General features: G+C 72.1%; 50 protein-coding genes and 1 riboswitch (2 of these 51 cut by a window edge). Of the genes, 34 read left to right on the top strand and 16 right to left on the bottom strand.

The features are described 5' to 3' along the window. A protein-coding gene (purH, locus tag AB0L06_RS04410) for a bifunctional phosphoribosylaminoimidazolecarboxamide formyltransferase/IMP cyclohydrolase (RefSeq protein ID WP_500229498.1) crosses the window boundary here: on the top strand, positions 1–794 show its 3' portion. It extends 775 nt beyond the left edge of the window; only the last 794 of its 1,569 coding nucleotides appear in the window; the start codon falls outside the window, past its left edge; the stop codon is at positions 792–794. A gap of 151 nt (positions 795–945) precedes the next feature. Continuing rightward, the gene (locus tag AB0L06_RS04405; protein WP_500229497.1) at positions 946–1,125 is read left to right on the top strand and encodes a hypothetical protein; all 180 of its coding nucleotides are present in this window, start codon (positions 946–948) and stop codon (positions 1,123–1,125) included. A 125-nt stretch (positions 1,126–1,250) separates the two neighbouring features. On the opposite strand, the gene AB0L06_RS04400 is transcribed toward AB0L06_RS04405, so the two are convergent. Continuing rightward, on the bottom strand, positions 1,251–1,844 hold the full coding sequence (locus AB0L06_RS04400; RefSeq protein WP_500229496.1) for a GNAT family N-acetyltransferase: 594 nt from the start codon (positions 1,842–1,844) through the stop codon (positions 1,251–1,253). 121 nt (positions 1,845–1,965) lie between these two features. Next, a riboswitch (ZMP/ZTP riboswitch) is annotated at positions 1,966–2,052 on the top strand. A gap of 54 nt (positions 2,053–2,106) precedes the next feature. On the opposite strand from AB0L06_RS04400, the gene AB0L06_RS04395 reads away from it, so the two are divergent. Further along, on the top strand, positions 2,107–2,961 hold the full coding sequence (locus tag AB0L06_RS04395; protein ID WP_500229495.1) for a bifunctional methylenetetrahydrofolate dehydrogenase/methenyltetrahydrofolate cyclohydrolase: 855 nt from the start codon (positions 2,107–2,109) through the stop codon (positions 2,959–2,961). Positions 2,962–3,063: 102 nt separating this feature from the next. On the opposite strand, the gene AB0L06_RS04390 is transcribed toward AB0L06_RS04395, so the two are convergent. Continuing rightward, positions 3,064–3,795, bottom strand: coding sequence for an FHA domain-containing protein (locus tag AB0L06_RS04390; RefSeq protein WP_500229494.1), 732 nt, complete (start codon positions 3,793–3,795; stop codon positions 3,064–3,066). A 290-nt stretch (positions 3,796–4,085) separates the two neighbouring features. On the opposite strand from AB0L06_RS04390, the gene AB0L06_RS04385 reads away from it, so the two are divergent. The 6 genes from AB0L06_RS04385 (at position 4,086) to AB0L06_RS04360 (ending at position 13,839) form a co-directional block, all read left to right on the top strand. After that, positions 4,086–4,397 (top strand): DUF3017 domain-containing protein, encoded by a 312-nt coding sequence (locus tag AB0L06_RS04385; protein WP_500229493.1) that lies wholly within the window; start codon positions 4,086–4,088, stop codon positions 4,395–4,397. Between the two features lie 207 nt (positions 4,398–4,604). Continuing rightward, a complete protein-coding gene (locus AB0L06_RS04380) occupies positions 4,605–6,824 on the top strand; it encodes an NADP-dependent isocitrate dehydrogenase (RefSeq protein WP_500229492.1) in 2,220 nt (739 codons plus the stop codon). Between the two features lie 277 nt (positions 6,825–7,101). After that, the gene (locus AB0L06_RS04375; protein WP_500229868.1) at positions 7,102–8,091 is read left to right on the top strand and encodes a malate dehydrogenase; all 990 of its coding nucleotides are present in this window, start codon (positions 7,102–7,104) and stop codon (positions 8,089–8,091) included. A 214-nt stretch (positions 8,092–8,305) separates the two neighbouring features. Then, entirely contained in the window at positions 8,306–10,219 is a 1,914-nt protein-coding gene (locus AB0L06_RS04370; protein ID WP_500229491.1) for an HSP90 family protein, read from the top strand. Further along, positions 10,216–12,918 (top strand): hypothetical protein, encoded by a 2,703-nt coding sequence (locus AB0L06_RS04365; RefSeq protein WP_500229490.1) that lies wholly within the window; start codon positions 10,216–10,218, stop codon positions 12,916–12,918. Before AB0L06_RS04370 ends, AB0L06_RS04365 begins: the two co-directional genes overlap by 4 nt. 102 nt (positions 12,919–13,020) lie before the next feature. Beyond that, positions 13,021–13,839 carry a COG1361 family protein gene (locus AB0L06_RS04360; protein ID WP_500229489.1) on the top strand — a complete coding sequence of 273 codons (819 nt, stop codon included), beginning with the start codon at positions 13,021–13,023 and terminating at the stop codon, positions 13,837–13,839. Here AB0L06_RS04360 and galK read toward each other — a convergent pair. Further along, entirely contained in the window at positions 13,836–14,981 is a 1,146-nt protein-coding gene (galK, locus tag AB0L06_RS04355) for a galactokinase (protein ID WP_500229488.1), read from the bottom strand. The two genes, AB0L06_RS04360 and galK, sit on opposite strands and share 4 nt — an antisense overlap. Positions 14,982–15,041: 60 nt before the next feature. Next, positions 15,042–15,992: a UDP-glucose 4-epimerase GalE gene (gene galE, locus AB0L06_RS04350; protein WP_500229487.1), complete on the bottom strand. Its 951-nt coding sequence runs from the start codon at positions 15,990–15,992 to the stop codon at positions 15,042–15,044. Between the two features lie 369 nt (positions 15,993–16,361). Between galE and trpS the strand changes: the two genes are divergently transcribed. The 3 genes from trpS to AB0L06_RS04335 are packed head-to-tail and all read left to right on the top strand — an operon-like array spanning position 16,362 to position 19,092. Next, positions 16,362–17,438, top strand: coding sequence for a tryptophan--tRNA ligase (gene trpS, locus AB0L06_RS04345; protein WP_500229867.1), 1,077 nt, complete (start codon positions 16,362–16,364; stop codon positions 17,436–17,438). Beyond that, positions 17,428–18,048, top strand: a complete 621-nt coding sequence (locus AB0L06_RS04340) for a 2'-5' RNA ligase family protein (protein ID WP_500229486.1) — start codon at positions 17,428–17,430, stop codon at positions 18,046–18,048. The genes trpS and AB0L06_RS04340 overlap by 11 nt, the downstream gene beginning before the upstream one ends. 60 nt (positions 18,049–18,108) lie before the next feature. Then, positions 18,109–19,092 (top strand): YihY/virulence factor BrkB family protein, encoded by a 984-nt coding sequence (locus AB0L06_RS04335; RefSeq protein WP_500229485.1) that lies wholly within the window; start codon positions 18,109–18,111, stop codon positions 19,090–19,092. Between the two features lie 12 nt (positions 19,093–19,104). Here the strand turns inward: AB0L06_RS04335 and AB0L06_RS04330 are convergent, their stop codons facing one another. Further along, complete coding sequence (locus AB0L06_RS04330; RefSeq protein ID WP_500229484.1) at positions 19,105–20,460, bottom strand: D-alanyl-D-alanine carboxypeptidase family protein; 1,356 nt, start codon at positions 20,458–20,460, stop codon at positions 19,105–19,107. Positions 20,461–20,908: 448 nt separating this feature from the next. Between AB0L06_RS04330 and AB0L06_RS04325 the strand changes: the two genes are divergently transcribed. From AB0L06_RS04325 to AB0L06_RS04290, 8 genes are all read left to right on the top strand, one after another. Further along, positions 20,909–22,135: a glutamate--cysteine ligase gene (locus AB0L06_RS04325; RefSeq protein ID WP_500229483.1), complete on the top strand. Its 1,227-nt coding sequence runs from the start codon at positions 20,909–20,911 to the stop codon at positions 22,133–22,135. Between the two features lie 325 nt (positions 22,136–22,460). Beyond that, complete coding sequence (locus tag AB0L06_RS04320; protein ID WP_500229866.1) at positions 22,461–23,717, top strand: amidohydrolase; 1,257 nt, start codon at positions 22,461–22,463, stop codon at positions 23,715–23,717. A 277-nt stretch (positions 23,718–23,994) separates the two neighbouring features. After that, positions 23,995–25,059 (top strand): BMP family lipoprotein, encoded by a 1,065-nt coding sequence (locus tag AB0L06_RS04315; RefSeq protein WP_500229482.1) that lies wholly within the window; start codon positions 23,995–23,997, stop codon positions 25,057–25,059. A 90-nt stretch (positions 25,060–25,149) separates the two neighbouring features. Continuing rightward, positions 25,150–26,682, top strand: coding sequence for an ABC transporter ATP-binding protein (locus tag AB0L06_RS04310; protein WP_500229481.1), 1,533 nt, complete (start codon positions 25,150–25,152; stop codon positions 26,680–26,682). Continuing rightward, positions 26,679–27,974 (top strand): ABC transporter permease, encoded by a 1,296-nt coding sequence (locus tag AB0L06_RS04305; protein ID WP_500229480.1) that lies wholly within the window; start codon positions 26,679–26,681, stop codon positions 27,972–27,974. Before AB0L06_RS04310 ends, AB0L06_RS04305 begins: the two co-directional genes overlap by 4 nt. Beyond that, positions 27,971–29,320: an ABC transporter permease gene (locus AB0L06_RS04300; protein ID WP_500229479.1), complete on the top strand. Its 1,350-nt coding sequence runs from the start codon at positions 27,971–27,973 to the stop codon at positions 29,318–29,320. Before AB0L06_RS04305 ends, AB0L06_RS04300 begins: the two co-directional genes overlap by 4 nt. Before the next feature lie 76 nt (positions 29,321–29,396). Beyond that, positions 29,397–29,813 carry a cytidine deaminase gene (locus AB0L06_RS04295; RefSeq protein WP_500229478.1) on the top strand — a complete coding sequence of 139 codons (417 nt, stop codon included), beginning with the start codon at positions 29,397–29,399 and terminating at the stop codon, positions 29,811–29,813. Positions 29,814–29,827: 14 nt separating this feature from the next. Next, entirely contained in the window at positions 29,828–31,099 is a 1,272-nt protein-coding gene (locus AB0L06_RS04290) for a thymidine phosphorylase (protein ID WP_500229477.1), read from the top strand. A 12-nt stretch (positions 31,100–31,111) separates the two neighbouring features. On the opposite strand, the gene AB0L06_RS04285 is transcribed toward AB0L06_RS04290, so the two are convergent. Then, positions 31,112–31,822 (bottom strand): TetR/AcrR family transcriptional regulator, encoded by a 711-nt coding sequence (locus tag AB0L06_RS04285; protein ID WP_500229476.1) that lies wholly within the window; start codon positions 31,820–31,822, stop codon positions 31,112–31,114. An 88-nt stretch (positions 31,823–31,910) separates the two neighbouring features. Between AB0L06_RS04285 and AB0L06_RS04280 the strand changes: the two genes are divergently transcribed. The 5 genes from AB0L06_RS04280 (at position 31,911) to AB0L06_RS04260 (ending at position 37,858) form a co-directional block, all read left to right on the top strand. Next, the gene (locus tag AB0L06_RS04280) at positions 31,911–32,492 is read left to right on the top strand and encodes an NADPH-dependent FMN reductase (protein ID WP_500229475.1); all 582 of its coding nucleotides are present in this window, start codon (positions 31,911–31,913) and stop codon (positions 32,490–32,492) included. Between the two features lie 26 nt (positions 32,493–32,518). Continuing rightward, on the top strand, positions 32,519–34,066 hold the full coding sequence (locus AB0L06_RS04275; RefSeq protein ID WP_500229474.1) for an MDR family MFS transporter: 1,548 nt from the start codon (positions 32,519–32,521) through the stop codon (positions 34,064–34,066). A gap of 77 nt (positions 34,067–34,143) precedes the next feature. Beyond that, positions 34,144–36,027 carry a Xaa-Pro dipeptidyl-peptidase gene (locus AB0L06_RS04270; protein WP_500229473.1) on the top strand — a complete coding sequence of 628 codons (1,884 nt, stop codon included), beginning with the start codon at positions 34,144–34,146 and terminating at the stop codon, positions 36,025–36,027. A 62-nt stretch (positions 36,028–36,089) separates the two neighbouring features. Continuing rightward, the gene (locus AB0L06_RS04265; protein WP_500229472.1) at positions 36,090–37,175 is read left to right on the top strand and encodes an adenosine deaminase; all 1,086 of its coding nucleotides are present in this window, start codon (positions 36,090–36,092) and stop codon (positions 37,173–37,175) included. A gap of 62 nt (positions 37,176–37,237) precedes the next feature. Continuing rightward, entirely contained in the window at positions 37,238–37,858 is a 621-nt protein-coding gene (locus AB0L06_RS04260) for a PH domain-containing protein (protein ID WP_500229471.1), read from the top strand. Between the two features lie 41 nt (positions 37,859–37,899). On the opposite strand, the gene AB0L06_RS04255 is transcribed toward AB0L06_RS04260, so the two are convergent. The 3 genes from AB0L06_RS04255 to AB0L06_RS04245 all read right to left on the bottom strand — a co-directional run bounded on the left by AB0L06_RS04255 (position 37,900) and on the right by AB0L06_RS04245 (position 40,885). After that, complete coding sequence (locus AB0L06_RS04255) at positions 37,900–39,531, bottom strand: phospho-sugar mutase (RefSeq protein WP_500229470.1); 1,632 nt, start codon at positions 39,529–39,531, stop codon at positions 37,900–37,902. Beyond that, the gene (locus AB0L06_RS04250; protein ID WP_500229469.1) at positions 39,528–40,328 is read right to left on the bottom strand and encodes a purine-nucleoside phosphorylase; all 801 of its coding nucleotides are present in this window, start codon (positions 40,326–40,328) and stop codon (positions 39,528–39,530) included. The genes AB0L06_RS04255 and AB0L06_RS04250 overlap by 4 nt, the downstream gene beginning before the upstream one ends. Before the next feature lie 104 nt (positions 40,329–40,432). Continuing rightward, the gene (locus tag AB0L06_RS04245) at positions 40,433–40,885 is read right to left on the bottom strand and encodes a gamma-glutamylcyclotransferase family protein (RefSeq protein ID WP_500229468.1); all 453 of its coding nucleotides are present in this window, start codon (positions 40,883–40,885) and stop codon (positions 40,433–40,435) included. Between the two features lie 72 nt (positions 40,886–40,957). On the opposite strand from AB0L06_RS04245, the gene AB0L06_RS04240 reads away from it, so the two are divergent. Continuing rightward, complete coding sequence (locus AB0L06_RS04240; RefSeq protein ID WP_500229467.1) at positions 40,958–42,343, top strand: NAD(P)H-quinone dehydrogenase; 1,386 nt, start codon at positions 40,958–40,960, stop codon at positions 42,341–42,343. Between the two features lie 97 nt (positions 42,344–42,440). On the opposite strand, the gene AB0L06_RS04235 is transcribed toward AB0L06_RS04240, so the two are convergent. From AB0L06_RS04235 to AB0L06_RS04220, 4 genes are all read right to left on the bottom strand, one after another. Continuing rightward, positions 42,441–42,767: a DUF5313 family protein gene (locus tag AB0L06_RS04235; RefSeq protein WP_500229466.1), complete on the bottom strand. Its 327-nt coding sequence runs from the start codon at positions 42,765–42,767 to the stop codon at positions 42,441–42,443. 451 nt (positions 42,768–43,218) lie between these two features. Beyond that, positions 43,219–44,493 carry a hypothetical protein gene (locus AB0L06_RS04230; RefSeq protein ID WP_500229465.1) on the bottom strand — a complete coding sequence of 425 codons (1,275 nt, stop codon included), beginning with the start codon at positions 44,491–44,493 and terminating at the stop codon, positions 43,219–43,221. 352 nt (positions 44,494–44,845) lie between these two features. After that, a complete protein-coding gene (locus AB0L06_RS04225) occupies positions 44,846–46,618 on the bottom strand; it encodes an acetyl/propionyl/methylcrotonyl-CoA carboxylase subunit alpha (RefSeq protein WP_500229464.1) in 1,773 nt (590 codons plus the stop codon). Between the two features lie 744 nt (positions 46,619–47,362). After that, positions 47,363–47,608, bottom strand: a complete 246-nt coding sequence (locus AB0L06_RS04220; protein ID WP_500229463.1) for a type B 50S ribosomal protein L31 — start codon at positions 47,606–47,608, stop codon at positions 47,363–47,365. A gap of 190 nt (positions 47,609–47,798) precedes the next feature. Here AB0L06_RS04220 and AB0L06_RS04215 point away from each other — a divergent pair, with 190 nt between their 5' ends. The 6 genes from AB0L06_RS04215 (at position 47,799) to AB0L06_RS04190 (ending at position 53,518) form a co-directional block, all read left to right on the top strand. Beyond that, positions 47,799–48,572: a hypothetical protein gene (locus AB0L06_RS04215; protein WP_500229462.1), complete on the top strand. Its 774-nt coding sequence runs from the start codon at positions 47,799–47,801 to the stop codon at positions 48,570–48,572. A gap of 283 nt (positions 48,573–48,855) precedes the next feature. Beyond that, a complete protein-coding gene (locus AB0L06_RS04210) occupies positions 48,856–49,128 on the top strand; it encodes a WXG100 family type VII secretion target (RefSeq protein ID WP_026415560.1) in 273 nt (90 codons plus the stop codon). A 177-nt stretch (positions 49,129–49,305) separates the two neighbouring features. Next, positions 49,306–49,545: a hypothetical protein gene (locus AB0L06_RS04205; protein WP_500229461.1), complete on the top strand. Its 240-nt coding sequence runs from the start codon at positions 49,306–49,308 to the stop codon at positions 49,543–49,545. Beyond that, positions 49,545–51,707, top strand: a complete 2,163-nt coding sequence (locus AB0L06_RS04200; protein ID WP_500229460.1) for a hypothetical protein — start codon at positions 49,545–49,547, stop codon at positions 51,705–51,707. Before AB0L06_RS04205 ends, AB0L06_RS04200 begins: the two co-directional genes overlap by 1 nt. 606 nt (positions 51,708–52,313) lie before the next feature. Beyond that, a complete protein-coding gene (locus tag AB0L06_RS04195; RefSeq protein WP_500229459.1) occupies positions 52,314–52,535 on the top strand; it encodes a PLD nuclease N-terminal domain-containing protein in 222 nt (73 codons plus the stop codon). 44 nt (positions 52,536–52,579) lie between these two features. Then, the gene (locus AB0L06_RS04190; protein ID WP_500229458.1) at positions 52,580–53,518 is read left to right on the top strand and encodes a MerR family transcriptional regulator; all 939 of its coding nucleotides are present in this window, start codon (positions 52,580–52,582) and stop codon (positions 53,516–53,518) included. On the opposite strand, the gene AB0L06_RS04185 is transcribed toward AB0L06_RS04190, so the two are convergent. Continuing rightward, entirely contained in the window at positions 53,503–54,624 is a 1,122-nt protein-coding gene (locus tag AB0L06_RS04185; RefSeq protein ID WP_500229457.1) for an NADAR family protein, read from the bottom strand. The genes AB0L06_RS04190 and AB0L06_RS04185 overlap by 16 nt on opposite strands. A 144-nt stretch (positions 54,625–54,768) precedes the next feature. Here AB0L06_RS04185 and AB0L06_RS04180 point away from each other — a divergent pair, with 144 nt between their 5' ends. Together AB0L06_RS04180 and AB0L06_RS04175 are read left to right on the top strand one after the other, a co-directional pair. After that, on the top strand, positions 54,769–55,398 hold the full coding sequence (locus AB0L06_RS04180) for a class I SAM-dependent methyltransferase (RefSeq protein WP_500229456.1): 630 nt from the start codon (positions 54,769–54,771) through the stop codon (positions 55,396–55,398). Then, positions 55,395–56,636, top strand: coding sequence for an MFS transporter (locus AB0L06_RS04175; protein ID WP_500229455.1), 1,242 nt, complete (start codon positions 55,395–55,397; stop codon positions 56,634–56,636). Before AB0L06_RS04180 ends, AB0L06_RS04175 begins: the two co-directional genes overlap by 4 nt. Before the next feature lie 58 nt (positions 56,637–56,694). Here AB0L06_RS04175 and AB0L06_RS04170 read toward each other — a convergent pair whose 3' ends face one another. Together AB0L06_RS04170 and AB0L06_RS04165 are read right to left on the bottom strand one after the other, a co-directional pair. Beyond that, on the bottom strand, positions 56,695–57,045 hold the full coding sequence (locus tag AB0L06_RS04170) for a YrdB family protein (RefSeq protein WP_500229454.1): 351 nt from the start codon (positions 57,043–57,045) through the stop codon (positions 56,695–56,697). 165 nt (positions 57,046–57,210) lie between these two features. Beyond that, on the bottom strand, positions 57,211–57,465 hold the final stretch of the coding sequence (locus tag AB0L06_RS04165; RefSeq protein WP_500229453.1) for a type VII secretion EssC family protein. The gene runs 4,251 nt beyond the window's last position; the window shows 255 of its 4,506 coding nt (coding positions 4,252–4,506); the start codon falls outside the window, past its right edge — the gene reads right to left on this strand; the stop codon is at positions 57,211–57,213.

Genomic DNA, 57,465 nt, shown 5'->3' with positions numbered 1-57,465 from the left:
ACGTCGACACCGACGCCGCGCACCGCGCCGCCTACGACTTCGCCGAGCCCTGCGTCGCGATCATCAAGCACGCCAACCCGTGCGGCGTGGCGGTCGGCCCGGACATCGCGGACGCGCACCGCAAGGCCCTGGAGTGCGACCCGACGTCGGCCTACGGCGGCGTGATCGCCGCGAACCGGCCGGTCAGCGCCGCGATGGCCCAGCAGATCACCGGCAGCTACGCCGAGGTCGTGGTCGCGCCGTCCTTCGACGCCGAGGCTGTGACCATCCTCACGGAGCGCTTCAAGAACGTCCGGCTGCTGGTCTGCCCGGACGGCCCGGCCAAGCCGACCGAGTCCCGCCGGATCGACGGCGGCCTGCTGATCCAGACCGTCGACCGGGTGGACGCCGACGGCGACGACCCGGCGAACTGGGAGCTGAAGACCGGAACCCCGGCGGACGAGGCGACCCTGCGCGACCTGGCGTTCGCCTGGAAGGCGTGCCGTCCGGTCAAGTCCAACGCGATCCTGCTCGCCAAGGACGGCGCGACCGTCGGCGTCGGGATGGGGCAGGTCAACCGGGTCGACTCGGCCCGCCTGGCCGTCGCCCGCGCGGGTGAGGAGCGCTCGCGGGGCGCGGTCGCCGCGTCCGACGCGTTCTTCCCCTTCCCGGACGGCCTGGAGATCCTCATCGAGGCCGGCGTCACGGCGGTCGTCCAGCCGGGCGGCTCGATCCGGGACGAGCAGGCGGTCGAGACGGCCGAGAAGGCCGGGATCACCATGTACTTCACGGGTGTCCGGCACTTCTTCCACTGATCATCGACGGAACGACCCCGGTGGCCGCGCGGCCACCGGGGTCGTTCTGATCTTGGCGGGTTTTACTCTCCGGTTCGCTTAGCCTCGATCGAGGCCGCGTCACCTTACGCATTCCCGCCCCTCGCGCGGCCCTCGCTTGGGAGAACCGCGCATGGAATACCTCGTCAGCCTCGTGCTGGGATCCGTCCTCCAGGCCCCGGTGTTGATCTCGGAGTCCCGGCAGGTCGTCGCCCTGATCGCCGCCGCCGGCGCGGCGATGCTCGCCGCCCGCCTCGGCTGGCTCGGCACCGACCGGCTCCTCGCCCGGCGCGGCCGCCCCGACCAGGACTGACCGCCCCTCAGGATTGACCGCCCCTCAGGACTGACCGGCCCCCAGGACTCGGAGCGGCCCCCAGGACTGACCGGCCCTCAGGACTTGGACCGGCCTCTTCCTCTGAGCCGCCGACCCGCGGGCCGTCAGCGAAGCCGCGACCGCAGCGCCGCCCTGACCTCCGGCCACTCGGTGTCGATCATCGCGTAGGTGGCGGTGTCGCGGAACGTGCCGTCCGGGCGGATCCGGTGCTTGCGGTGGAAGCCCTCGAAGGATGCGCCGAGCCGCTGGATCGCCGCGCGCGACCGCTCGTTCAGCCGGTCGGTGTGCCAGCCGACCCGCACCGCCCCCAGCTCGTCGAACGCCCGTTCCAGGAGCAGCAGCTTGGACTCGGTGTTCAGGCCCGTCCGCTGCCAGCGCGACCCGATCCAGGTGTACCCGATGTACAGGTTCCGGTTCTTCGGGTCGATCTCGTAGAAGGACGTCGTCCCCGCGACTTCTCCGGTCGCCACGTCGATCTGCGCCCACGCCAGCCGCTCGCGCCGCTCGCAGGCCGCCAGCGCGTCCGCGACGAACGCCCGCATCCCGTCCAGATCGGCCGGCTGCCGCGTGCTGAGCCAGCGCCACACCTCGGGGTCCTTGCCGGCCTCCAGCAGCCCCTCGGCGTGCTCCTGGGAGAGCGGCTCCAGCCGCACGTATCGGCCGGTCAGGACGGGACGTTCGTACCACGCGTCGTTCATGACACCGACGTTAGGTGCGAAATCAGACACCCGAAACGGCCACTTCGGACAGATTTCGGAAAACCACTCCGCGCCGGCGGCCGAAGATCGGAACGTCCGATCCGCGAACCTGCCGGTAGCATGGGCCGGACGCGACTGGCGCAGTTCAAGGTGGATTCGACCACCGGGGAGCGGAACGGTCCGGACACCGCGCGCCTGGGTGGACGGAGATTCGCAGACCGGGGCGTGCGCGTGGCCTCGGCGAGATCCCGCGGAGGTACCGATGACCGCGAACATCCTGGACGGCAAGGCCACGGCGGCGGAGATCCGCGCCGACCTGACGGTGCGCGTCGCGGCGCTGAAGGAGCGCGGCGTGAACGTCGGGCTCGGCACGATCCTGGTCGGGGACGACCCGGGCAGCCAGGCCTACGTCAACATGAAGCACCGCGACTGCGCCGAGGTCGGCATCGAGTCGATCCGCCGCGACCTGCCCGCCACCGCCACGCAGGACGAGGTGGAGCGGGCCGTCCGCGAGCTGAACGAGGACCCGGCCTGCACCGGCTACATCGTCCAGCTGCCGCTGCCCAAGGGCCTGGACGAGTTCCGCGTGCTGGAGATGATCGACCCGGCCAAGGACGCCGACGGCCTCGCGCCGATCAGCCTCGGCCGCCTCACCCTCATGCAGCCCGGCTCGCTGCCCTGCACGCCCAAGGGCATCGTCGAGCTGCTGCGCCGCTTCGAGGTGCCGATCGCGGGCGCCGAGGTCGTGGTCGTCGGCCGCGGCATCACCGTCGGCCGCTCGCTCGGCCTCCTGATGACCCGCCGCACCGAGAACGCGACGGTCACCCTCTGCCACACCGGCACCCGCGACCTGGCCGCGCACACCCGCAAGGCCGACATCATCGTCGCCGCCGCGGGCGTCCCCGGCCTGATCACCGCCGACATGGTCAAGCCCGGCGCGGCCGTCCTGGACGTCGGCGTCTCCCGCGTGGACGGCAAGCTCGCCGGCGACGTCGCCGAGAACGTCCGCGAGGTCGCCGGGTGGGTGGCCCCGAACCCCGGCGGCGTCGGCCCCATGACCCGGGCCATGCTCCTCGCCAACGTCGTCGAGCTGGCCGAGACCACCGCCCGCGCCTGACATGAGAAGAACCCGCCGGGGCCAGGGGCCCCGGCGGGGGGAAGCACGGTCGTTCCCTGCGCTGCCGGGTTCAGGAACGACCGCGGGACCGTGCCGCTCTTCCTAACTCGCCCGTCGGGCGGCCGTGGTGTGGCGGCCCGGGCCGCCGTTCAGAGGGTGGCCGTGCGTCGCGCCCTGCGGGGGCGGGACGGGACGGCGGATCTCGCCGGTCGCCCGGGCGTCCGCCGGTGGGCGTCCCTGTTGGGGGACGTGCACAGGCGGCAGCGGCCGGACCAGGCCCATGGCGATCACCTCGTTGGCCAGCCGGGTGCGCCGGTTGGCGCCCTCCGGGATGCGGAACTTCTGGTAGAGACGCAGCAGGTGCTGCTTGACGGCGGCCTCCGTCACCACCAGGTCGGCGGCGATCTCGCGGGCGGTGGCCGGTGCGACGAACGCCTCGTCCGACAGGGCGGGACGGCACAGCGAGGTCAGCACGTCGACCTCGCGGCGGGTGAGTTCCGGTGCCACGGCGCGCCGCAGCTCGACGTCGGGATCGACCTCCTCGCGGGGGATTCCCCCCATCCGGCAGCGCGCCGTGCCGAAGCTCACGACGTCACCGTCCTCCAGGACACGGCGCGCGATCGGGCGGCCGTTGACACGGGTCCCGTTTCGGGACAGCCCCATGTCGACGACGTACACGTACGGGCCGCGCCGAATGATCTCTGCGTGCAAACGGGACACACTCGGGTCGTCGAGGCGGATGTCGACTCCTCGCCCTCGGCCGACCGTCGTTACGTCGGGGCGCAGCGGCATGACCAGTCCGCTGTCCTCGATCCGCATGAACGGCCCCTCCACGGCAGTCCTCCCAGCTAGTTAGCGACCCCTGTCTGCCGGGTTACCCGTGCCGATGATCGTCACACCCTCCTACCGGTGAGTAGGGCCGATGACGCAGGGGTTTCCGTGTTCTCCGGTTTTCGTGGGAAAAGTAGCTCGGCGGGCGATATTCAGCGGTCCGGGCCCCGCCGCGACACGTGTTCGATAGCGCGGAGCCCCCGGCTCGGGACGTCCGCTCTTCGTGCCCATGGTCGTTCGGCGCTACGGTGGGAGGGAACCGCACGGACCGTCGGACGAGGGACTTATTCGGCATGAGCACGCAACTGCATCGGCGACGACGCACGCCGCGCGGCGGCGGTGTGGGCCCGAACTGGCTCGGCCAGCTCCCGTACCTGATCGTCCTGTCCGGGGTCGCGGGCGGCCTCGTGCTGTGCGCGCTGCACTACTTCCGCAAGGGCTCCGGCCTGCTCGCCGCCGCCGTCCTGCTGGCCGCGCTCGCCCGGCTGGTGCTGCCGCCGAGCCAGGTCGGCATGCTGGAGACCCGCAAGCGCTGGCTGGACGTCACGATCATGGCCGGGTTCGCGGTGGCCATCGCCGTCACCGCCCTGGTCGTCCCGCGCTGAAGCACGCCGCCCGGTGACCCCGGGTCATCGCCCAGACGCCCGTCGTCACCACTGATTTTCGCGACGTTTCCCCAGGTCAGACCATGTCCGCGGGGGCGACTTGGAACGTGCTCGCTGGTCTACACCAGAGGCCGTCCGGAAGGGCCCGGAACACCGGATATCTTGATATCGAGCAATGATGCCGCCATGTAATGAGGGAGTGCCCGGGTGACAGACTCGACGATCATCTACACGCATACCGACGAGGCCCCGCTCCTGGCGACCTATTCGTTCCTGCCCGTGATCGAGGCGTACGCCTCGACCGCCGGGGTGGGGGTCGAGACCCGCGACATCTCCCTCGCGGGCCGGATCATCGCGGTGTTCCCGGAGTACCTCGAGGAGGGCCAGCGCGTCGGTGACGCGCTCGCCGAGCTCGGCGACCTCGCCGAGACCCCCGGGGCCAACATCATCAAGCTGCCGAACATCTCGGCGTCCATCCCGCAGCTGAAGGCGGCCGTCGCCGAGCTGCGCGACCAGGGCTACGCGCTGCCGGACTACCCCGACGACCCGAAGACCGACGAGGAGCGCGACGTCCGCGCCCGCTACGACAAGGTCAAGGGCAGCGCCGTGAACCCGGTGCTCCGCCAGGGCAACTCCGACCGCCGCGCCCCCGCCGCCGTCAAGCAGTACGCCCGGACGCACCCGCACCGCATGGGCGCCTGGACGGCCGACTCCAAGACGAACGTCGCGACCATGGGCGCCGACGACTTCCGCACCACCGAGACGTCCGCCGTCGTCCCGGCCGACGGCAAGCTGCGCATCGAGCTGGCCGGCGCCGACGGCGCCACGACCGTCCTGCGCGAGGCCGTGCCCGTGCTGGCGGGCGAGGTCGTCGACGCGTCGGTGATGCGAGTATCGGCGCTGCGCGAGTTCCTGACCGCGCAGATCGCGCGCGCGAAGGCCGAGGGCGTCCTGTTCTCGGTCCACCTGAAGGCCACGATGATGAAGGTCTCCGACCCGATCATCTTCGGCCACGTCGTCAAGGCGTTCTTCCCGCGGACCTTCGAGACCCACGGCGCGACCCTGGCCAAGGCCGGGCTGTCCCCGAACGACGGTCTCGGCGCCATCCTGTCCGGCCTTCCCGCGCTGCCCGAGGGCGCGGCGATCAAGGCGTCCTTCGAGGCCGAGATGGCCGAGGGCCCGGAGCTGGCCATGGTCGACTCCGACCGCGGCATCACCAACCTGCACGTCCCGAGCGACGTCATCGTGGACGCCTCGATGCCCGCGATGATCCGCACCTCCGGCCACATGTGGGGCCCGGACGGCCAGGAGCACGACACCCTCGCCGTCCTCCCGGACTCCAGCTACTCGGGCGTCTACCAGGCCGTCCTGGACGACTGCCGGGCGCACGGCGCGTTCGACCCGTCCACCATGGGCTCGGTGCCGAACGTCGGCCTGATGGCGCAGAAGGCCGAGGAGTACGGCAGCCACGACAAGACCTTCGAGATCCCCGCGGCCGGCACCGTCCGCGTCGTGGACGAGCAGGGTTCGGTCGTCCTCGAGCAGCCGGTCGCCGAGGGCGACATCTTCCGCATGTGCCAGACCAAGGACCTGCCGGTCCGCGACTGGGTCAAGCTGGCCGTCACCCGCGCCCGCCTGTCCGGCGACCCGGCCGTGTTCTGGCTCGACGCCGACCGCGCGCACGACGCCGTCCTGATCGAGAAGGTCGAGAAGTACCTCACCGAGCACGACACCGACGGGCTCACCATCGAGATCATGGCCCCGGTCGAGGCCACGAGGTTCTCCCTGGAGCGCATCCGCCGCGGTGAGGACACCATCTCGGTCACCGGCAACGTGCTGCGCGACTACCTCACCGACCTGTTCCCGATCCTGGAGCTGGGCACCAGCGCCAAGATGCTGTCGATCGTCCCGCTGATGGCGGGCGGCGGCCTGTTCGAGACCGGCGCCGGCGGCTCGGCTCCGAAGCACGTCCAGCAGCTGGTCAAGGAGAACTACCTGCGCTGGGACAGCCTCGGCGAGTTCTTCGCGCTGGCCGCGAGCTTCGAGCACCTGGCCCGGACGGCCGGCAACGCGCGGGCCCAGATCCTGGCCGACACGCTCGACCGCGCGACCGCCGAGTTCCTGAACGAGAACAAGTCCCCGACGCGGCGGCTCGGCGGCATCGACAACCGCGGCAGCCACTTCTACCTGGCCATGTACTGGGCCCGTGAGCTGGCCGCCCAGACCGAGGACGCCGAGCTCGCGACCGCGTTCGCCCCGCTCGCCGCGACGCTGGCCGAGCAGGAGCAGACCATCGTGGACGAGCTGCTCGCCGTCCAGGGCTCCCCGGTCGACCTCGGCGGCTACTTCCGTCCGGACCCGGCCAAGGCCGCGGCCGCGATGCGTCCGTCCGCCACGTTCAACCGCGCCCTGGAGACCCTCGCCTGAGGAGACCCACCGCGTGCGCGCGGGACGGAACGAGATGGTTCGGTGTAGGAACGATCTCCTCCGGCCGCGAGAGGGCCGCCCTGCCGGGACACCCGGCGGGGCGGCCCTCGCCCTTTCCCGTGGTTCCCGCGGGGTGTGAGCAGTCAGTCATGCCCCGCGCGGCCCTGACGGACGGTGCGGGGGAGTGCGAGGTATAGCCTGGCTCGCGGATATCTCGATGGCGAGAGATCCCCAGAACGGCCGCCTGAGCCCCGTCCTGCAGGAGATGAAGAAGGCTATGACGCGCACGCCAGTTTCCGTCACCGTCACCGGAGCCGCGGGCCAGATCGGCTACGCGCTGCTGTTCCGCATCGCGTCCGGGCACCTGCTCGGCGCGGACGTACCGGTCAAGCTGCGGCTGCTGGAGATTCCGCAGGCCGTGAAGGCCGCCGAGGGCACCGCGATGGAGCTGGACGACTGCGCGTTCCCGCTGCTGTCCGGCATCGAGATCTTCGACGACGCCACCAAGGCGTTCGAGGGCGCCAACGTCGCCCTGCTCGTCGGCGCGCGCCCCCGCTCCAAGGGCATGGAGCGCGGCGACCTGCTCGAGGCCAACGGCGGCATCTTCGGCCCGCAGGGCAAGGCCATCAACGCGGGCGCGGCGGACGACATCAAGGTCCTCGTCGTCGGCAACCCGGCCAACACCAACGCGCTCATCGCGCAGCAGAACGCCCCGGACGTCCCGGCCGAGCGCTTCACCGCGATGACCCGCCTCGACCACAACCGCGCCCTCGCGCAGCTGTCGAAGAAGGCCGGCGTCACGGTCTCCGACATCAAGAAGATGACCATCTGGGGCAACCACTCGGCCACCCAGTACCCGGACCTGTTCCACGCCGAGATCGGCGGCAAGACCGCGGCCGAGGTCGTCGGCGACCAGAACTGGCTCGAGAACGACTTCATCCCGACCGTCGCCAAGCGCGGCGCGGCGATCATCGAGGCCCGCGGCGCGTCCTCGGCCGCGTCCGCCGCGTCCGCGGCGCTCGACCACGTCCACACCTGGGTCAACGGCACCGCCGAGGGCGACTGGACCTCCATGGCCGTCGTGTCGGACGGTTCCTACGGCGTCCCGGAGGGCCTGATCTCGTCCTTCCCGGTCACCACCAAGGACGGGAAGTGGGAGATCGTCCAGGGTCTGGAGATCGACGACTTCTCGCGCGGCCGCATCGACGCCTCGGTGAAGGAGCTGTCCGAGGAGCGCGACACCGTGCGCGAGCTGGGCCTCATCTGAGACCTCCCGCGGACGGGATCGCGCGAGTCGTTCGCGAGTTCCGATCGCGATCTGACCGCGTGACTTGACCGCGCGGCGGAAAACCCCGGGCCTTCGGGCCCGGGGTTTTCTCGTTTCCGCGAAAAACGGCCCCCGAAATTGTCAGTCGGAGGCGGCATGCTTGGCGCTAGGGTGCGTGGACGTGCCAAAACGGGCGAATTGGGAGGCTTTTCGGGTGGAGCAGGCGTTCCAGGTCGATCTGCGGGGTGTGGTCGACCTGCTGAGCAGGCACCTGTACTCGAGTCCCCGGGTCTACCTGCGGGAGTTGTTGCAGAACGCGGTCGACGCGGGCACCGCGCGGGCGGCCCTTCCCGACCCCTCCGTGCTCGGCGCGGTGGGCGGCGGACGGGTCCGGATCGAGACCGGCGGCGGGGCGCTGCGCGTCCACGACGACGGCATCGGCCTGACCGAGGACGAGGTGCACCGGCTGCTGGCCACGATCGGCCGGTCGTCCAAGCGGGACGAGCTCGGCTTCGCCCGCTCCGACTTCCTCGGCCAGTTCGGCATCGGGCTGCTGTCGGCCTTCCTGGTCGCGGACGAGATCGAGGTCGTGACCCGCTCGGCGCGTCCCGGCGGCGCGACCGGCGGGACGAACGGCGGCGCGAACGGCGCCGGGCCGGACGGCACGGAGCTGAATGGCGCGGAGCTGAACGGCGCGGAGCTGAACGGCGCGGGCGATGGGCACGCGGCCGTCCGCTGGATCGGCAACGCGTCCGGCCACTACCGGGTGGAGCCCGCCGAACGCGACGAACCCGGCACGACGGTCACGCTGCGCCCGCGGCCCGGCGCGTCCGACCTGATGGCCCCCGCGACGGTTGCCGACCTCGCGCGCACCTACGGCGGCCTGCTGCCCATCGACCTGACCGTCGACGGCACGAAGATCACCGGTGCCGGCCCGCCCTGGAGCGCCGCCCATCCGGATCCGGCGCGCCGCCGCCGCGCGCTCGACGCGTACTGCCGCGACATGTTCGGGTTCGAGCCGTTCGACGTGATCGACCTCGACGTCCCGGAGGCGGGCCTGAGCGGCGTCGCGTTCGTGCTGCCGCAGGCCGTCCCGCCGACCGCGCGCGGCGCGCACCGCGTGTACCTGCGCCGCATGCTGCTCGCCGAGAACGTCGAGGGCCTGCTGCCCGAGTGGGCGTTCTTCGTCCGCTGCGTCGTGGACGCGGGGGAGCTGCGCCCGACCGCCAGCCGCGAGGCCCTGTTCGAGGACGAGCTGCTCGACGCGACCCGGCAGGCGCTCGGCGAGCGCGTCCGGCAGTGGCTGGTCGGGCTCGCCGAGACCGACCCGTCCCGCATGCGCGCGTTCCTGCGGCTGCACCAGCTCGGCGTGAAGGCGATGGCCCTGCACGACGACGACATGCTCCGCATCGTCGACCGCTGGCTGGAGTTCGAGACCTCCGCCGGGCCGATGACGCTGAACGAGTTCCGCCGGCGGCACGCAGACGCCCGGTTCGTCACGGGCGTGGACGAGTTCCGGCGCCTGTCGGCCGTGGCGGGCGCGCAGGGCGTCGGCCTGGTCAACGGCGGCTACGTGCACGACACCGAGATCATCGAGCGGCTGCCCTCGATCGACCCGGACGCCCGGCTCCGCCGCCTCGAACCGGCCGAGCTGACGACTCATTTCGGCGTTCTCGACCCCGCCACCGAGCTGCGGCTGCGGCCGTTCCTGGCCGCCGCGCAGCGCGCCGTCGAGCGGCTCGGCTGCGAGGTCGTCGTCCGCGACTTCGACCCGGCATCGCTGCCCGCGCTGTACCTGACCAGCCGCGCCGCGCAGCACCGCGCCGAGCTGGAGGAGGCCCGCGAGCTCGCCGACGACCTCTGGTCGGACGTGCTGGGCGCGCTCGGCGGCATGACCGCGGCCGACCGTCCGCAGCTGGTGCTGAACCACCGCAACCCGCTGACCCGGCGGATCGCCTCGCTGCCCGACCCGTCCCTGGTGGAGGTGGCGGTGCAGGCGCTGTACGGGCAGGCGCTGCTGCTCGGCCACCATCCCCTGCGTCCGGCCGACAGCGCCGTGCTGAACCGCTCGTTCCTCGGCCTGCTCGACTGGGCCGTGCACACCCCCGCCCCGGAGGCCGACCAGTGACCGCCGACGTCTACGAGCTGATGGCCCGCGCCGACGAGCTGCCCTACGGCGAGGCCCGGACCCTCCTCGTCGAGGACGCGCTGCGCCGCGCGGAGGCCGCCGCCGACGTCGAGCTCGCGTTCCGCGTCCGGATGGGGCTCACCACCGCCTACCAGTACGGCGGCGAGCCCGCCAAGGCGTTCACCACGTTCAGCCGCTGCCTGGCCGAGTACGACCGCGCCCCCGGACGGCACGACGCCGAGCACCGGCTGCTGTGGCAGATGAAGTGGATCGTCAACTCGCTGACGCTGTTCCCGGAGATCCCGCTCGACCGCACCCGCGCCGTCCTGTCCGACATGGAGCGCAGGTACCGGCTCGGCGGGCACAGCCTCCAGGCCGTTCACCACTACCGGCACGTCGTGGCCCAGCACATCGGCGACGTCGAGGCGGCCGACGACCTGTTCGCCAAGTGGCGCGCTGCCGAGCGCGACGCGCTGTCGGACTGCGAGGGCTGCGACCCGTCCGCGCTGGCCGACCACCTGGCCGACCGCGGCCGGTACGAGGACGCCCTCGCCGTCGCCGCGCCCGTGCTGAACGCCGAGCTGAACTGCTCCGAGCAGCCGCAGGACATGCTCACCACGCTGCTCCCGGTCTACCTGCGCACCGGCCGGCTGGCCGAGGCGCGCGACGCGCACCGCCGCGCGTACCGGCTGCTCCGTCCGAACCTCGGCGACATGAGCCACATCGCCAACCACGTGTGGTTCTGCGCGGTGACCGGCAACGAGCCGCGCGGCCTGGAGATCCTGCAGCGGCACCTGGGCTGGCTCGACCGCGCGCCCAGCCCGTACTCGGCGATGCGGTTCGCCGCCGCGGGCGGGCTGCTGCTGCGCCGCCTCGCGGAGATCGGCGCGGACGACCTGACCGTGCACCGTCCAGAGGCGGCCGAGCGTCCCGCCGGGGACGTCGCGCTGCCCGACCTGCGCGTCGAGCTGGAGCGGCTCGCGCTCGACCTCGCCGCCCGCTTCGACGCCCGCAACGGGACGTCCCACCAGAGCGACGAGGTCCGCGCGATGCTGGACGCCGAGCCGCTGGTCGAGCGCCTGCCGCTGACCGAGCACGCCCGCGCCGCCGCCGCGCCGCCGCCCCCGCCCGCGGTCGTCCCGCTGCCGTCCGAGGCGCCCGACCCGTCCGCCCTGGACGACCCGGACGAGCTGCTCGACCTCGCCGAACGGCACTGGCACGAGCACGACTCCAAGGCCGCGCTGGCCGCGTACGCCCGCTTCGACAAGGTCACCGGCGTCGAGCCGGGCACCCCGCCCGGCGACGGCGCCACGTCCGCCGAGTGGCTGCGCGCCGCCCGCCGCATGGACGGTCTCGGCGCCGGCTTCACCGACACCGGCGCGATGCGGGACGCCTACGACGTGTGGGTGAAGGCCAGGGAATGGTTCGAGGAGGCGGGCGCCCCGGCCCGCGCCCTCTCGGTCTCCAGCCGCCTCGGCTCGATCCTCACGACGTTCGACCGCCGCGATGAGGCGCTCGTCCTGCTCACCGAAGCCGTCGAGCGGCTCCCCGGGCTGGACGCCGACCCCGAGCGGATCCGCGGTTCCCGCCTGCGCCTCGCCCAGTTCCACCTGACGGGCGGCGACCCGGAGGCCGCCTTCGCCGTCCTCGCGGCCATCGAGGGCCCGGACGGCGAGGCCGACTTCCTGCGCGGCCAGGCCCACGGCGTGCTCGGCCGGCACGAGGAGACCGAGGCCGCGCTGCGCTCCGCCCGCGAGGCCTTCCGCGAGGCGGGCCAGGGCGACCGGCTCGCCCAGGCGTCCATGATGTACGCGCAGGCCGTCGCGCACGCGCCGGAGACCAACGAGCTGGAGGTGCACGCCGCGCTGGACGAGGCCGTCGCGCACGCCCCCGCCGCCGCCGAGGACGCGCCGCTCCTGCGCCCCTTCGCGCACTGGGAGCGAGGCCGCTTCCTGCTCGCCGAGGAGCACGCCGACGACGCGGTGCCCGACCTGGTGGAGGCCGTCGCCGCGTTCACCGGCTTCGGCCGGAGCGCCGAGGCCGACCAGGCGCGCGTCGACCTCGCCGCCGCCTACCTGGGCGCGGGCCGTCCGCTGGAGGCCGCCGAGACGATCGAGGAGGCGCTCGCCGCGCTGGCGCCGGACGCCGAGGAGTGGCCGCGCGCCCAGGTGGTCCTCGCGAACGCGCAGCGCGACCTGGGCGAGGTCGCGGCCGCCGACACCTTCGCCGGGATCGCCGCCGCCGAGACCGAGCCCGCCGTGGTCGGCCACTTCCTGGAGGAGTCCGCGAACGTCCTCACCGACCGCGACAGCGACGCGCTGGCGGCCGAGCGCTTCCTCGCCGCGGCCGCCGCGTTCGCGCGGGCGGGCGAGCCGTTCCGCGCCATCGAGTGCCGCCGCCGGGCCGCGCTGTGCCACCTGTGGGCCCGGCAGGTCGACCAGGCCCTGGAGAAGATGGCCGAGGCCCGCGTGGCCCTGGCCGAGCTGCCCCCCGGGAACCCCGCCGCGGTCACCTGGCACACCGCCCGTGTCGACTATGACGAGGCCCGCCTGTTCGCGCGTCTCGAGCGCCTGCCCGAGGCGCTGGAACTAGCCGACGCCGCCATCGAGGGCTTCACCGCCCTGGACGAGGCCGACGCCGTCGCCACCGTCCAGGACCTCCGCCGGCACATCGCCGCCGACCTCGAATCCAAGGGCTGAGCAGGGCGAAGGTCCGGTGCGCGGCGGATTCTCCGCTGTGGACCGGGCCTCGGCGTGCGTGTCAGGGCGTGGTGACGGATGGTTGCCCCTAGGCTTCGGATCGTGTTCTTCGGGGTGGTGGCGCGGGCGATGGCCGGCGCGGGGGTGACCGTCGGTGTGCTCGGCGCAGGGGCGGGGCCGGTGCCCGCCGCCGGGCGCGTGGCGAACCTGGGGGTGACGCTGTCGGCGTCGCCTCGTCCGGTGCGCGCCGGTGACCTGATCGGCTACACGCTGACCGTGTGGGACGCCGGGCCCGGCGCGGGGTCGCGCGGGGCCGAGCTGCGGCTCCCGGACGGCGCGGACGTCGTCGGCGTGCGGGAGGGCGGCTGCGCCGACTCCGGCCGGACGGTCCGCTGCTCGTTCCCCATGATCGCGGCGGGACACTCGCGCGCCGTCCACATCCTGGGGATCGTCCGGCCCCGCGCGTCCGGGACGCTGCGCGCCACGGCCCGCCTCGCCGGCCCGTCCGACCGGGCCCGGCGGGACGACACCGCCGAGGCCGACGTTCCGGTCACGCCCGGTACGGACCTCGCAGTCCGCTTCGACGGGCCGCACAAGGGACGGCCCAGAACCGTCGTTCCGGTCAGGGTGACCATCGCCGACCGGGGTCCGCGCGACGCCCGCCACGTGAACCTGGACCTCGGCGTCCACGGCGCCACCCTGGTCAAGGTGAGCGGCGCCAAGTGCCCCGAACTGCAGAAGGGCGAGTTCCGGCGCTACCTTCGCTGCTTCCTCGGCCACCTGCGGCCCGGCCACGGCCGGACGGTCACCGCCTACATCAGGCACGGGCACGGCAGCTCCGGAACGCTCGCCGCGTCCGCCGTGCTCGACCTGAGCGACACCGACCCGTCCAACAACGCGGCCGTGGCGACGATCCGCTAGGCGAGCCGGTGCGCCCCAGCCGAGGGGGCGGTCTCGGTGAGGAAGACCGGGGGAGTCCAGGAGCGGGACGCGTAGGCCGCGTTGATACCGTCCCGGACGCGCTCGGCGCGGTCGGTGTGCGTGAGGACGATGACCGAGCCGCCGAAGCCGCCGCCGACCATCCGTCCGCCTCGTGCGCCCGCGCGGACGGCCTCGTCCACGGCCACGTTCGCCTCGTCCCAGGAGACCTCGTACTGGTCGCGCAGGGACATGTGGGACGCGAGCAGCAGGCCGCCGATCTCCGCGACCGCACCCGCGCGCAGCAGGCCCACGGTGGCCTCGACGCGGTGGTTCTCGGTCACCACGTGCTGGACGCGCCGCCGCAGCACCGGGTCGGAGAGCCGTCCCAGGGCGGCGGGCAGGTCCTTGACGTCGCGCAGGGCGTCCACGCCCAGGATCGCGGCGGCCTTCTCGCACTCGGCGCGGCGCTGCCCGTACTCGCCGCCCGTCAGCTCGTGCGAGGCGCGGGTGTCGATCACCATCAGGGTGAGCCCGGCGTCGCCCGGCGCGAACGGGACGTTCGCGGTCAGGCCCGTCCGGCAGTCGAGCATCAGGGCGCTGCCCGCCGTGGACAGCATCGAGGCCGACTGGTCCATGATCCCGCTGGGCACGCCGACGTGCTCGTTCTCGGCGCGCTGGGCCAGCCGGGCCAGCTCGGCGGGCGCGATCTCCACGCCGTGCAGGTCGCAGAGCGCGATCGCCGTCGCGCACTCCAGCGCCGCCGAGGACGACAGGCCCGCGCCCTGCGGCAGGTCCGAGTCGATCAGCAGGGTCGCCCCGCCCACGCCGTGCTCGCGCAGCACCCGGGCCATGCCGACCGGATAGGCCGCCCACCCCCGGACGTCGCCCGGCGCGCCGGACAGCGGCGCGGTGACCATGCCGTCCACCTGCAGCGAGCGCACCTCGACCAGGTCGTCGTCCCGCCGGGACGCGGCGACCATGACGCCGAGGGGCAGCGCGAACGGCAGCACCAGGCCGTCGTTGTAGTCGGTGTGCTCACCGATCAGGTTGACCCGGCCGGGCGCGTGCCAGACGCCCTCGGGGGCGTGCCCGAACGCGTCGGCGAAGGCGGCGGCGAGCGCCGAGGGAGTGGGGGTGGACATGGCGTACTCCTACGAAAACGTGCGAACCGGGCGTCGGCGCCCGGCCCTGGCCGGACCCGCTCAGCGGCGGGCGAAGGCCCAGGCGTCGGCGACCATCCGGGTCAGGTCCCGCTCGGGCTTCCAGCCGAGCGCCGCGTTGATCTTCTCGGACGAGGCGACCAGCACGGCCGGGTCGCCCGGACGGCGCTCCCCGTACTCGGCCGGGATCGGGTGCCCGGTGACCGCGCGGCAGACCTCGACGACCTCGTTCACCGAGTAGCCGCTGCCGCTGCCCAGGTTGTAGATCCGGTGCGCGCCGGCCTCGGTGTCGTCCAGCGCGAGCAGGTGCGCCCGGCCCAGGTCGACGACGTGCACGTAGTCGCGGACGCAGGTGCCGTCGTCGGTCGGGTAGTCGGTGCCGAAGATGTTCACCGAGGCCTTCTCGCCGAGCGCGACCTTCAGGACGTTCGGGATCAGGTGGGTCTCGATCGTGTGCCGCTCGCCCTGGCCGTCGAGGGCCCCGGCGACGTTGAAGTAGCGCAGCGAGACCGCGCCGAAGCCGTGCAGCCGGGCGTACTCGGTCAGGATCGTGTCGATCGCGAGCTTCGACGCCCCGTACGGGTTGGTCGGACGCGTCGGATCGGTCTCCAGGATCGGCGTGGACTCGGGCTCGCCGTAGGTCGCGGCCGTGGAGGAGAACACGATCCGGCCGACCCCGGCCCGCCGCATCGCGTCGAACAGCGCCAGGGACTCGCCGACGTTGCCGTCCCAGTACTTGGCCGGGTTCGCCACCGACTCGCCGACCAGCGACTTGGCCGCGAAGTGCAGCACCGCGTCGAAGCCCGCGCCGTCCAGCACCTCGAAGGCGCTCTCGCGCAGCGTCCCCCGGACCAGGCGCGCGCCCGCCGGGACCGCGTCCTCGTGCCCGGTGGACAGGTCGTCCAGCACGACCACCTCGTGTCCCGCCTCCAGCAACTGCGCGGAGACGACGCTGCCGATGTAGCCGGCGCCTCCCGTCACGAGCAGCTTCAAGGTCCGACCTTTCGTAGACGACGCGTGCGGCGGAGGCGATCACCTCCGATCGGCCCGGAGGCGCGGGCCTCCGGTCGAGCCGGAGGTGTGGGCCCCGGTCGCGCCAAGGGTATCGGCCGGGCCACGGCCCCCGGCCCGTCCCGGCGACTCGGACCCGGCGGCGGGCGCGCATAGGATGTGGACGACACGCGCGGGCGCACAACGAGCCGCCGGTCCCCGCGGCCCGCGGCGGTGATCGGCCCGACCGACCCCGGCCCTCGGGTCGCGGCGTGGGAGACGGCCGTCCGCGCCGTCCGCCGGCCGCGCCCCGTGACGGGCGGGTCGGCAGCCGCCGCCCCGGAAGGGGCCTGAGAGAATCGGTCCGTGCCCATGTCACAGCCCACCCCGCCCGCGTCCGGCCCCGCCGCCGCACCCCGCGTGCTGTCCGGGATCCAGCCGACCGCGGACTCCTTCCACCTCGGCAACTACCTCGGCGCGCTGCGGCAGTGGGTCGCCCTTCAGGAGTCGCACGACGCGTTCTACTGCGTGGTGGACCTGCACGCGATCACCGTGGAGCACGACCCGGCCGTGCTGCGCCGCCGCACCCGGGTCTCAGCCGCCCAGCTCCTCGCGATGGGCGTGGACCCGGACCGCTCGACCCTGTTCGTCCAGAGCCATGTGCCCGAGCACGCCGAGCTGGCCTGGGTGCTGAGCTGCCTGACCGGGTTCGGCGAGGCCAGCCGGATGACCCAGTTCAAGGACAAGGCCGCCAAGCAGGGCACGTCCGGCGCCAGCGTCGGGCTGTTCACCTACCCGATCCTGCAGGCCGCCGACATCCTGCTGTACACGCCCGAGCCGGGCACGGGCGGCCCGGAGGGCGAGCGGCTGTTCCGCGTCCCGGTCGGCGAGGACCAGCGGCAGCACGTCGAGCTCACCCGCGACCTGGCCGGACGGTTCAACCACCGGTTCGGCGCCACCTTCATCGAGCCGGACGCCTACATCCTCAAGGGCGCCGCGAAGATCACCGACCTCCAGGACCCGGCGATCAAGATGAGCAAGTCGGCGTCCTCCCCGCAGGGCATCGTGGACGTGCTGGAAGAGGCCGGCCCGATGCGCAAGAAGATCATGCGCGCGGTCACCGACACGGGGTCGGAGGTGCGGTTCGACGAGGCCGAGAAGGCGGGCGTCAGCAACCTGCTGCGCATCCACTCCGCCCTCTCCGGCGAGACGATCGCGGACCTGGAGACCCGCTACGAGGGCTCCGGCTACGGCCAGTTCAAGAAGGACCTCGCCGAGCTGCTCACCGAGACCTTCACCCCCATCCGCGAGCGCACCCACAAGCTGCTGGACGACGAGGACGCCCTGGACAAGATCCTGGCGCACGGCGCGACGCGGGCGGGCGAGGTCGCGGCACGGACCATGGACATCGTGCGCGACCGGGTGGGATTCGTCGGGCGTGGGCGCTGAGCACCGCTCGCTCGCGACCGATCCCGAACACGCCGCCACCATCGGCGTGTCCTTCCCGATCCCGGACCCGTACGGCTCCTACCTCCAGCGGAGGCGCGAGTCGTTCGGGGACCCGCTGGCCGGGCAGATCCCCACGCACATCACCCTGCTCCCGCCGACCGTGGTGGACGTCGCGGCGCTGCCCGCGATCGAGGACCATCTGAGCGCGGTGGCGGGGGAGTGCGCGCCGTTCCGGATCAGGCTGCGCGGCACCGGGACGTTCCGTCCGGTGTCGCCGGTCGTGTTCGTCGCGCTCGCCGAGGGCATCGGCGGCTGCGAGGCCGTCCAGCGGCGGGTGCTGACCGGGCCGCTCGCCCGGGAGCTGTCCTTCCCGTACCACCCGCACGTCACCGTCGCCCACCACCTGCCGGAGGAGGTCCTCGACCGCGCGTTCAAGGACCTCTCCGGCTACCGGGCCGACTTCGAGGCGTCCGAGTTCTCCCTCTATCTCCACGGCGAGGACGGCGTCTGGCGCCCGCACCGCCACTTCGCCTTCACCTCCGCCCCTCCCACCGCGGCGCCCTCCGGCGCGTCCGCCCCCGAAAGGCCGGGTCAGCGGCCTTCCGCGTGACCTCGTCCACAAGCCCGGCGGTTTCGGACTGATCATCGATCGGCCGGGTACGTTGCGTGCATGTCCGTGATCGCTGAGCTTCGGCGCCGGTTCGACGCGCTGGTGGACGCGCTGAAGGCCGCGATCGGAGCGCTCCGTGCCCGCTGGGGCTGGTTCGACCACCTCGGCCGCGCCTACGAGCGCTACCAGGAGCACGGCGGCGACCGGCTCGCGGCCGCCATGACCAGCTACGGGTTCCTGTCGTTCTTCCCGCTGCTCGCGCTCGCCTACGCGCTGCTCGGCTACCTGGTCGGGGTCAGTGAGAAGGCCCGCGACTACCTGATCAAGGCCATCGAGGAGCTCCTCCCCGGCCTGTCCGGCCCGCTGGAGGTCCAGCGGATCGCCGAGTCCCGCACCGCCGTCGGGGTGTTCGGCCTGGTCGCGCTGCTGTTCACCGGGCTCGGCTGGGTCCGGGTCCTGCGCGAGTCGCTGCGCGACGTCTGGGGCTACGACCCGTCCCCGGAGGGCAACTTCCTCGTGCTCAAGCTGCGCGACGCGCTGGTGCTGATCTTCCTCGGGACGACCGTGGTGGCCAGCGTCGCGGTGTCGTCGGTGGCGTCCCAGGCCACCCAGAGCGCGCTGGACCTGTTCGGCCTCGCCCACGTCACCGGCGCGCGGACGGTGCTGCGGCTGCTGTCCCTGCTGGTCGCGGTCGCCTTCAACGCCCTGATCTTCCTGGTGCTGTTCACCCGCATGTCCGGGACGCGCGCGCCATGGCGGCGGATCCTGCGCGGCGCGCTGTTCGGCGCGGTCGGCTTCGAGGTGCTCAAGCAGGTCGGCACGCTGCTGGTCGCGCACACCACCCGCAACCCGGTCTACGCCTCGTTCGCGGTCCTCGTCGGGCTGATGGTGTGGATCAACATCGTGTCCCGGTTCGTCCTGTTCACGGCCGCCTGGACGGCCACCCGCCGGATCGTCCTCACAATGGACGACCAGTCCGAGGACCCGCCCGACGAGCCGCCCGCCGCGAACCGCCGGGCGGACGTCCCCCGCTCGGCGGCCTGACGCGTCGCGCCGCTAGGGGCGCTCGTCCAGGCGCGGGGTGAGCGGCGGCTGCGGTGCGTCGTGCTCGCCGTCCGCGTCCGCGATGATCTCGGGGCCGTCGTGCGCCTCCGGGGCCTCCGGGGGCTGCGGCGCCTGCGCGAGACGGACGTTGCCGAACGCGGCGTCCGGAGCCCCGGCGTCCGGAGTACCCGCGGACGGCCCGTCGCCGGACGGCCCGTTCGGCTTGGGAAGCCGCAGGTCACCGCGCCGATGGCGGCGGTGGAGGACGAGGAACAGCACGCCGATCGCGATCAGCGCGCCGACCGCGCCGCCGCCCACGACCATCCAGGTGCGGGACGAGCTGGCCTTCTCGATCGCCGTCTGGCCGCCGTCCTTGCCCCCGGCGGCGTCGGCCTTCGCCCCGGCCTCGCCGGGCTCGACCAGCGTGCCGACCGGCTTGACCTTCCCGCGCGCCGCGAACCCCCAGTCGAGCAGCTTGGCGGCGTACGGGGACGGCGGGACGTCGGCCTTCATCAGGGAGATCAGGATGGTGTGCCCGCCGCGCCTGGCCTCCGCGACGAAGGTCTGCTCGGCCGTGACCGTGTAGCCGTTCTTGCCGCCGATCATCCCGTTGTAGGCGTGCGGCTGGCCCGGCAGCATCCGGTTGTGCGTGTAGATCGGGTAGCCGCCCGGCTTGTGCTTCTTCTTCTGCTGCTTGTCCGGCGGGGCCGGGAACCAGAAGTTCAGGGCCTGCACGTACTTGCGGTAGGCCGGGTCCTTCATGCCCTGGCGCAGGATCAGCGCCAGGTCGTACGCCGAGGTGTGCTGGGTCTTGATGGACAGCCCGAGGTCGACGTCCAGGCCGTTCGGGGACGCGGCGAGGGTGTCCCCGGCGTGCAGGGTGCGCGCCTCGCCGTTCATGTCGGCGATCGTCTTCTTCAGGCCGCCGTTGGCCTCCGACAGCGTCACCGCCGCGTCGTTGGCCGACATCATCATCAGCGCGTGGAAGAGCTGGTCGACCGAGTAGCCCATCTTCGGCGTCATGCCGACCTTGGTGCCCTCGACGTCGCACGCCGACTGGGACGGCTTGATCTTGCGCGCCGCGTCCAGCTTCGGGATGAGGGTGAGGGCGGTCAGCGTCTTCAGCGTGCTCGCCGGGAGGTACTGGCCGTGCGGGTCCTTGGCGGCGAGCACCTCGCCGGTGTCGGCGTCGGCGATCACCCAGGACGAGGCGTGGATGTTCGGCGGCGCCGGCACCCCGGCCGCCGGGTTCACGATCACGCCGCGACCGGCGAGCTGGGCCCCGCCGACCGGCCCGGAATCCGCGCAGGCCGCGCCGGGAAGGGCCAGGACCGCCCCGGACGCCAACGCCGCGGACGCGGCGATCATGCGGGACGGACAACGCAGTGCTGAACCAGGTCGCTGTGCTCGCAAGCCCCTGCCGTTCCTCGCTCCGGCCATCTCGAACCGATGACGCGTGTCCCTCTTGTCTTCCGGAAGCGTAGGCGACCGATCGCGGAGTCCGATACCCACGGTGGATGAATGGGGCTCCCGGTCTGGCCAAGTACTAGTCACATTGGGGCATGTCGGCCCGGTACGTCGTGACCGAAACCGGTGACCCCGTGTGAGGGACGGTCGCCCAACCGGGCCAAATGCTCCGCAAAGGACGGGGATCCCGGCGGCGCCGGGGCGCCGCGCGCCATGATGGGTGACGTCGGCGCCCGCGTGCGGAACACGCCCTACCTGGGCAGCCGTTTGTCCAGGCTTAGATACCCGCTGGCGGAATCGCCCCACGTGCCACGCATCGACCTGCAAGGATTGTGGACGGAGGTTGGCCGTGGCCATTGTCTTCAACCCGTCGCGCGGCGCGACGCTGGGCGTGGAGTGGGAGCTCCAGCTCGTCGACGCCGCGACCCGGCACCTGCGGCAGGACGCCCGCGAGGTGCTCGCCGCCCTGCGGTCGCCGGGCGCGCAGCCGCCGGGCACGCCGACACCGAGCGCCTCGTCCCCGGGGGCCCTCCCGCCGGGCGCCGCCGGGCAGGCCGCCAAGCTCCACCACGAGCTGATGGAGTCCACGGTCGAGGTCGTCACCGACGTCTGCCAGACCGTCGCCGAGGCCCAGCGCGACCTGGCCGCCACCGTGGACGCGCTGCGCGCCGCGGTCGAGCCCCGGGGTCTGACGCTCGCCTGCACGGGCACGCATCCCATCTCCGACTGGCGGGACGCCGAGACCTCGCCGACCCAGCGCTACTCCGACCTGGTCGAGCGGATGCAGTGGCTCGCCCGCCGGATCCAGACGTTCGGCGTGCACGTCCACGTCGGCGTCACCGACCGGGCGAAGGTCATCCCGATCGTCAACGCGCTGGCCGGCTACCTTCCCCACTTCCTCGCGCTCACCGCGTCCAGCCCGTTCTGGAGCGGGGACGACACGGGACTGGCGTCCACCCGCGCGGTGGTGTTCGGCCAGCTCCCGACCGCCGGCCCGCCCCACCTGCTGGACGACTGGACGGCGTTCGAGGACTACATGGACACCTTGCTGCGAGCGGGAACCATCCGCAGCATCAAGGAGGTGTGGTGGGACATCCGTCCGCACCCGGACTTCGGCACGGTCGAGATCCGGATGTTCGACGGGATACCCACGCTCCGCGAGGTGGGAATGGCGACGGCGCTGTGCCAGAGCCTGGTCACCCTCTTCGACCAGCAGCTCGACCGCGGCTACACGCTGCCGCGCCCGGCCGCCTGGGTGGTGCGCGACAACAAGTGGCGGGCCACCCGGTACGGCCTGGACGCCCTGGTCATCACCGATGACAGCGGGCACACCGCACCCCTCCGCGACGAGGTGTACGAACTGGTCGCGGAGCTGGAACCGGTCGCGGCGCGGCTCGGCTGCGCCGACGAGCTCAAGATCGCCGGGGAGGTCCTGGAGCACGGGGCCCCCTACGAGCGCCAGCGCGCGATCCGCGCGGGCGGCGGCACTCTGGAGGACGTGGTCGACGCCGCGGTCCTCGAGCTCGCGGAGGACCGGTTCGTCACCCGCGGGGAGGTCGCCCGTGCCGGGAACTGAGGATCCCGGCCGGTCGTCCGTTCCGCGAACCGAGACCGGCGGGCGGCCATCGGGCCGGCCCGCCCACGCGCAGGGGGCGCACATGACACACATGGGACCCGGGGTGATGCCCGGCCCTGGACCAGCCACCGCCCCGGGGGCGGCGGACGCCGCCGGCCGTTCCGGCGGAAGCGCTAGGCGCACGGCCGGACGGCCCACCGACACGCGGGCCGCGAACACCCGGGCCACGGCCGCTCAGGCCATGGCCCAGGTGGCGGGCACGATGACCCCGGCCGCACCGGTGGCCGGGAGCGTGCCGGAGGAAGGGACGGAAGGGATCGTGCAGGTGGGAGGCGCGGCACTGCGGGTGCGGCTCGAGGAGTTCCTGGCCGCCGCGGAGCCGGAGCTGATCGCGTTCCGGCGCGACCTGCACGCCAACCCGGAACTCGCGCACAACGAGTACCGCACCACCGAGCGGATCGCGGCGCGGCTGAAGGAGGCCGGGCTCGACCCGCGGATCCTGCCCCGCGGCACCGGCCTGTACTGCGACATCGGCCCGGAGGACGGCTACACGGTCGCGCTCCGCGCCGACATCGACGCCCTCCCGCTCCAGGACGAGAAGGAGCACGCGCCGTACCGGTCCACCGTGCCGGGCGTCGCGCACGCCTGCGGGCACGACGTCCACACCGCGATGGTGCTGGGAGCGGGCCTGTTCCTGGCGCGGCAGGCGGAGGCCGGGCTGCTGCCGGGCCGGGTCCGGCTGCTGTTCCAGCCCGCCGAGGAGATGCCCGGCGGGGCGCTCGACGTGATCGCGGCGGGGGGCATCGCGGGCGTGGATCGGGCGTTCGCGCTGCACTGCGACCCGCGCATCGAGGTAGGCCAGCTGGGCCTGCGGACGGGCGCGATCACCGCGGCCTGCGACAAGGTGTACGTGAAGGTGACCGGGCCCGGCGGGCACACCGCCCGGCCGCACCTGACCGCCGACCTGGTCTACGCGCTCGCCAAGATCGTCACCGAGCTGCCCGCGGCCCTGTCCCGCCGGGTGGACCCGCGCTCCAGCCTGTCGCTGGTGTGGGGCCGGGTGTCGGCGGGGTCGGTGGCCAACGCCATCCCGGACGACGGGGTCGCCGAGGGCACCATCCGCTGCCTGGACGACGAGGCGTGGCACCGCGCGCCGGAGATGATGAGGGCGCTGCTCCAGTCCGTCGCGTCCGCCTATGACGTGGAGGCGTCGCTGGAGTACGTCCGGGGCGTCCCGCCGACGGTGAACGAGGTCGTCAGCGTGGACCTGTTCCGGGACGGGGCGAGCCAGATGATCGGGGAGGAGGGCGTGGTGCCCACCCCGCAGAGCCTCGGCGGCGAGGACTTCGGCTGGTACCTGGAGTCGATCCCGGGCGCGCTGGCCCGGCTCGGCGTCCGCGAGCCCGGGTCGTCCGCCGAGTACGACCTGCACCGCGGCGACTTCGACGTGGACGAGGCGTGCGTGGCGGTCGGCGTCCGGGTGCTGGCCGCGACCGCGCTGACCGCCCTCTGGGACGGCCGCCTCGACGCGGGCCGTGACGAGCCGGTCGTCGACACCGCCGAGGGGGCGGCGCTGAGTTGATCGTCCCCGAGTAGGTTTGAGTAGGGTCGTTCCGTTCCTCCCCCGGGATCACGGGCCGTGCCGACCGTGCCCGGCCCGGGTCACCTCCCGGTCTTTCACCCCGCCACCTGCGCCGATAAGCCTACGCGTTGGTAACGGACGCGTTGCGAAACGGTGCACATCGGATGTTTCACCACCTACCTCGGGGTAGCGTCCGATCGGTTTCTGTGGCCGGGGCATGCTCACGCGCGCGTCCGGCCGCGTTGTTCTGGGTGGGGAACGGAAGGAGCGCGGCATAATGCGCCGTGTACTCAAGATCACGCTCGTCTCCGTGACGGGCGCCGTGCTGGCGCTGAACGCCGCCGCGTGTGGCGGTAAGAAGTCGGACTCCGGCAGCAGCGGTGGCGACGGCAAGAAGAGCATCAAGGTCGGTCTGGCCTTCGACATCGGCGGGCGCGGCGACCAGTCGTTCAACGACTCGGCGGCCGCCGGCCTCGACAAGGTCAAGAAGGACCTTGACGTCACCACGGAGGAGATCTCCGCCAAGCCGGACGAGCCGGACGCCGACAAGGAGTCCCGCCTGCGCCTGCTGGCCGGCAAGGGCTACAAGGCCATCGTCGGCGTCGGCTTCGCCTACACCAACGCGGTCATCAAGGTCGCCAAGGACTTCCCGGACACCAAGTTCCTGGTCGTCGACGCCGACCAGTGCCAGGTGACGGGCGCGAACGTCGAGGGCGCCTGCTTCGCCGAGGAGCAGGGCTCCTACCTGGTCGGCGCGGCCGCCGCGCTGAAGTCCAAGTCCGGCACCATCGGCTTCATCGGCGGCGTGAACACCCCGCTGATCCAGAAGTTCGAGGCCGGCTACGTGGCGGGCGCCAAGGCCGCCAAGCCGGGCATCAAGGTCCTGCCGGCCAAGTACCTGACCCAGCCGCCGAACTTCGACGGGTTCAAGAACCCGGCGCTCGGCAACGAGGCCGCCAAGGGCCAGCTGGACGCGGGCGCGGACGTGATCTACCACGCCGCGGGCGGCGCCGGCATCGGCGTGATCAAGACCGTGGGCGCCGCCGGCAAGTGGGCCATCGGCGTCGACTCCGACCAGTACAACCAGCCGGCCGTCAGCTCGGTCAAGGACCACATCCTCACCTCCATGGTGAAGCGGGTCGACACCTCGGTGTTCGACTTCGTCAAGGGTGTCGCCGACGGCTCCTTCCAGGCCGGCATCAAGAAGTACGACCTGTCGAACGACGGTGTGTCCTACGCGACCACCGGCGGCTTCGTGGACGACATCAAGGCGAAGCTCGACCAGTACAAGGCCGACATCGTCAGCGGCAAGATCAAGGTTCCGGCCAAGCCCGGGGCCTGACGCCGTACCGGTTCCGGCGTCGCCCCGCGCTCTGTCGCGGGTGCGACGCCGTTCCCGTTTCCACTGGCTTTTCTTCACAGGGGGGCACTCGTGCCTGACCAGGTGCCGGCCGTCAGGCTGACATCCATCACCAAACGGTTCCCGGGCGTGGTGGCCAACCGGGACATCGACCTCGAGATCCAGCGCGGCGAGGTGCACGCGCTCTGCGGCGAGAACGGCGCGGGCAAGTCCACGCTGATGAAGATCCTCTACGGGATGCAGCGTCCCGACGAGGGCACCATCGAGATCGACGGCGAGAAGGTGTCCTTCCGCACCCCGGCGGACGCCATCGCGCGCGGCATCGGCATGGTGCACCAGCACTTCAAGCTCGCCGACAACCTGACCGTCCTGGAGAACGTGATCCTCGGGGCCGAGCCGAGGAAGGCGGGCCGGATCGACTTCGGGTCCGCCCGCGAGAAGATCCGCGCGATGGCCGAGCAGTACGGGATGCGGCTCGACCCGGACACGCTGGTCGAGGAGCTGGGCGTCGGCGACCGGCAGCGCGTCGAGATCATCAAGGTGCTGTACCGGGGTGCCAAGGTGCTCATCCTGGACGAGCCGACCGCCGTGCTCGTCCCGCAGGAGGTCGACGAGCTGTTCGGCAACCTGCGCGAGCTGCGCGCCGAGGGCCTGACCGTGCTGTTCATCTCGCACAAGCTGGACGAGGTGCTGTCGGTCGCCGACTCGATCTCGGTGATCCGGCGCGGGACCACGGTCGCGACCCGGCTGAACCCGCGCGAGGTCACCTCGCGGCGGCTGGCCGAGCTGATGGTCGGGTCCGAGCTGCCGACGCCCGAGCTGCGCGAGTCCACCGTGACCGAGGACGTCGAGCTCGCGGTGAAGGACCTGGTGGTGCTCACCTCCGAGGGCCGTCCCGTCGTGGACGGCGTGACCCTGGACATCCGGCGCGGCGAGATCGTCGGCCTCGCCGGGGTCGAGGGCAACGGCCAGAGCGAGCTCATCGAGACGATCATGGGGATCCGCACCGCGGACTCCGGCACGATCGGCTTCGCCGGCGAGGACGTCACCGGCTGGACGACGCGCCGCCGCCGCGAGGCCGGGATCGCCTACATCCCCGAGGACCGGCACCGGCACGGGCTCGTCCTCGAGGGGTCGCTCTGGGAGAACCGGATCCTCGGCCACCAGACCGAGAAGCCGAACTCGCGCGGCCCGTGGATCGACCGGCGCGGCGCGCGCCGGGACACGACCCGGATCGTCCAGGAGTACGACGTGCGCACGCCCGGCATCGAGGTGCCGATCGGGGCGCTGTCGGGCGGCAACCAGCAGAAGCTGATCGTCGGCCGGGAGATGTCCGGCGAGCCGAAGGTGCTGATCGCGGCACACCCGACCCGCGGCATCGACGTCGGCGCGCAGGCCGCGATCTGGGAACACCTGCGCCGGGCGCGGGCGGCGGGTCTCGCCGTCCTGCTCATCAGCGCCGACCTTGAGGAACTCATCGGTATGTCCGACACGCTGCACGTGATCCTGCGGGGGCGGCTGGTCGCCGAGGTGGATCCGGCGAACGTCACCCCCGAGGAGCTCGGCTCCGCCATGACCGGCGCGACCGTCGAGGACGCGTCATGAGCGACGACAAGCGCGACCTTCCCCCCGAGGACACCCCCGCGGTGGCCAAGCCGGCCGAGACCTCGGCCGACGAGGCCGCGGAGACCCCCTCGGTGGCGAAGGCGACCCCCGACGCCGCGAGGCCGGACGACCCGGACAAGGTTCCCGGCTGGCAGGCGATCCTGCGCGGCCTCGGCCCGCGCGGTCTGGGCCTGAAGATCGGTGCGCCGGTGCTGGCGCTGCTGATCTCGCTGGTCATCACCATGATCGTGCTGCGGATCTCCGGTGCGGACCCGGTCAGCTCGATCCAGTCGATGGTCGACTACGGCACCACGTCCAACTCGATCGTGGACATCCTGAACCGCGCGACCCGGTACTACCTGTCGGCGATCGCCGTCGCCATCGGGTTCCGGATGGCGCTGTTCAACATCGGCGTGGACGGCCAGTACCGGCTCGCCGCGCTGCTGGCCGCCTCGCTCGGCGGCGCGATCACCCTGCCCGCCCCGTTCGGGCAGATGCTGGTGATCGTCGCGGCGATGGTGATCGGCGGCGCGTGGGCGTCCATCGCGGGCCTGCTGAAGGTCACCCGCGGCGTCAGCGAGGTCATCTCGACGATCATGCTGAACGCGATCGCGACCGGCATCATCGCCTACCTGCTGAACACCGACCGGCTCGCCGCGGACCGTCCGGGCAGCAACAGCGTGGCCACCCCGGACATCCCGTCGTCCGGCCAGGTCGGCCCGCTGAACGGGTTCCTGTCGAACATCGGCATCGACCTGCCCGGCCGGCTGTACGGCCTGCTCCCGGTCGCGGTCCTGATCGGCATCGTGTTCTGGGTCGTCATCAACCGCACCCGGTTCGGCTTCGACCTGAAGATCTCCGGGCTCTCGCCGACGGCGGCGCAGGCCAGCGGCGTCTCGGCGAAGCGGATGGTCGTCATCACGATGGTCCTGTCCGGCGTGGTCGCGGGCCTGATCGGGATGCCCGAGCTGCTCGGCGCGTCCTACAACTACTCGCTGAACTTCCCGGCCGGGCTCGGCTTCACCGGCATCACCGTCGCGCTGCTCGGCCGCAACCACCCGGTCGGCATCGCGCTCGCGGCGATCCTGTTCGCGTTCCTCGACCAGTCCTCGGACATCCTCCAGGAGGTCCAGGTGCCGAAGGAGATCGTCGGCGTGATGCAGGGCGTGGTCGTGCTGACCGTCGTCATCGTCTACGAGCTGGTCCGCCGCTGGGAGATCCGGATCCAGCAGAAGAGCGTGGCCAGCGAACTCGCCGCCGGGCACACCGTCGCGGGGGAGGCCGCCAAGTGAGTACCGCCACCGTCGCGGAGAAGGTCTCCGGCGTCCGCGCCAAGCTGAACCTGCGCTGGCCGCACTACATGATGATCGCCGGGGCGCTGCTGGTGCTCCTGTCGGCCGTCCGGGTGCTGGACGGCGCGAACGACGTCACCTCGTCCGGCACCGTCTCGGCCGCGCTGCGGCTGGCCGTCCCGATCTTCCTGGCCGGGCTCGGCGGGCTGTGGGCCGAGCGGTCCGGCGTGGTCAACATCGGGCTCGAGGGCATGATGATCCTCGGCACCTGGACGGGCGCCTGGGCGGGCTACCAGTGGGGACCGTGGGCGTGCGTGATCGCCGGGATCCTCGGCGGCGCGCTCGGCGGCCTCGTGCACGCGATCGCGACCGTCACCTTCGGCGTCGACCACATCGTGTCGGGTGTCGCCATCAACATCCTCGGCCTCGGCCTGACCCAGTTCCTGGCCGGCCTGGTGTTCAACACCGGGCACGCCAAGGCGCTGGGCGGCGGGCCGCGGCAGTCGCCGCCGGTGGACGCGATGCCGACGCTGACCGTCCCGTTCCTGTCCGGCGGGAAGATCGGCTCCTGGCAGTCCCCGGACTGGCTGGGGTCGCTGGAGAAGCACCACTGGTTCCTGGTGTCGGACGTCGCGGGCGTGCTGCGCGGCCTCACCGCGGGCATGTCGGTCCTGACGCTGATCGCGGTCCTGCTCGTCCCGGTGACGTTCTTCGTGCTGTGGCGGACGCCGTTCGGGCTGCGCGTGCGGTCCTGCGGCGAGGACCCGTACGCGGCCGAGTCGCTGGGCGTCAACGTGTACCGGATGAAGTACGCGGCCGTGATGATCTCGGGTGGCTGCGCGGGCCTCGCGGGCGCGTTCATGGTCACCGTGTCGTCCCTGTACCAGGACGGCCAGACCAGCGGCCGCGGCTACATCGGCCTCGCGGCGATGATCTTCGGTAACTGGCGTCCGGTCGGGCTCGCGTCCGGCTCGCTGCTGTTCGGCTACACCGACGCGATGAACGTCCGCGGCGGCGGCGACTCGGCGCACGCCCTGCTGCTGTTCGTGGCGGTCATCTTCGTCGCGGTCGCGGGCTGGCAGCTCGTCCGCGGGTCCCGGCTGCGTCCGCTGGTCACCACCGACCTGGAGCGGCGCACCGTGCGCGGCGCCTACGTCGCGTCCACGATCGCGATCGTCACGGCCGCGGCCATGCTGGTCTGGTTCGTGATGAGCGACCAGCTCCCGGGCGAGCTGGTCTCGACGATCCCGTACGTGACGACGCTGCTCGTCCTGGCCCTCGCGAGCCAGCGGCTCCGGATGCCCGCCGCCGACGGTCTCATCTACCGCCGCGGCGAGGCGAGGTAGCACCCCGAACCCGGGCCCGGCATCGCGACGTCGATGCCGGGCCCGATCCACGAAGATCGAGTGGGATTATTGTCTGATGAGTGAAATCGACTGGGATGTCCTTCGCGGTGCGGCCCGGGACGCGATGAAGCGGGCCTACGCCCCCTACTCGAAGTTCCCGGTGGGCGCGGCGGCGCTGGTCTCCGACGGCCGCGTCGTCACCGGATGCAACGTGGAGAACGCCTCGTACGGGATCGGCCTGTGCGCGGAGTGCAGCCTGGTCTCGGCCCTGTACGGGCCGGACGCGGACCCGTCGGGCGACCGACCCCGCCTCGTCGCGATCTCGGTCGTGGACGGCCACGGCGATCCCCTCATGCCCTGCGGGCGCTGCCGCCAGCTCCTCTGGGAGCACGGCACCCCCGAGACCCTGCTGGAGTCCGTCTCCGGCATCCGGCCGCTCTCGGCGATCCTCCCGGACGCCTTCGGCCCCGACGACCTGATCACCCGCACCTGAAAGAGGTCCCCGACGTGGACGCCATCGACGTCATCCGCGCCAAGCGGGACGGCCACGCGCTGTCGAACGAGCAGATCGACTGGGTGATCGACGCCTACACCCGCGGCGCGATCGCCGAGGAGCAGATGTCCTCCCTCGCGATGGCCATCCTGCTGAACGGCATGACCCGCCCTGAGATCGGCCGCTGGACCGCCGCGATGATCTCCTCCGGCGAGCGGATGGACTTCTCCTCGCTCAGCCGCCGCACCACCGACAAGCACTCCACCGGAGGCGTCGGAGACAAGATCACGCTGCCGCTCGCCCCGGTCGTCGCCGCATGCGGCGCGGCCGTCCCGCAGCTGTCCGGCCGCGGCCTCGGCCACACCGGCGGCACGCTGGACAAGCTCGAGTCCATCCCCGGCTGGCGCGCGTCCCTCTCGAACGCCGAGATGCTGGACGTGCTGGAGAGCGCGGGCGCGGTCATCTGCGCGGCGGGCGCGGGCCTCGCCCCGGCCGACCGCAAGCTCTACGCGCTGCGCGACGTCACCGGCACGGTCGAGTCGATCCCGCTGATCGCGTCCTCGATCATGTCCAAGAAGATCGCCGAGGGCACCGGCGCGCTCGTCCTGGACGTCAAGGTCGGCTCCGGCGCGTTCATGAAGACCGTCGAGCAGGCCCGCGAGCTCGCCGAGACCATGGTCGCGATCGGCACCGACCACGGCGTGAAGACGGTCGCGCTGCTCACCGCGATGGACCGTCCGCTGGGCCGCGCGGTCGGCAACGCCGTCGAGGTCGCCGAGTCCGTGGACGTCCTGGCGGGCGGCGGTCCCGAGGACATCGTCGAGCTGACCGTCCGGCTGGCCCGGGAGATGCTCGACGCCGCCGGAATCGTTGGCAAGGACCCGGCCGACGCGCTGCGCGACGGCTCCGCCATGGACGTGTGGCGCCGCATGATCTCCGCCCAGGGCGGCGACCCGGACGCGGCCCTTCCGGAGGCGCCGGAGACGCACACGATCACCGCGCCGTCCTCGGGTGTCCTCACCAAGCTGGACGCGTTCGCCGTGGGCGTCGCCGCCTGGCGCCTCGGCGCGGGCCGCGCCCGCAAGGAGGACGCGGTGTCCTTCGGCGCCGGCATCATCTGCCACGCCAAGCCCGGTGACAAGGTCACCGCCGGCCAGCCGCTCCTCACCCTCCACGCCGACAACGCGTCCCTCTTCGAGCGGGCCCTGGACTCGCTGGAGGGCGGCTACGAGGTCGGCGACTCCACGCCGGACCTGCTGCCGCTGGTGATCGACCGCCTGGCCTGATCCCGCCTCACGTCAGAGACCGAAACGGGTCTCGATGCCGTCCAGTACGGCGTCGAGGCCCGTTTCGAATTGCCAGTCCCCGTCGTCCTTGCGGACGGCGTCGTGCAGGTAGCGCTGGTAGGTGGGGTAGCGGCCGGTGTCCATGAGGTAGCTCATGTGTGGCGCCAGGGCCAGGCGGAGGTGCGTGGGGGACGCGAGGTCCTGGCGCTTCATGAACCGCTGGAAGGAGAGCTCGGCGTTCGTCGCGCCGTAGGTGTAGAAGCCGACGGAGCGGTAGACGGCCATCATCGTGTCGGCGTCCAGGCCGAGGCCGTCCAGGGCGGACAGGGCGTGCTCCACGACCGCCACCCGGTTGGGGGACAGCGGGGAGAGCGTCGCCGGAAGCTCCGTCAGCCACGGGTGGGCGTGCATGAGGGCCCGGGTGCGCAGCGCCTGCTCGCGGAGGGACTCCCGCCAGGTGCCGTGCTGGACGAGCGTCAGCTCGGCGTAGACGCGGTCGACCATGACCTCGAGCAGCTCGTCCTTGTTCTGGATGTGCCGGTAGGGCGCCATCGGGGCGACGCCGAGCTGGTTGGCCAGGCAGCGCATGGTGATCGCGTCCAGGCCGTCGGCGTCGGCGACGCGGATGGCGGTGTCGGCGATCCGGTCGAGGGTCAGCGTCTGGCGGGGCGCGGCGGCGGGGCGCTCCAGGCGCTCCCAGAGCGGCGGTAGGTCGGTTGCCATGTGTACATCGTATCCGGAGTAGACAATGTACGCACTGATGTGTACGTTGTATCTCACTAGATACGACGTACACACTCAAGGGGTCCCCGTGTTCAAGGTCGCGGTCATCGTCGGCAGCACCCGAGAAGGACGACTCGGCGGCACGGTCGCCGCCTGGATCGAACGGCACCTCGCGAAGCGGGACGACATGGAGGTGGACGTCGTCGACCTCGTCGCCACGCCGCTCCCGACCGTCCTGCCGGAATTCGGCAAGCCGCCGTCCGACCCGGACGCGTTGACGCAGCTGGCGGCGGTGTCGCCGCGGCTCGCCGCCGCCGACGCGTTCGTGGTCGTGACGCCCGAGTACAACCGCAGCTTCCCGGCGTCGCTGAAGAACGCGATCGACTGGCACAACAAGGAGTGGCACGCCAAGCCGATCGCGTTCGTCTCCTACGGCGGCTTCTCCGCCGGGACGCGCGCGGTCGAGCAGCTGCGGCTGGTCTTCGCCGAACTGCACGCCGTCACCATCCGGGACGGCGTCGGGTTCAGCGGCGTGTGGGGCGCCTTCGGCCCGGACGGCGAGGCCACCGACCCGTCCGCCGACGCCGCCGCGAAGAAGATGCTCGACCAGCTCGCCTGGTGGGCCGGGGCTCTGCGCGAGGCCCGGGCGGCGCGCCCGTACGCGGCATGAGCGCCCGGAAGGAAGCGGTGAATCCAGTGGACGACACGAAGAACGACGGGAAGTACGACCGGCTCGGGGTGTTCGGGCTGCTGCTCGGGATGTTCCTGGCCATGCTGGACGGCACGATCGTCGGCACGGCCCTCCCGACGATCGTCGGGGACCTCGGCGGTGTGAGGGAACTGTCCTGGGTGGTGACCTCGTACCTGCTGGCCACCGCCGTGACGACGCCGCTGTGGGGCAAGCTCGGCGACCTCGCCGGGCGCAAGGGCGCGTTCATGGCGTCCATCGCGGTGTTCCTGGTCGGCTCGGTGCTGTCCGGGATGTCCGGGTCGATGGCCGAGCTGATCGCGTTCCGCGCGGTGCAGGGCCTCGGCGCGGGCGGGCTGATGGTCGGAGCGATGGCGATCATCGGCGAGCTGGTGCCGCCGCGTGAGGGCGCCCGGATGCAGTCGATGATCGGCGTGATCGTGCCGATCGCGTTCGTGGGCGGGCCGCTGGTCGGCGGGCTGCTCACCGACCACCTGAGCTGGCGCTGGACGTTCTATGTGAACCTTCCCGTCGGCGGGGTGGCGCTGCTGCTGGTCGCGACGCGGGTGCGGCTCGCCGCGCGGCGCGTCCGGGCCCGGGTCGACTTCGCCGGGGCCCTGCTGCTGACGGTCGGGATCGTCGCGCTGACGCTGCTGGGCAGCTGGGGCGGCGTCCGGTACGGCTGGACGTCCCCGCAGATCCTCGGGCTCGCGGCGGCCGCCGTGGTCGCACTGGCGCTGTTCGTGCCGGTGGAGTTGCGGGCGGCCGAGCCGATCCTCCCGCCGCGGCTGTTCGCGTCCCGGAACTTCACGCTCGCGCAGGCGCTGAGCTTCCTGGCGGGCGCGGTGATGCTCGGGTTGATGACGTACCTGCCGCAGTACATGCAGATCGTGCGCGGCGCGTCCCCGGCGGGCGGCGGGCTGCTGCTCCTCCCGCTGATGTTCGGGATGCTCGCCGCGCAGCTCGGCACCGGGCGGATCGTCGGGAGGACGGGACGCTACCGCTGGTTCCCCGTGCTCGGCGGGGCGTTCGCGGCGGCGGGCTCGCTGCTCCTGCTGCCGCTCGGGACGCACACGCCGACGCCCGCCGCGTCCGCGCTGACCGCGCTCGTCGGCGTCGGGATCGGCCTGCTGACCCAGTCCACGATGCTGATCACGATGTACGGCGCCGAACCGCGCGACATGGGCGCGGCGAGCGGGACGGTCACCCTCCTGCGGACGGTCGGCGGCTCGCTCGGCGTCGCCCTGCTCGGCGCGATCTACGCGTCCCGGCTGGACGGCCCGGTGAACCTCACCCCGGCCCAGGTCCGCGCGCTGCCCGAGGCGGCGCGGGAGGCCGTCCGGGACGCGGCCAGCTCCGGCCTGCACGGCGTGGTGATCGGCTCGGCGGTGGTCGCGCTGGTGGCCTTCGCCGTCGCCTGGTTCGTCCGGCAGGAGACCCTGCGCGGCGACGAGGGGGCCTCGTCGGAAGGCGGGGAATCTTCGCCGGAAGGTGAGGAGTCCCTGCCGGAAAGTGAGGAGCCCTTGCCGGATGCGGCCGAACCTGCGCGTTTGTGAAAAATCACCGTTGACGAGGCCCGGGAGAGATCGTCAGGCTGCATTCCGGATCTTCATTCCCCCCAGAGGAGCCCAGTTTGCGCCTTTCCCGACTCGTCCCCGTCGCGGCGGTCCTCGGGGCGTCCGGCCTGGTGGCCGTGGCGCTGCCCGCGGCCGCCGCGCCGGCGCGCCCGCACGTGACCGTCAAGGACGGCCGCACCCAGCCGACGTTCTCCTTCCAGGACGCGATCCGGCAGCAGGTCTACGTCGAGACCGACGTGGACAGCGACCATGACGGCAAGAAGGACCGGGTCGCGGTGTTCGTCACCCGGCCCAAGGAGACCGACGCCGGCCTCAAGGTCGCCTCGATCCTGGAGGCCAGCCCCTACTACGCCGGCCTCCAGGACCCGCCGTACCACCCGGCGGACGTCACCGACTACCCGCGCCTGTCCCCGTGGACGCCTCCGACCGAGCCGCCCGCGCCGACGAGCTACACGCGGATGTACTACGACAACTACTTCGTCTCGCGCGGGTACGCGGTGCTCGCCGCCGACACGCTCGGCACCGGGAACTCCGACGGCTGCCCCACGGCCATCGGCCCGAACGAGGTGAACGGCATGAAGAAGGCCGTTCAGTGGCTGACCGGCGACGCCAAGGCCTACGACGCGTCCGGCAACGAGATCAAGGCGAGCTGGTCCACCGGCGACGTCGCGATGGCCGGCAAGTCCTACGACGGGACGCTGCCGCTCGCGGCGGCCTCGACCGGCGTCAAGGGCCTCAAGACCATCGTGTCGGTGTCCGGCGTGGCCAACTGGTACGACTACTACCGCGCCAACGGCGGTGTCGTCGCCCCGGACGGTTACGAGGGCGAGGACCTCGACCTGCACGCCAAGGCCGTCCTGAGCCGGAAGAACCCGCAGGTCTGCGCCCCCGAGATCCACGACATCGAGAAGAAGATGGACCGGGTCACGGGCGACTACAACGCCACCTGGGACGTCCGGAACTTCGCCAAGAAGATCGGGAACTTCAAGACCAGCGTCTTCATGACCGGCGGGCTGAACGACTGGAACGTCAAGCCCACCGAGATGGCGCTGCTCTGGAACTCGCTCAAGAAGACGAACCTGGACCGCAAGCTCTGGCTGCACCAGGGCCAGCACGACGACCCGCTGGACGTCCGGCAGGGCGCCTGGCTGGACTCGCTCAACCAGTGGTTCGCGCACGAGCTGTACGGCGTGAAGAACGACATCATGCGGCAGCCGAAGGTCGACATCGAGCGCAGCCCCGGCGCCTGGGAGACCTACCGCGAGTGGCCGGCGCCGTCCGCGCGTCCGGTCTCGATGGGCTTCACCACCGGCAAGGACGGCGCGTCCGGCGCGCTCGGCGCGCGCGGCAAGGGTGAGGCGGGCTTCGTGGACGCCCCCGCCCGCACCGCCGAGGACCTGGTCACCGCCGAGTCCCAGGCCGACCCGAACCGCCTGCTCTACGTCACCCCGGCGCTGAAGAACCCGGTCAAGTTCTCCGGCACCGCCAACATCAAGCTGCGGGCGTCGGTCGACGGCCGCTCGCCCTACCTGTCGGCGGTCGTGGTCGACTACGGCACCGACACCCGTCCGACCGCGCTCGTGTCCACCCAGGACAAGTGGTGCTACGGCGACTCCACGGCGACCGACCCGGGCTGCCGCGCCGTCCGCAAGTACCAGACCGCGACCGAGCCCTTCAAGATCGTCACGCGCGGCTGGACGGACGTCCGCAACCGCGACTCGATCTGGCACCAGACGCCCGTCAAGGCGGGCAAGGACTACACGTTCTCCTGGAACCTGGTCCCCGAGGACTACGTGTTCAAGGCCGGCCACCGGATCGGCGTCATGCTCGTCGCCACCGACCACGCCTACACGCTCCGCTACCCCGCGGGCACGCAGGTGCGCGTCGACCTCGGCCACAGCGCCATCAGCCTGCCGCTGACCAGCGACATCAAGGGCTGAGTTTCAGAGATTCCCGTCGCGATCGTCCTTGTCTGGGCGGTCGCGACGGGTATCTTTCGTAGATGAACGAACGTCTGACTCTTGAGGACATCAGGCGCGCCCCGAAGGTGCTGCTGCACGACCACCTCGACGGTGGCGTGCGGCCGGAGACCGTCGTGGACTTGGCGCGCGAGGGCGGCTACGACGACCTGCCCAGCATGGATCCCGCCGCCCTCGGCGCGTGGTTCACCGAGGCGGCCGACTCCGGATCGCTCGAACGGTACCTGGAGACCTTCTCCCACACCGTCGGCGTGATGCAGTCGGTCGAGGCGCTCACCCGGGTGGCCTACGAATGCGCCGAGGACCTGGCCAAGGACGGCGTCGTGTACGCCGAGGTCCGGTTCGCGCCCGAACTGCACACGCGCACCGGGCTCGGCCTGGAGACGATCGTGGAGGCGGTGCTCGACGGCTTCGCGCGCGGCGGACGCGACCACGGGATCCGGGTCGGCACGCTGGTCACGGCCATGCGGCACCAGGCCCGGTCGATGGAGATCGCCGAGCTGGCCGTCCGGTACCGGGACGCGGGCGTCGTCGGCTTCGACATCGCCGGCGCCGAGGCCGGGTACCCGCCCACCCGCCACCTGGACGCGTTCGAGTACCTCCAGCGGGAGAACGCGCACTTCACCATCCACGCGGGCGAGGGCTTCGGCCTGCCGTCGATCTGGCAGGCCATCCAGTGGTGCGGCGCCGACCGGCTCGGCCACGGCGTCCGGATCATCGACGACATCGAGGTGGACGGCGACGGCGAGGCCAAGCTGGGCCTGCTCGCCAGCTACGTCCGGGACAAGCGGATCCCGCTGGAGCTGTGCCCGACGTCCAACATCCAGACCGGCGCGGCCAAGTCGATCGCCGAGCACCCGATCGGGCTGCTTCGGCAGCTGCACTTCCGGGTCACGGTCAACACCGACAACCGCCTGATGAGCGGGACCTCGGTGTCGCAGGAGTTCGCCGCGCTCTCCGAGGCCTTCGGCTACGGCTGGGACGACCTGCAGTGGTTCACGGTGAACGCGATGAAGTCGGCCTTCATCTCCTTCCCCGAGCGGCTGGCCCTGATCAACGACGTGATCAAGCCCGGCTACGCCGCGCTGAAGGCCGGGCAGGCGGGCTGACCTCTCCCGGTCGGGGCGCCGGACGGCGTGAGCATCGCGGTCGCGGTGGCATGATCTGAGCCATGACCCCGCTCTACTCCGTCCGGCCGCCCGTCGCGCGCGTCGCGGCCTGGGCCTGGGTGGCCTTCACCGTGCTGAACCTGCTGGACCTGGGCCTCGGGCTGACCGGAAAGCCGGTCCGGGACATGACCGGCGCGGTGATGGCCGCCGTCCTGCTGGCCGGCTGCGGCGTCGCGTACGTGCTCGGGCTGCGGCCCGTGATCGTCGCCGACGAGGCCGGGGTGACCGTCCGGAACCCGCTGCGCGACATCCGCGCGCCCTGGCGGGCGGTCCGCAGGATCGAGGCGAAGGACGCGATCACGCTCACCTTCGCCCAGGCGGACGGCCCGGACGGCTCGGAGCGGTCGATGCGGCTCTGGGTCCTGCAGAGCTCGCCGCGCGCCGCCGCCAAGGCCGAGGCCCGCAGCAAGCGGGACGCGGCGCGGCTGCCCAAGGGCGCCGAGAAGGCCCTGAAGGGCCGCACGCCCACGATGTTCGCGGTCGAGCAGCTGAACGAGATCGCCGAGCGCGAGCGCCCCAAGACCGACGAGGACGCCACGACCGGGACCGTGAGGTGGTCCCCGGTGGCCGTGGCGTCCCTGGTCGTGCCGATCGTCCTGCTGGTGATCGTCAGCGTCCTCTAGGACGTCCTAGAGGACACTCTGGCGGTCTGGCGCTCGGCCGCTCAGGCGAGGAGTTCGGAGAACGCCTCGCGCAGCGCCTGGAGGTCCGCCGCGGCGCGCGCACGAGCCGCGTCCACGTCGTCCCCGGCGGGGTGGACGACCTCCAGGTAGCACTTGAGCTTCGGCTCCGTCCCGGACGGCCGGACGACCACGCGCGCCCCGTCGAGCCGGAACCGCAGGCCGTCGGTCGGCGGCAGGCCGTCCGCGCCCCGCGCGAGGTCGTCGATCGCCTCGACCGGACGTCCGGCCACCTCCTTGGGAGGCTCGGCGCGCAGCCGGGCCATCATGTCCGTGATCAGCGACAGGTCGTCCACGCGGATCGACAGCTGCGCGGTCGCGTGCAGGCCGTGGCGGCGGGCCTGGTCGTCCAGGAGGTCGAGCAGGGACCTGCCCTCGGCCCGCGCCTCGGCGGTCAGCGAGGCGGCGGCGACGGCCGCGCTGACGCCGTCCTTGTCGTGGACGATCACGCCGTCCTCGGCGCCCACGCTGTAGCCGAGCGCCTCCTCGTAGCCGAAGACCAGCCGGCCCTCCGCCTTCATGATCCACTTGAAGCCGGTGAGGGTCTCGGCGAACCGGACCCCGTGCCCGCGGGCGATCGCGCCCAGCAGCGAGGACGACACGATCGTGGTGACGACCAGGCGGTCATCGCCACTGGTGTGCCGCAGGACGTGCTCGGCGAGCAGCCCGCCGACCTCGTCGCCGGTCAGCGCCCGCCGGCCGCCGTCCCGGGTCGGGACGGCCAGGGCGAGCCGGTCGGCGTCCGGGTCGTTCGCGATCACCAGGTCGGCGTCCGTCCGGGCCGCCAGCGCGAGGACGAGGTCCATCGCGCCCGGCTCCTCCGGGTTCGGGAACGCGACGGTCGGGAAGTCCGGGTCGGGCTCGGCCTGCTCGGCGACCACGGCGGGCGCCGGGATCCCGGCCCGCTCGAACGCCCGCAGCAGGACGTCCCGCCCGACGCCGTGCATCGGCGTGTAGGCGACCTTCAGCCCGGCGGCGTCCGCGACCGGGAGCACGCCCAGCGCGTCCAGGTACGCCTGGACGATCTCGTCGCCGAGGACCGTCCAGCCCTCGCCGAGGGGCAGCTCGTCCACCCGTCCGACCGCGTCGATCGCGTCCGAGATCTCCCGGTCCACCGGCGGGACGATCTGCGCGCCGTCCGACCAGTACACCTTGTAGCCGTTGTCGCGCGGCGGGTTGTGACTGGCCGTGACCATGACTCCGGCCGCCGCGCCCAGGTGCCGGACGGCGAACGCCAGCACCGGCGTGGGCAGCGGCTCCGGCATCAGCCAGGCGCGCAGCCCCGCGCCGGTCACGACGGCCGCGGTGTCCCCGGCGAACCGGCGCGAGTTGTGCCGCGCGTCGAACCCGATCACGACGCCGGACCCGGCGGGCAGCCGCGCCGCCAGCCCGGCCGCGGCGCGCATCACTGTCACGCGGTTCATCCGGTTCGGGCCCGCGCCGAGCTCGCCGCGGAGCCCGGCTGTCCCGAACGTCAGCTTCTTCCCGAACCGGTCGCGCAGCTCGGCCTCGTCGTCCAGCAGCGCGGACAGCTCGGCCCGCGTCTCCGGGTCCGGGTCCTGGGCGAGCCAGAGTTCGGCCCGCTCCCGCAGCCCCGTCACGTCCGCAGCGGTCATGCCTTGGCCAGGACGTCCGCGAGCAGACGGCCCATGCGGGTCGCGGCGGCCTGACCGGCCTCCAGGACCTCCTTGTGGTCGAGGAGCTTGTCGCTCAGCCCGGCCGCGATGTTGGTGACCAGGGAGATCCCCAGCACCTCCGCGCCGCCCTCGCGCGCCGCGACCGTCTCCAGGACGGTCGACATGCCGATCATGTCCGCGCCCATCGTGCGCAGCATCCGGATCTCGGCCGGGGTCTCGTACGTCGGGCCGCGGAACGCCGCGTACACGCCCTCGGCGAGCGTCGGGTCGGCGGCCTTCGCCAGGTCGCGCAGCCGCTTGGAGTACGCCTCGGTCAGGTCGAGGAACGTCGCGCCGGTCAGCGGGTTCGCGCCGGTCAGGTTGAGGTGGTCGGCGATCAGCACCGGGTCGCCGACGGACTGCGTCTCGGGCCGCAGGCCGCCCGCCGCGTTCGTCAGCACGACCGTCTTGACCCCGGCGGCCAGCGCCGTCCGGACGCCGTGCACGACCGGCTCGACGCCGCGTCCCTCGTACAGGTGGGTGCGTCCGAGGAACACCAGGCAGCGGCGCCCGCCGACCTCCACGATCCGGATCCGGCCCGCGTGCCCGGCCACCCCGGGCGCGGAGAACCCGGGCAGCTCGGTCACGGGGATCTCGGCGACCGGCTCGCCCAGCTCGTCCGCCGCCGGGACCCAGCCCGACCCCATCACCAGGGCCACGTCGAACGTGTCGAAGCCGCTCTTCCGCCGGATCTCACGTGCGGCGGCCTCGGCCACCTCAAAAGCGTCGTTGCTCACGACCCGACATTACCGGCCGAGATCACCTCGCCGGACGGACGCCCTGACCGGCCCCGATCCGGCCGCGATCCGGCCCCGACCCGGCCCGTCCGCCGGGCGGGGCGTCAGTCGCCGATGGACTTGCAGGGGCGCTCGCGCAGGGCCTTGACGTAGTCGTCGGGCGCGCCCGCCTTCTCCGCGGCGTCGGCGAGGATGCCGACGTAGCGCGCGGACGGCAGGCCGCCCTCGTAGTCGTCCAGGACGTAGATCCACGCGAGCGCGTCGCCGTCCAGCGTGTGCACCCGGATCCGGATCTTGCGGTAGACCCCGAGCGCCGCGCCCTCCCACGCGTCCAGTTCCTGCTCGTCCCAGGCCGGGACGTCGTACAGGACGACGAACACCTGGTCGGAGCGGTCCTCGACGACGGTGGCGAGGGCACCGTCCCAGCCCTTGTCCGGACCGCCGAAGGTGAGCCGCCAGCCCGACAGCCACCCCGTCCCGCGCATCGGGGAATGCGGGGCCCGGGAGGCCATCTGCTCATGATCCATGTTGGAGGCGTACGCCGCGTACAGTGCCACGTCCACCGAGGGTACGCGCCTCCATACCCGGTCGGGGTCCGAGCATCGGACCGAGTGGAGAACAATGGAGGCGTGACGCGCATTGTGATCATCGGAGGAGGCCCAGGCGGCTACGAGGCCGCACTCGTCGCCGCGCAGCTCGGCGCGGACGTGACCGTGGTGGAGCGCGACGGGCCGGGTGGCGCGTGCGTGCTGACCGACTGCGTGCCGTCCAAGACGCTGATCGCGACGTCCACCCGCATGGCGGTGATGGGCGAGTCGTCGGCGCTGGGCCTGCGGTTCAGCGGCGGGCCGGACGGGATCGTCGGCGGCCTCGAGGTCGACCTCGGCACCGTCAACAAGCGCGTCAAGGACCTCGCGCGCGCCCAGTCGTTCGACGTCGCCGAGCGGCTCGCCTACGAGGAGGTCAAGATCGTCCGGGGTGAGGCGCGGCTGGTCGAGCCGCACGTCGTCGCGGTCGGCGACCGCCGCATCCGGGCCGACATCATCCTGCTCGCGACCGGCGCGACCCCGCGGGTGCTGCCCAGCGCCGAGCCGGACGGCGAGCGCATCCTCACCTGGCGGCAGCTCTACGACCTGCCGGAACTGCCCGAGCACCTGATCGTCGTCGGGTCCGGTGTGACCGGCGCGGAGCTGGCCGGGGCCTACCTGTCGCTCGGCTCCAAGGTCACCCTGGTCTCCTCGCGCGACCGCATCCTGCCGACCGAGGACGCCGACGCCGCGTCCGTGCTGCAGGAGGTCTTCCTCCGCCGCGGCATGAAGGTCATGTCCCGCTCCCGCGCCGCCGGCGCCGAGCGCACCGGCGACGGCGTGACCGTCACCCTCGAGGACGGCACGAAGGTCGAGGGCTCGCACTGCCTGATGACCGTCGGCATGATCCCCAACACCTCCGGGATCGGCCTGGAGGACGTCGGCGTCGCCCTCGACAGCCGCGGCTTCGTCGTGGTCGACAAGGTGTCCCGGACGTCCGTACCGCACATCTACGCCTCCGGCGACTGCACCGGCGTGCTCATGCTCGCCTCGGTCGCGGGCATGCAGGGCCGCATCGCCATGTGGCACGCCCTCGGCGAGGCCGTCCAGCCGCTGAAGCTCGGCTGGGTCTCGTCCAACATCTTCACCGACCCCGAGGTCGCCTCCGTCGGCGTCACCCAGCACATGGTCGACTCCGGCGAGGTCAACGCCCGCACGGTCATGCTGCCCCTGTTCACCAACGCGCGCGCCAAGATGCAGGGCTTCGAGGACGGCTTCGTCAAGGTGTTCTGCCGCCCGTCCACCGGCATCGTCCTCGGCGGCGTCATCGTGGCCCCGCGCGCGTCCGAGCTGATCCTGGGCCTCTCCCTGGCCGTCCAGCAGCACCTCACGGTCGACCAGGTGGCGCACACCTTCGCCGTCTACCCGTCCCTGTCGGGCTCGCTCACCGAGGCGTCCCGGCGCCTGATGTCCGAGCACGCCTTCTGACCCGTCCCTCACCGAGAACGGCTCGCCCGCCCCGCGGACGAGCCGTTCTTCGCGTTTCCGGCCCGTCCGACGGCACGCGGGACGGCGGTCTGGGAGGTCAGCGGCGCTGGCCGGGCGGGACCTCGAGCCCGTGGCGGTGGAGGCGGGACCGGCGCAGGTCGTCCGCGCTGATGACCGCCGTGAAGGAGCCTCCCAGGAACGCCAGCAGGGCGACCAGGAGGCGCAGCCCCCAGGGCCCGGGGAGCAGGGTGAGCGCCAGCGAGATCGGGATCATCAGCACGATGTGCCGGACGACCAGCCGCGTCCGCCAGCCCGCGTCGGTGAGGTCGTGCCGCACCCACTCGAGGTTCTCCCGGGGCAACCGGAACCCCAGCGTGTACCGCACACGCCGCAGCGGCCCGGGGTCCCCCGGCAGACGTCTCATGATCGTCCCATCTGTCCCGACACAGGCTATGTGCCCGGTTCCCCGCCCCCCGCACCACCCGAGCTCCCGCCCCCGCACAAGCCCCCAGACACATTCCCGCAGAACCCCCAGGCCCACCCCGTAGCCCCAAGCCCCACACCCACCAATCCGACCAATACCGGCCGCGCACCCGCGCGCCCACGGCGGGACGGCCCGCACCGCCCGGCCGCGCACCCACGCGCCCACGGCAGGCCAGCCCGCACCGACCAGCCGCGCGTCCGCGCGCCCGCGGTGGGACGGCCCGCACCGGCCGGTCGGGCGTCCGCGTGCTGGCGGCAGGGCGGTTCGCACTGGCCGGCCGCGCGTTCGCGTGGTGGGGGCGGGACGGCCCGGCGGGGCGCTTGGAATGGGCTCGGCCCGTGTCCTTGGTGAGGACACGGGCCGAGCCGTGGGTTTTCGGGTGGGGAAGGGGTTACCAGTCGCCTCCGCCGCCGAAGTCGCCGCCACCGCCGAAGTCGCCGGAGCCGAAGTCCCAGCCGCCGCCGGCGTCACCGGAGTCGCCGCCGAAGCCGCCGAACATTCCGCCGCCGTCGCCGCCCGAGTTGACCATGTCGTGGTGACCGCCGCCCCAGCCGCCGCCCATCATCGAGCCGAGCATGGTGCCGATCATCATGCCGGACAGCAGGTCCATGCCGCCGTACGACTGGTAGTAGCCGCCCGCGTAGGGGGCGTAGGCCGGTCCCGCGTCCCAGTAGGGACGGCGTCCGTCGCCGTAGGGCACCATGCGGACGTCGGGCTGCCCGCCGCTCAGCACCGCCTGGGAGTCGGCCGCGCAGGCCGGGACCGAGCGCGGCGCGCCGCCGCCCGGGGCCCACATGACGTCCTGGACGGACGGACCGTGCTGCGGGTTGAAGAAGCAGGGCGCGCGCCGCTCGGGCACGGGCTCGCCGTTCAGCCGGGCGCGGCAGGCGGTCATGTAGTACCGGCCGTCCTCCAGCGCGGTCGTGACGGACTGCATGTCCTCGGGGCGCCTGGCGTGCTCGGTCGCGGTCTTCGCCGCGTCGTAGGAGTTCATCGCCTGCTCGTAGTCGGACTTCGCCTCGGCGTTCAGGCTCGGGTCCATGACGTTGAGGTCGAGGGCGGCGATGTCCTCGCCGAGCTTGGTCACGTCCTCCTCGACGCCGCGCTTGAGGTCGGCCATCTGCCGCTCCTGGCGCGTCCGGCGGCGCTTGCGCACCACGACGAACGCCGCGATGGCGCCCGCGACGACCAGGACCAGCACGCCCAGCAGCACGAACGCGCCGGCGGTGCCGGCCTTCTCCTTGTCCGCGGCCTTCTTCTGGGCCAGGTCGGAGAAGTCGACCACCCGCTGCTTCAGCGGCTCGCCGGACACCTGCGACACCAGCTTGTTGGCGTCCTTGGCCGAGAGGTACGAGCCCTTCTTGGTGAGGGCCAGCATGTGCTTGCCGTCGGACGCGATGGCGACGTAGACCTTGCCCTTGTCCACGCGCATGGCGACGGCCTTCAGGGCCGCCACGGTCCCCGACTGCGAGTTGTTGGTGTCCGTGACGATGACCCGGATGTCGGCCTTGGAGTTCTTGTTGAGAGCAGCGTTCATCTCGGCCACGTCGGACGACGGGACCTGAGAGGCGACGCTGCTGTCCACGTAGACACGGGAACTCGTCAGTCCCTTGGCGATCTGGCTCGCCGAGTCGTCCGCGCGGGCACCCGCCCCCCACAGACTCACCAGCAGGACGGTCAGTACGGCGACCCCCGCCGCGAATACACCACGCCTGGCCGTACGCCGTGGTCTGTTATCGGATCTCATGATTCTCAGTCTGCCTCCTCGGTGAATAAGACGAGTTCAGCCCCGTGGACGTTCCGCCCTCGCGCGTGACTCCCCGCGATTGAGTGAGACCTTCGTCACACTCTCGCGATTCCGGCCCCAAACAAGTCTCACATTCCCCTCAACACGGGCAACCCGCCTCCACCATCCCCGACCCGGAGCAGGCGTCATGGACCAACCGCCCAAGTACGCACGAAACCCGTGCCTGCGGGCTGCGGGCACGGGTTTCGGGACGCTCGGTCCGTCCTGCGGGTCAGGAGTCCTTGATCTCGCAGATCACGGCACCGCTGGAGACCGTCTGGCCGACGGCGGCGGACAGGCCGGTGACCGTTCCGGCCTTGTGGGCGGTGAGGGGCTGCTCCATCTTCATGGCCTCGAGGACCACGATGGTGTCGCCCGCGGCGACGGTCGCGCCGTCCTCGGCGACGAGCTTGACGATGGTGCCCTGCATGGGGGACACCAGGGCGTCGCCGGACGCCTGCGCCGCGGCCCCGCCCTTCTTGCCGCCGCGCCGCCGGGCCGGGGCGGCCTTCGCCGCGGGGGCGGCCGAGACACCGAGCGAGGACGGCAGGGTGACCTCGATGCGCTTGCCGCCCACCTCGACGGTGACTGTCTCGCGGGTCGCGGCGGCCTCGTCGTCCTCGCCGGGGGCCGGGGTCGCGAACGGCTCGATGTCGTTGTCGAACTCCGTCTCGATCCACCGCGTGTGGACGGTGAACGGGGACGCGTCGTCGGCCGGGACGAACGCCGGGTCGTCCAGCACCCGGCGGTGGAACGGGAGGACGGTCGGCATGCCGTCCACGACGAACTCGTCCAGCGCGCGGCGGGCCCGCTCCACGGCTTGGCGGCGGGTCGCGCCGGTGACGACCAGCTTGGCGATCAGCGAGTCGAACTGCTGCGGGACGGTCTGCCCCTTCACGTACCCGGAGTCGAGCCGCACGCCCGGCCCGGACGGCGGCTGCCAGTCCGTCAGCGTCCCGACGGCGGGCAGGAAGCCGCGGCCCGCGTCCTCGGCGTTGATCCGGAACTCGATGGAGTGGCCGCGCAGCTCCGGGTCGCCGTAGCCGAGTTCCTCGCCGTCCGCGACGCGGAACATCTCGCGGACGAGGTCGATCCCGGCGACCTCCTCGGTGACGGGGTGCTCGACCTGGAGACGGGTGTTGACCTCGAGGAACGAGATCGTGCCGTCCTGCCCGACGAGGAACTCGCAGGTGCCCGCGCCCACGTACCCGGCCTCGCGCAGGATCGCCTTGGACGAGGTGTAGAGCAGCTCCATCTGCGCGTCGCTCAGGTAGGGGGCCGGGGCCTCCTCCACGAGCTTCTGGTGGCGGCGCTGCAGCGAGCAGTCGCGCGTGGACACCACGACGACGTTGCCGTGCTTGTCGGCGAGGCACTGCGTCTCGACGTGCCGGGGCTGGTCCAGGTAGCGCTCGACGAAGCACTCGCCGCGTCCGAACGCCCCGATCGCCTCGCGGACGGCCGACTCGTACAGCTCGGCGACCTCGCCCAGCTCGCGGGCCACCTTCAGGCCGCGGCCGCCGCCGCCGAACGCGGCCTTGATCGCGATCGGCAGGCCGTGCTCCTCGGCGAACGCGACGACCTCGTCCGCGCCGGACACCGGGTCCTTGGTGCCCGCGACCAGCGGCGCGCCGACCTTCTGCGCGATGTGGCGGGCCTGCACCTTGTCGCCGAGCGCCGTGATCGCCGCCGGGGGCGGTCCGATCCAGGTCAGCCCGGCGTTCTCCACCGCCGCGGCGAAGTCGGCGTTCTCCGCCAGGAAGCCGTATCCGGGGTGGACGGCGTCCGCGCCGCTGTCGGCGGCGACCTTCAGCAGCTTCCCGATGTCCAGGTAGGACTCGGCGGCCGTCGTCCCGCCCAGGGTGTACGCCTCGTCCGCCACCCGAACGTGCAGGGCGTCCAAGTCCGGCTCGGCGTACACCGCGACACTGGTCAACCCGGCGTCGCGGCAAGCGCGGGCAATGCGGACCGCGATCTCCCCGCGGTTGGCGATCAGGACCTTGCGCACGTGGGTCTCCTCACTCGACTCGCACGCGCAGTCTAGATAAGTGCTCCGAGACCGCCGACGGTAAGCCCCTCCTTATGAACCGGCCCCGGACGAGCCGTCCGCTGCCGGGACCGGGGAGCCCCCCGGCGAGCCGACGCCGCGCCCTCGCCGCCGCCAGATGGACGGACGCCCACCTACCGGCCACACGCTGGGCGAACGCGAAAAACCGGGCACTCGTCTCAGGACGTCCCGGGGCGTTCTCTCCCCGGCGTTCGGACGGCCGCGCGCGAGCCGACCGGGCGCTCAAGATCACACTTCTTCCGGGCCGTTCTCGGCGTCTTCCGCCGCTCCGCCATACGAGGAAGTGCTTTGCGCGAACGTGCCCAGCCCACCGAACGGGCACCGGAAACCCTCGCCCATGCGCCGAACGAGCACGGAAAACGCTTCCCAAGCCCGAACGGCATGGGAAAGGCCTCGTACGCCCGAACGGGCACGAGAGGCGCTTCATGCGCCCGAACGGGCGCAGGAGGCGCTTCGTGCGCCCGAATGGACAGGGGAGACGCTTCATGCGCCCGAACGAGCATGGGAGGCGCCTCGTCCGCCCGAGCGGGCGCGGGAGGCGCTTAGTGCGCCTGAGCAGGCATGGGAAACGCTTCGTGGGTGGCCCGGCACGGGAGGCCTGCGTGGTGGGCGGGTGGGCATGGGGGAGCCCCCGGCCGTTGGCGCACGGTGCCGGGGGCTCTTGGGTGACGGGGCGTTCGGGTGTCAGCCGCGGTTGTAGCGGCGGTTGAACTTCTCGACGGCTCCGGTCGAGTCGACCAGGCGGCTGCGCCCCGTGTAGAAGGGGTGGCTGGCCGCCGAGACGTCGACGTCCACGACCGGGTAGGTGTTGCCGTCCTCCCAGGTCACCGTCTGGGACGGCCGGACCGTGGAGCGCGTGAGGAACGCGAAGTCGGCACCGCGGTCGCGGAACACGACCGGCTGGTACTCGGGGTGGATGCTCTGCTTCATGATCGCCTCCGGGGTGGACGGATGGTCGGTGGCCGGTGCGGTTCGGGCGGTTCAGGCCCCCCGCATCGCGGACGCCCCGTACAACCGGATGGGAACGGTTTTCATTCCAGCCCCCGAAACGGGTCTCCCGGTGACGTGATCAACCGGTGTATCTTCTGCGGGGATCCGCGGAGATTTCGCAGGGAGAAGCATGGTTCGGCACGGATCGCGGGCGGTGTTGCTGGCCGCGTTGGCGCTCTTCGTCGCGGTGCCGTCGTCGGCGCGTCCGAGCCGTCCGTCCGTGGACGCCGACACCACCCGGCAGCTCACCGTCGCCGCCGGGGCCCTGCTCGAGTTCCGCTCGCAGGCCCTCGTCGAGCGCCGCCGCCAGGACCGCCGTCCGCCGACCGAGGTGCTCGGCGTCAAGATCGCGCCCGACCTGGCCGAGGACCAGGAGCGCGCCGTCCGGGAGCTGGCCAACCGCAACCGCGCGCCCGTTCCCGGCGGCCCCGCGTACGTCGCCGCGAAGACCCGGCTGTCCGCGGACCGCGCCGTCCGGCGCGGCGACCACATCACGCTGGACGTCACCGAGCACACCGACCTCAGCTACGGGGGCGGACGGATCGAGCAGTCCGTCCGGCGCCGGTTCGAGTTCGTCCGGCACGGCGAGCAGCTCGTCCTCGTGGGGGAGCGGGTGACCGATCCGGGCGCGCACCCTGTGAACGACCCGGACCCGACGCCCGAGCCGTCCCCGTCACCCGAGCCGAGCTCCGAGCCCGAGTCGCCGGAGCCGTCCGCGCCCGCGCCGGTGACGCCCGACCCGTCGCCGACGCCGACCACGCCGAGCCCGTCGCCGTCGAGCCCGTCGGCGACGCCGTCCGTGTTGTCCGGTTCGCCGACGCCGCCGTCCCCGTCCCCGACGCTCCAGATGCCGGTCCCGGTTCCGGTCGTCCCGCCGATCACGCTGACGCCGCCGTCCTTCTGATCGTCCCGAACGCGGGGAATTGTCCTTTCGGCCCGTCAAAAGGCGGGTCAGAATGCGGAGTGCGGACGGCCGGAAACCGATGTCCTGGCCGGATCCGGCCAGGGCAAGCCGGTGGGAATGCGTCCCAAACGTCGCGGGAGAACCGTGATGTGTCTGGCCTCCTGTGATCGGTGGGGCGTAGGCTGGCGGGCATATTCTTCGGGGCCCGGAGAACGCGCCACGGCGAGGCGGAGACCGCCCGGCGTGGTCCAGCGATCGCAACCAGCGACGAAAGGGTCGGAGCATGAGCGGTGACAAGCGCGGCGCCAGCATCGGGGCACTCGAAGACATGTCCCGGATGTTCAGCAAGCACTCCCGGAACCTCGACGCCCTCATCAAGGACCTCAACGGCCGCACCGTCGGCAGCACCGAGGTCTGGTGGGGACCCGGCGCGGACCGGTTCCGCGGCGCGTGGGCCGAGGCCAAGGCCGCCTTCGACAAGATGGCCCTCGCCCTCGAAGAGGGCAGCCAGGACATCAAGCGGTCGCAGCAGAACATCGAGGCCGCCACCCGCTGAGCGCGGCCCCCTGGACCGCGGGTCCCGGCCCATCCCCCCGAGGCCGGGACCCGCGCCCGCCTCCTCCGCGTGACATGTCGGGACATCCGCGGCGACACGGAGTCACGATCCAGGAACGGGCCGTCGCGGGCACGCGTCCGCGTGCGACAGTCATCCCCGGGACGACGGAGGGTGACGATGAGCGGACCTGACGCGCTGGAGCTCCGGATGCTCCTCGGCCGGGCGCAGAACCTCTCGGACGAGCACTGGCGGCTGCTGTCCGGGCCACGCCGGGCCATGGACGACCACGCCTGGGTGGGCGGCCCGTCCGCCACCGGCTTCGCGTCCCGCCTCGAGGACGCCGAGCGCCGCCTTCAAGCCCAGCTCGCCAAGGCCGTCCAACTGCTCCGCGACAAGTCGAACACCCCGGCCCTCTGATGGCCGACGCCTGGCTCGCCCCCGACACCTGCGGCGTGAAGCTCGCCGAGTTCGAGCGGATGACCGTCCAGATGACCCGCGCCGCGCCCGCCCTCGCCACCCTGGCCGACCAGCTCTGGCAGACCCTGAACGCCGCCGGAGTCTCCACCGCCCCCGCCCTGGAGATCCGCCGCCTGGCCGCCTGGGCCACCGACGCCGCGTCCGACCTGCGCCGGCGCAACCTCCTCGCGCACGACATGGACCGTCGCACCACCGCCCCGAAGCTCTGCGCCCCCGACGGCACCTACCTGACCCTTCCCGACCGCTTCACCGACCAGGTCTCCCACTTCGAGGGCACCCGCCTGGCCGACGCCCTCCGCCGGGCCGCCGCCGGCGACCGCTCGGCCTGGCGGGAACTGAACCGCATCCGTCCCGAGGACATCACCCCCGCCTTCGCGAAGGCCGTGATCTCCGCCCTCGGCCCCGACGGTCTCCTCGCCGTTCCCGTCGACCTCGCGACGCGCCTGGCCGCCGACATGAACCTCGAACCGGCCGACGGAAGCCTCCACGTCGTCGGCGACGCCGCCATCGACACCGCCGCCGCCAAGGCCCGCAGCGCCCTGTCCCTCCTCGCCCGCTGCCTCGCGTCCACCACGGACCCGCAAGGCAAGGGCTACATGGGCGACCAATTCCTGACCCGCCTCCGCGAAGCCGGCCGCACCCGATACAGCGGCGACGTGGACGGCTACCAATCCCTATCCACCCTGCTCGGCGCCGACACGTCCGCCTCGTTCTCCCCGGCCTTCTTCCGCGTCGTCGGCCACGACATGATCACCTACGACCGGGAACAACGAACGAAATCCCCGGACGTCGTCACCGACCTCAGCGGCCATTTCCACCTCGGCGACGCCCTCGACGCGGGCACCACCAAGGTCGTCCGCGAATCCGGCGGCCTCATCGACCGCCACGACGCCCACCCCCAACGCGAAATCCTCTCCCCACTCCTGGAGACCGCCGCCCACTCAGGCCGCGACGCCGCCCAAACCCTCCTCACCGGCTGGCACGGCCCCTTCACCCCCGAAACCCCCAAGAACAACTCCGACCTCCACTACCTCATCCGCGACCTCCGCCAGGACTGGGCCAGAACCGACCACGGCAAATCCCTGGGCAACGCCCTCCGAACCGCCGCCACCGGCCCCGACGAAGCCTCAACCACCATCGCCCTCCAAGCCGCCAAAGCCCTATCCGACACCGCCCGCACCTATTTCAAGCCGGATGTCGACCAGAACAAGATGCAGGTCGACGGCGACGCAGCGGGAGCCCTCTCGGCGTTCCGTCCCGCCATGGCGGACGTGCTGGCCCACCACATGGACCGGCTGCACTCTCTCTACCGGTACTTCCACTACACGACCGTCCCCGACGATTCCGGAATCCAGAACGGGGACCTCAACTACGTCCTTCTGGACGTCTGCCGCGATGCCGCCTCCTACGACACCTTGCTCAAGGCCGAGGTCGTCCACGCCCGGATCGCCGTGGACGGCGCCGTCGCCAAGGGCGGCGACCTCACCCGGAACCTGGAGGACGCCCTCCCCAGTGAGGGCTGGATGTTCGGCCGCCTCGTGGAGGCCCGCACCCGCAGCGTCCAAGCGGAGAAGGCACGCCTGGACGAGGTCAACGCCCAGCTCCGCCAACACGTGGACCAACTGGTCGGCCTCATCCCGGTCGCCTCCCTCTACGGAAAGACCGCCGAACGAGTCCCCGGCGCCGAGACCGTCGGCGCGAAGGTCACCGGCCGCCTCACGACCGCCATGGAAACCTGGATCACCCAGCGCCTAGCCGAAAAACCCGACCCCATCATCCTCACCCCCAAGACCAACACCGAAGCCGTCCAACGCCTCTTCGCCCAAATGATCGCCTCCTCAATGGCCACGCACGGCAAGTTCCCGCCCGAGGATCTGCGAGGACGGTCGTTCGCTGCCAGCGGTTCCGATGCGGAGATCAAGCCGCTGGCCTCGTTGAGTAGCGACGAACTTGCGGTGTTCTTGAGATGGGCCAGTGTTCACGCTCGGCTGGATTCAGCGGACGGTGTAATGCAGTCGACACTGGGACAAGGTCAGGCAGAGTTGGCAAGGCACTTCGAGGGCGAAAATGGGGATCACTTGCCGCCGAGTTTTGCAGGTTGAGGTCGATGAAGCCTGTTTATATTGCGACGCTGACCATGCTGCTGATGGCTTCCTGTTCGCAGACTTCGGGGCAACATGCGACTGGTCGAGCGATGCTCTCATCAATAGTGGACAGCGAACCATATCTATGTGAAATGGTGCCAGATCGCTCTTTTCGTCAAGTGGTTGGCCTGAGTGCCACTCCGCTGCGGACGCAATGGGATGGGCGGCAGTCAAGCAATGGCTTGTGCCTGGGTGTCGCCCCGAGTGGTGAAGCCCCTCTGGGGGTTACGTGGTCCTTCAATAGGGCGGATAGTTCAGTCCGGAACCAGAGGGCCAACTGGGCGAAGGATTCACCTCGAGCATTGCCGGATCAGTTGGGGACCGGATTTTCGGTCGTGGCTTCCAGCGGAGGGTCGGCGGGCAGGGCCAATCTTGTGTTGGCTGCGTTCTCTTGTGGGCGGTGGCGGCCGTGGATCAGTATTGATTTTGTGGGGGTGGTTGGGGGGCGGGATGCGGTGGGGGACATGGTGGGGTTCATGCGGATTGCGGAGAAGAGGTTCGGGGAGATTCATGGGTGTACGCCGCGTCCGTAGGGAGGGTGGCGTTTGAGGAGTGGGGGTTGTGGTGGAGCAGCGGTCTTGGGCGGAGCTCGGGGTTCGGCAGCGGCGGATGATCGTGGGGGCGGCGGTGGTGCAGTGGGTGCTGGCCATCGCGGCGCTGGTGGATCTGCGGCGGCGGCCGGCTGAGGAGGTTCGGGGGTCCAAGCGGGTGTGGCGGGTGGCGGCGTTCGTGAACTTCGCGGGGCCGGTGGCCTACTTTCTGTTCGGGAGGAAGAAGGTCGGCTGAGGGGGCTTGCACCTCCAGTCGCTGGAGGTCGCAGGGTTGGGTGCATGGCGGACGGACTGGTCTTTTCGATCGGGGAGTTGGCGCGGCGAGCCGGGGTTTCGGTGAAGACCGTGCGGTTCTACTCGGATGAGGGGTTGGTGCCGCCCGCCGGACGTACACATGCCGGTCACCGGCTGTACGACGTGCGCGCGCTGGCTCAGCTGGAGCTGGTGCGGACGCTGCGGGATCTCGACGTGGATCTGGCGACCGTCCGGCGGTTGCTGGAACGGGGTGTCACGTTGCCTGAGATCGCGGCGGTGCACGCGGAGGCGTTGGACGCGCAGATCCGGACGTTGCGGTTGCGGCGGGCGGTGCTGCGCGCGGTGGCGAGGCGAGGATCCGACCCAGAGGAGCTGAAGATCATGCACGAACTGGCACGGCTGTCCGCGGAGGAGCGGAACGCGATCATCCACGAGTTCATCGACGAGACGTTCGGCGGGTTGGACGCGAACCCGGCGTTCGTGGCGATGATGCGGTCGGCGATGCCGGAGCTGCCGGACGATCCGGAGCCCGAGCAGGTCGAGGCGTGGATCGAGCTGGCCGATCTGGTGCGGGACGAGGACTTCCGGGCGTCCGTGCGGCGGATGGCCGAGCACCAGGCCGAGCACCAGGGGGAGCAGAGCGAGGCGGAGCTGCATCACGAGCTGACGCAGGTCGTCGTCGAGAAGGTCGGCGCGGCGCGGGACGCGGGGATCGCGCCCGGGTCGGCGGAGGCCGGGCCCGTGCTGGACGAGTTGATCGCGCGGTACGCGGAGACGTTCGGCACGGAGGACTCGGCGGAGTACCGGCGGAGCGTCCTGCGGCGCGTGGAGACGGCGAACGACCCGCGGGCGGCGCAGTACTGGGCGCTGCTGGGGAAGATCAACGGGTGGCCCGCGCAGCCCGACCTGACGCCGGTGTTCGAGTGGTTCGTGGCCGCGCTGCGGGCTCACGTGGACGGCTGAGCCGCCAGTTCGGAGCGGACGAGTTCCAGTAGGCGGCCCATCCAGTTGCGGCCTTCGCGGGGTCCCCGGTCGGTCCAGAACGGGGACTCGGAGAAGCCGGTGTAGCTGATGGCGGCGTCCCCGGTGGCCAGCAGGATCTCGGCCATCCGGGGATGCTGGGCGAACTTGGCGCGGAGGATCTCGGTCATGACCGCGACGCGCCGGACGGACCAGTCCGGGTGCAGCGGGCATGAGCCGCCGAGCTCCTGGGCGTCATGGGCGGCGTCCGTGTCGCGGATCCGGTCGTGGTCGTCGGGGGCGGCCACGGCCTGGGCCCAGTAGGCGTGCAGGACCGTCCGGTAGGTGTGGCCTCGGTAGGTGAGCGGGGACGGGAACTCGTTGCGCAGCACGGCGTCGTCGAGCACGTCGCCGGAGAGAGGTCCGCCTCGTTCGTGGGACACGAGTGCCGGTGTGGGGGCAGCGTCGTCCGCATGGCGGAGGGCGAGTTTCGCGCGTTCGGCGTCGACTTGGCGGTCACCGGCGTCGAAGTACTCCTTGACCTGGAGGTACAGCTCTTCGGTGGCGATCGGGCCGTCGCCGCAGACCGGCTCGCCCGGGTCGGTGCTGAGCTGCCGCAGGGGGATGTCCTGGCGGTCCATGTCGCCGAGGACGTAGACGCGGTTGTGCGCGGGGATCGCGAGGTAGGCGTCCCGGACGAGCCGCCGGTTGGCCTCGGTCGGCTCGTCCTGCCAGCGGCGGATCGCGTCCCAGCAGAGGTCGGCCGTGGTCGGGCGGCCGTTCAGTGTCGCGATCTCGTCCCGGATCTCGGCGAGGAAGCCGTCGTCCGTCAGCGGTTCCGGGTAGCGGGCCGACCAGCGCGGACGCTGCGGCGGGCCGGACGGGGCGGGGAGATCGGGGTCGCGGAGGCGGATGCGTCCGTCGGCGAGGCGGCGGCGCAGACCGTCCAGGTCCATGCCGCCGTCGCACTCGACGAGGCCGTCGGCGAAGACGAACAGGTCCTCGACGTGGGGGCGCGGGGAGGAGTGGCGCGTCACCCACACGTGACACCAGACGCCGGTGATCGTCTCCCCGCCCACGATCCGGCGCATCGGCCCTTTCCAGGTCATTCCGGCACTCTAGTGGCCGGTTTCGGCAAGGCCCGGACTGCCTGCGCGGACGCGTCCGCCCGAAGGTTCGGTGGTGCGCGGACGCGGTTCCGGGTGGACGATCGGGACGAGCCCGCGACCGCCGGGCACGGAGGTGAGGGACGCGTGCGGACCACCAACGAACGCGTGCTCGAGGTGTTCGACGCCATCGCCGACCGTTATGACCGGCAGATGGCGACCTGTGAGCGGTGGCTGTTCCCCGGCAGTCGTGCGTGGGTGACCGGGAACGCGGCCGGACGGGTCGTCGAGATCGCCGTCGGGACGGGCCTCAACCTGCCGCTCTACCCGGAGGCCGCCCGCTCGGTCGTCGGGATCGACCTGTCGGAGGCGATGCTCGACGTCGCGCGCAAGCGGGTCGAGGAGGAGAAGCTCGGCGACCGTGTCGAGCTGCGGCGGGACGACGCGCAGCACCTCCACCTCCCGGACGGCTGCGCCGACACGGTCGTCTCCACGTTCACGCTCTGCTCGATCCCGGACGCGGACGCCGCCGTCCGGGAGGCGTTCCGGCTGCTCCGGCCGGGCGGGCGGTTCGTCCTCGCCGAGCACGGGCCGTCGTCCAACATCGCCGTCCGGACACTGATGCGGCTGGTGGAGCCCCTGATCCTCCGGCTCTCGGCGGACCATCTGACCCGCGACCCGCGCCCGATGCTGAGCCGCGCGGGATTCCGGATCGAGCACGTCACGCGCGGACGGCTGGGGGTGAGCTTCCGGATCCTGGCCGTCCGTCCGGAATGAGCGGTTCGGCGCGGGGTGATGCGGAAGCGCGGGGTGGTGCGGCGCGGCGGGTGTTCCTCGGCGGGCAGGCGGTGTCGCTGCTGGGGGACGGGCTGGCGGTGCTGGCCGTCCCGCTGCTGGTGCTGCGGCTGACGCGCGATCCGCTGCTCGCAGGGCTGGCGGCGGCGCCGCGCGGGATCGGGTACCTGGTCGTCGGGGTCCCGGCGGGCGCGCTGGCCGACCGGTGGGACGCGTGGACGGTCTTGGTCGCGGCGGACGTCGTGCGCGCCGGGGTGTTCGTCGCGCTGCCCGTGATGACCTGGGCGGAAGCGGCGTCGCTGCCCGTCGTCCTGGGATTGGCCGCCGTCGCCGGGATCGCGACGGTGTTCTTCGACGCGGCGCTCGGCGCGTCCCTCAAGGACCTCTTCGCGAACAAGGGGCTGCTGCGCGCGAACGCGGTCATGGAGACGTCCGCGCAGCTCGCGGCGGTCGTCGGCCCCGCCGTCGTCGCGTTCCTCGCGGCGACGGCCGGCCTCGGGACGGCCCTCCTGGCCGACGCCGCGACCTTCACCGTCTCCTGCGCGTCCCTCCTGACCGTGTCCCGCGCCAGACGCGAACGCCCGAGCGCAGTCCGAACCGTGCGGAGGAGTTTGTTCCGGGATTTTGCGGAAGGGGTGCGGTTTCTTCTCGGGTGCCGTCCGCTGCTGGCGGTGACGGTGGTGCAGGTGGGTGTGAACCTGTGCCTGGCCGTGGACACCCTGATCGTCTACCTCGGGCGGGTGACGCTCGGCCTTCCCACGCACGCGGTGGCGGCGCTGGTGGCGGCCGAGGGGGTGGGCGGCGTGGCCGGGGCGATGGCGGCGGGCGTGGTCGCGCGGCGGCTCGGCGTGATGGGGGCGGTGACCGCGGGCGTCGTGGGGGTCGGGACGTCGCTGGCCGTGATGGGGACGGTCGCGGACGCGTGGGGCCTGGTGGCGGCGAACGTCGTCCAGGGCGCGGCGGTGACGTTGGCGAGCGTGGTGAACCGCAGCGCCCGGCAGGCGTGGATCCCGCGGCCGCTGATGGGACGGGTCACCACGACGATCCGGTCGATGGTCATCGCGGTGACGCCGATCGGCGCGGCGCTGGCGGGCGTCGCGAGCCGGGCGTCCGGGGACGACCCGCGTCCCGTGTTCGTCGCGGCCGGAGTCCTCGCGGCCGGGACGATCCTGATCGGCTGGGCGACCGTCCTGCGCCGCCTCCCGCCTCCTCCCTTCTGACCCGCGAAAACGCGAACGGCCCGGCCGCACGAGGCGGCCGGGCCGTTCACGCGAGAGGTCACTGCTTCCAGGTGAGGCGCAGGACGGCGTTGACGACGTAGACGGCCGCGAAGATCAGGGCCGGGGTCAGGGCCGCGGACGCGTAGAGCGCGAGGGCGGCGGTGCCGAACCAGGCCATCTCGAAGGCGCCGCGGGCGATGCCGTGCAGGGGGTAGGTGGCGTTGTCGCCGCCGCCCGCGGCGAACAGGCCCCACAGCGTCCCCATCACGACCGGGGCGCCGAGCCCGACGATGATCCGGACGGCCCAGTTCGAGCCGAGGGTGAAGCCCCAGTAGCCGACGGAGATCAGCACGCCGAGCTCCAGGAAGAACATCACGGCCATGTTGGCGCCCTTGGCGATGTCGAGCATTGCGGACCTCCGACGTCCGAGATGGTGCGTTTCTTCCTAACGAGAGCAATGCTCTCGCGAACGACGCTCACAGTCAAGAGCAGTGCTCTCGAATTCGCGCACGGAGCCACAAGAACAAGGCGCTGACGTCCGAAACAGCACGTCAGCGCCTTGAAGGAGAAGAGGTCAGCCGTTCAGCGGCGGAGGCAGGGCCACCTGGATCTGCGTGGTCGTGGCCGAGCGGACGAGGAGACCGCGGCCCGCGGGCCCGCCCAGCGAGGCGTTGCGCGGGAGGCGGAGGCCGAACAGGTCGCCGTCGTCGGGGGAGTCGACGGAGAGCAGGACGCCGGAGCGGGAGCGCCGGGCCTCGGCGAGGAAGCCGCGGTAGCCGCGGCCGAGGTCCTCGGTGGTGCCGCCGAGGACGAGGGCGTGCTCGCCGTC

The organism is Spirillospora sp. NPDC052269 (assembly GCF_040679435.1).
Lineage (GTDB): Bacteria > Actinomycetota > Actinomycetes > Streptosporangiales > Streptosporangiaceae > Spirillospora.
This window is presented reverse-complemented; position numbering and strand designations above follow the sequence as displayed.

Excerpts from the sequence above, each read along its gene's own strand:
- AB0L06_RS04405 (WP_500229497.1), top strand. The coding sequence starts at position 946 with ATGGAATACCTCGTCAGCCTCGTGCTGGGATCCGTCCTCCAGGCCCCG.
- AB0L06_RS04400 (WP_500229496.1), bottom strand. The coding sequence starts at position 1,844 with ATGAACGACGCGTGGTACGAACGTCCCGTCCTGACCGGCCGATACGTG.
- AB0L06_RS04395 (WP_500229495.1), top strand. The coding sequence starts at position 2,107 with ATGACCGCGAACATCCTGGACGGCAAGGCCACGGCGGCGGAGATCCGC.
- AB0L06_RS04385 (WP_500229493.1), top strand. The coding sequence starts at position 4,086 with ATGAGCACGCAACTGCATCGGCGACGACGCACGCCGCGCGGCGGCGGT.
- AB0L06_RS04375 (WP_500229868.1), top strand. The coding sequence starts at position 7,102 with ATGACGCGCACGCCAGTTTCCGTCACCGTCACCGGAGCCGCGGGCCAG.
- galK (WP_500229488.1), bottom strand. The coding sequence starts at position 14,981 with ATGTCCACCCCCACTCCCTCGGCGCTCGCCGCCGCCTTCGCCGACGCG.
- trpS (WP_500229867.1), top strand. The coding sequence starts at position 16,362 with ATGTCACAGCCCACCCCGCCCGCGTCCGGCCCCGCCGCCGCACCCCGC.
- AB0L06_RS04335 (WP_500229485.1), top strand. The coding sequence starts at position 18,109 with ATGTCCGTGATCGCTGAGCTTCGGCGCCGGTTCGACGCGCTGGTGGAC.
- AB0L06_RS04330 (WP_500229484.1), bottom strand. The coding sequence starts at position 20,460 with ATGATCGCCGCGTCCGCGGCGTTGGCGTCCGGGGCGGTCCTGGCCCTT.
- AB0L06_RS04315 (WP_500229482.1), top strand. The coding sequence starts at position 23,995 with ATGCGCCGTGTACTCAAGATCACGCTCGTCTCCGTGACGGGCGCCGTG.
- AB0L06_RS04305 (WP_500229480.1), top strand. The coding sequence starts at position 26,679 with ATGAGCGACGACAAGCGCGACCTTCCCCCCGAGGACACCCCCGCGGTG.
- AB0L06_RS04295 (WP_500229478.1), top strand. The coding sequence starts at position 29,397 with ATGAGTGAAATCGACTGGGATGTCCTTCGCGGTGCGGCCCGGGACGCG.
- AB0L06_RS04285 (WP_500229476.1), bottom strand. The coding sequence starts at position 31,822 with ATGGCAACCGACCTACCGCCGCTCTGGGAGCGCCTGGAGCGCCCCGCC.
- AB0L06_RS04265 (WP_500229472.1), top strand. The coding sequence starts at position 36,090 with ATGAACGAACGTCTGACTCTTGAGGACATCAGGCGCGCCCCGAAGGTG.
- AB0L06_RS04260 (WP_500229471.1), top strand. The coding sequence starts at position 37,238 with ATGACCCCGCTCTACTCCGTCCGGCCGCCCGTCGCGCGCGTCGCGGCC.
- AB0L06_RS04255 (WP_500229470.1), bottom strand. The coding sequence starts at position 39,531 with ATGACCGCTGCGGACGTGACGGGGCTGCGGGAGCGGGCCGAACTCTGG.
- AB0L06_RS04235 (WP_500229466.1), bottom strand. The coding sequence starts at position 42,767 with ATGAGACGTCTGCCGGGGGACCCCGGGCCGCTGCGGCGTGTGCGGTAC.
- AB0L06_RS04220 (WP_500229463.1), bottom strand. The coding sequence starts at position 47,608 with ATGAAGCAGAGCATCCACCCCGAGTACCAGCCGGTCGTGTTCCGCGAC.
- AB0L06_RS04215 (WP_500229462.1), top strand. The coding sequence starts at position 47,799 with ATGGTTCGGCACGGATCGCGGGCGGTGTTGCTGGCCGCGTTGGCGCTC.
- AB0L06_RS04210 (WP_026415560.1), top strand. The coding sequence starts at position 48,856 with ATGAGCGGTGACAAGCGCGGCGCCAGCATCGGGGCACTCGAAGACATG.
- AB0L06_RS04205 (WP_500229461.1), top strand. The coding sequence starts at position 49,306 with ATGAGCGGACCTGACGCGCTGGAGCTCCGGATGCTCCTCGGCCGGGCG.
- AB0L06_RS04200 (WP_500229460.1), top strand. The coding sequence starts at position 49,545 with ATGGCCGACGCCTGGCTCGCCCCCGACACCTGCGGCGTGAAGCTCGCC.
- AB0L06_RS04190 (WP_500229458.1), top strand. The coding sequence starts at position 52,580 with ATGGCGGACGGACTGGTCTTTTCGATCGGGGAGTTGGCGCGGCGAGCC.
- AB0L06_RS04185 (WP_500229457.1), bottom strand. The coding sequence starts at position 54,624 with ATGACCTGGAAAGGGCCGATGCGCCGGATCGTGGGCGGGGAGACGATC.
- AB0L06_RS04175 (WP_500229455.1), top strand. The coding sequence starts at position 55,395 with ATGAGCGGTTCGGCGCGGGGTGATGCGGAAGCGCGGGGTGGTGCGGCG.
- AB0L06_RS04170 (WP_500229454.1), bottom strand. The coding sequence starts at position 57,045 with ATGCTCGACATCGCCAAGGGCGCCAACATGGCCGTGATGTTCTTCCTG.